Genomic DNA, 57,671 nt, shown 5'->3' with positions numbered 1-57,671 from the left:
CCTGTGCACCGTGGGTCGGTGGCTGGCCCGCCTGGGGATTTCCCGCCTGCGCGACCTCACCCGGCACGGGGACGACCTGCGGCGGCCGCCGCGACGGATCCGTGCAGCATAGCCCGGGCACATGGTCCATCTCGATGTCGTCATGAAATCACCTCTGCCTCCGCGCGGTATCCAGCACATCGGCGTCACCGCGCGCGATCTCGACGCCACCACCCGGTTCATCGTCGACAGACTTGGTGCCGGGGTCGTGTACGACGGCCTGACCGCGGACGACGAACCACGCCGAGGGCGAAGGGTCGGTCCACGTCAAGGCACCGTGGGGAATGCTCGTCGAGCTCCAGAGCATCCCCGCCGGCCACCACTACCTTGAGGGCTGCACGACGCGCGTATCGATGCCGGACCCCCGCCCGTAAGGCTCGGGGCTGATCGCGAACCCTGCCCCGGTTGGGAGATATGACGAGGCCCGCACCATCCCATGATGGTGCGGGCCTCGTGGTATGGTCAGCCGATGCTGATCAGTGGGCGTGCTCCCCGCGGGAGTGCTCGAAGACCAGGCCCAGCAGGCCGAGGGCGGCCACCGGGACCGCCAGGCCGATGATCCACCAGCCGACGGCCAGCGCGGTCACGAACAGCGCCGAGCCGATGCCGAGCAGCAGGGGCCACCAGCTCCACGGGGAGAAGGCCCCGTAGTCGCCGGACATCTCCACGATCTCGCCGTCCTCGCGGTCCTCCGGGAGCGTGCCCCCGGTGGAACGCTGCACGAGCCAGAGGTAGACCACGAGCATGAAGCTCATGGCGGCCACGGCCAGCAACGCGGGGAACCCGGCGAGTTCCTGGAACTCGGTGATGAACCCGTAGACCAGGCCCACCACGGTGCAGAACACACCGAGCAGCAGGAACGTCTTGATAGTTGCGCTCATCGTCCGTTCCTTCCGGTGCCGCCCACCAGGGGGGTGTCGGCCTCATATTGCTGGCTGGAGAACGCCGAGAGCTCCGGGTGGTGGAGATCCAGCGCGGGGCGCTCGGAACGGATCCGAGGCAGCGAGGTGAAATTGTGACGCGGGGGCGGGCAGGAGGTCGCCCACTCGAGGGAGCCACCGAAGCCCCACGGGTCGTCCACTTCCACCTTCTTGGCGTTGCGGTGGGTGGTGTACACGTTCCAGAAGAACGGGATCATGGACACGCCCAGCAGCATGGAGCCGATGGTCGAGAACTGGTTCATCCAGGTGAACCCGTCCTCAGGCAGGTAGTCGGCGTAACGACGCGGCATGCCGTCCACACCCAGCCAGTGCTGGATCAGGAAGGTCATGTGGAAGCCCACGAACAGCAGCCAGAAGTGGATCTTGCCGATCCGCTCGTTGAGCATCTTGCCGGTGAACTTGGGCCACCAGAAGTAGAAGCCCGCGAACATGCCGAACACGATGGTTCCGAAGATCACGTAGTGGAAGTGCGCCACCACGAAGTAGGTGTCGGAGACGTGGAAGTCCAGCGGCGGCGTCGCCAGGATGATGCCCGTGAGACCACCGAACAGGAAGGTGAAGAGGAAGCCGAGCACCCACAGGATGGGCGTCTCGAACGTCAGCGACCCCTGCCACATGGTGCCGATCCAGTTGAAGAACTTCACGCCGGTGGGCACCGCGATCATCATGGTCATGAAGGAGAAGAAGCCCAGGGCCACCGCGCCGGTCACGTACATGTGGTGCGCCCACACGGTCACGGACAGTGCCGCGATCGCGATGGTCGCGAAGACCAGACCCTTGTACCCGAAGATCGGCTTGCGGGAGAACACCGGGATGATCTCCGAGACGATGCCGAAGAACGGCAGGGCCAACACGTAGACCTCGGGGTGACCGAAGAACCAGAACAGGTGCTGCCACAGGATGGCGCCACCGTTCTCGGCGTCGAACACGTGGCCGCCGAGTCGCCGGTCCATACCCAGCGCGAACAGGGCGGAGGCCAGCGGCGGGAAGATCATGATGATCAGCATGGAGGTGATCAGCGTGGTCCAGGTGAAGATGGACATGCGCCACATGGTCATACCCGGCGCACGCATGCACACGATGGTCGTGATGAAGTTCACGCCACCCATGATGGTGCCGAAGCCCTGCAGGACCAGGCCGAAGACCCATAGGTCACCACCAACGCCCGGACTGAATGTCGTGCTGTTCAGTGGCGCGTAGGCGAACCACCCGAAGGAGGCTGCGCCCTGCGGGGAGATGAACCCGGACACCGCGATGAGCGAGCCGAAGAGGAAGAACCAGAACGCGAGGGCGTTCAGACGGGGGAAGGCCACGTCCGGCGCGCCGAGCTGCAGGGGCACGATCACGTTGGCGAAGCCGACGAACAGCGGGGTGCCGAACATCAGCAGCATGATGGTGCCGTGCATGGTGAACAGCTGGTTGTACTGTTCCTTGGTCTCGAGGATCTGCATGCCCGGCTGGAAGAGCTCGGCGCGGATCAGCAGAGCCATCACGCCACCGGCGCAGAAGAAGATGAAGGACGAGATCAGGTACATGTACCCGATGGTCTTGTGGTCGGTCGAGGTGAGCCAGTTGACGATCACCCGGCCCTTGGACCGTGGGACAACGCGGGGTGCGGTCGTGGCCGCGTCGTCCCGCGAATATTCGAGCGTAGACATTGCCTATCCCCTAGTTGTTGGACGTTTCGTTGAGGTTCGGGTTGCGGTTGTACTCGTCCCCGATGATGCCCGTGTTGCCTTCGTCGCGCAGGCGCTGCATCTGGGCGTCGTACTCCTGCTGGTTCACGACGGCCACGTTGAAGAGCATCTCGGAGTGGTACTCACCGCACAGCTCGGCACACTTGCCGGCGAAGGTACCCTCGCGGCCGGTCGTGAAGCTCATGTAGTTGGTGCGATCCGGGATCATGTCGATCTTTTCGAGGAAGGCGGGCACCCAGAACGAGTGGATGACGTCGCGGGACGTGATCTCCAGCTCGACCTTGCTGTCGGCCGGCAGGTACAGGGTGGGCAGGGTTTCCTCGACGCCGGGCTCGCCCGTGAGGTGCGCCTGGATCCCCTGGTAGTGGACGTTGTCGTCCAGGTAGTTGAAATCCCACGCCCACTGCTTGCCGTACACCTGGATCTTGACATCCGGGTTCTCGAAGCGGTCCTTGATGGCCGTTTGCGCGCGGTACGAGAAGAAGAAGAGGGTGACGATCAGGGCGATTGGGACGATCGTGTAGAAGATCTCCAGCGGGGCGTTGTACGCGAGCTGGCGGGGGTAGCCGGTCTCGTTCTTACGACGCCGGTAGGCGACCATGCACCAGAGCATCAGACCCCACACCACGAGACCCACGCCGAGCGCCGCGATCCACGACCCGATCCACAAGTCGATGACCTGATCGGCGTTGTCGGTGGTGCCCCGTTCGGTAGGCAAGAAGCCCAGCTTCGATTGCTCCGAGCAAGCGGTGAGCGAGATCGTCGCCAGGACTGCCACTGCCGAGGCCTTGAGCGCTCGGCCGCGGCGGCTGCCGGTTCGAGTTTGCGAACTCACAGACGGCCCTTCCTCTTTGTGTGTGTGGGTTCCGCATCGGTCCTGCGCGTGGGCACAATGGACGCGTTGCCCGTGAATGGTTCTTCCTAGGAAGCTTACCCCTCCGCCCCCGGATCCGCTGACACTGTGTCAGCACGCCGTGTCGCGAGCGGGGCCGTCCGCAGACCCCGCCGATCCCCTCCCCTGCGTGCACCGATGAGCCCCTCGAGCGGGCACGAAAAAGGGGTGCGCACGGACCCTCTGAGGATCCGAACGCACCCCTGTTCGGTGCGGTCGATCAGTGGAAGGAGTCACCGCACGCGCATGAGCCCTGCGCGTTGGGGTTGTCGATCGAGAAGCCCTGCTTAGAGATGGAGTCCTCGAAGTCCACGGTGGACCCGCTCAGGTACGGGACGCTCATCTTGTCCACGATGACCTCCACGCCGTCGAAGCCGCGGACGTGGTCGCCGTCGAGGACGCGCTCGTCGAAATACAGCTGGTAGATCAGACCGGAGCAGCCGCCCGGCTGCACGGCGACGCGCAGCCGCAGGTCGGTGCGCCCCTCCTGCTCGAGCAGGTCGCGGACCTTCTGGGCCGCGGTGTCCGTGAGCAGGACCTCGTGGGTGGGCATGTCCTGGGTGGTCTCGTTGTCGGTGGTGACGCTCATGGTGCTCACTTTCTGTGCGACGCGGGGTTGCGACCCCGGGTTCGGTGGATCCCTTCTGCCTGGTGGAACGCGCCGGCGCGGGGAATCATTCCGCGCTGCGCTCTCTCTGTTGGGCCAGCGCCGCGAGCACGAGGGCCTCGGCGGTGACGGCGTGCAGGAAGTCCCCGATGTGCAGGGATTCGTTGGCGCTGTGGGCCCGGGTGTCCGGGTCCTCGATACCGGTGATCAGGATCTGTGCCTCAGGGTACGCCCGGATGAGGGTCGCGGTGAAGGGGATGGATCCGCCCATCCCCGCCGTGACGGCCGGACGTCCCCACGCCTGCTCGAAGGCCCACAGCGCGATCTGCGAGCTCACGGCGCCGGTGTCCGCACGGAAGGCGGGGCCCGTCTCCTCGAGCGCGAAGCTCACGTGCGCGCCGAACGGGGCGTTGTCCTCCACGTGCTTGCGCAGCGCCTCCCCCGCTTCGCGCGCGTCCTGGCCCGGTGCGATCCGCAGGCTCAGCTTGGCGCGCGCGGTGGCCACGATGGTGTTGGAGGCGGTCGCGACGTCGGTGACGTCGATCCCCGTGACGGACAGCGCCGGCTTGGTCCACAGCCGCGACGAGATCGAGCCGCGCCCGGCCAGTCGCACACCGTCCAGCACGCCGGCGTCCGCGCGGAAGCGGTCCTCGTCGTAGTCCACGTCCGTGTCGTCCTCGCTCAGCAGCCCGGCGACGGCCACGGCGCCGTCGTCGTCGTGCAGGGTCGCGATCAAGCGCGACAGCAGCGTGGGAGCGTCCAGGACGGGCCCACCGAACATGCCGGAGTGCACCGAGTGGTCCAGTACGCTGACCTCCACGATCCCGCCGACGACGCCGCGCAGGCTCGTCGTGAGCGCCGGGACGCCCACTTCCCAGTTCGCGGAGTCCGCGATCACGATGACGTCCGCGGCGAGCTTGTCCCGGTGCGCGGCCAGGAAGTCCTCGAAGCCGGGCGAACCGGCCTCCTCCTCGCCCTCGATGAACACGGTCACACCCAGGCCCGACTGTTCGCCGACGTGCTCGAAGAACGCACGCAGCGCGCCCACGTGCGCCATGACGCCGGCCTTGTCGTCGGCCGCGCCGCGACCCCAGAGCCGACCGTCCTTCTCGACGGCCTCGAACGGCTCGGTGTTCCACAGTTCGCGCTTGCCCGGGGGCTGGACGTCGTGGTGGGCGTACAGCAGGATCGTGGGGTACCCGGGTGCCGCGGCCTTGCGGGCGACGACGGCGGGGTGCCCCGGCGCGTCCCCGAGGGGCTCGCGCAGGATCTCCACGCTGTCGAAGGGCAGGCCCCGGAGCAGACCGGCGACGGCCTCGGCGCTGCGCTCGAGGTCGGCCGCGTCGAACGAGTCCCACGCGATGCCGGGGATCGCCACGAGGGAGCCGAGTTCTTCCAGCAGGGTGTCCCGGGAGCGGTCCACGCTCGCCCGGAGGGCGTCGACGGTGTCGGAGCTGGGACGTGTGAAGTCAGTAGCCATGGGCCCAGCCTAACGGCGGGAGCTCGGCGCGCACCGTGGCGCGCCCGTTCGGATCCCTCCTGTCGCGCGCGCGATGACGCGGCAGCACTCCGCTAGGCTTGTCGGGTGTTTGGACGCAAGAAGTCAGCTGAATCCTCGGGATCCACCGCCGTGGGCGCGCGCACCACGGCCGATCCCGCCGTCCCCACCGACCGCGGTGGGCAGCCCCGTGACGGGAGGACGCCCGACGGCAAGAAGGGCCGCCCCACCCCCACCCGCAAGGAGCAGGAGGCCGCGCGTCTTCGGCCCCTGATCCCGGAGGACCGCAAGGCCGCCAAGGCCGAGTCCAAGATCGCGGAACGGGAACGGCGCGCCCAGGCACAGGCCGGCATGGCCGCCGGTGACGAGCGCTACCTCGGACCGCGGGACGCCGGGCCCCAGCGCCGCTTCGCCCGGGACTGGGTGGACTCCCGGTTCAACATCGGCGAGTACGTGCTGATCTTCCTGCTGCTGATCCTGGTCCTGATGTTCCTGCCGGTGCAGTCCGTGGCCATCACGCTGATCTGGATCGTGTACGGCTACATCATCCTGTGCGTGATCGACGCGATCATCATGTCCAACCGACTGCACGCGGCACTGCGCCGCAAGTTCGGCACCGTCCAGCGCGGCACCCGCTGGTACGCCGCGATGCGTACCTTCACGATGCGCCGCATGCGCCTGCCCAAGCCGCAGGTGCGCCGGGGCGAGCGTCCCGAGTAACACACCCGCAGAACCCGCGAGGGGCCGGCCCACCATGGTGGGCCGGCCCCTCGTTCCGTCGGTTCCGTTGCCGCTCAGTGCGAGGTGCGCCGCGCGGCCCGGCGCAGGCCGCGGTTGATCCGCGCCGCCCAGAACGGCCCCTCGTAGAGGAACGCGGTGTAGCCCTGCACCAGGGACGCACCGGCGTCCAGTCGCTCGATCACGTCCCGGGCGCTCGTGACGCCTCCCACGGAGATGAGCACGAGGTCCTCCCCCACGTGACCTCGCAGCAGCTTGAGCACCTCGAGGGAACGACGCCGCAGGGGCGCGCCCGAGAGCCCGCCGGCTCCGCACGCGATCACGTCCTGTTCGTCGCTGCGCAGGCCGAGTCCGTCGCGGGCGATCGTGGTGTTCGTGGCGACGATGCCGTCCAGCCCCAGGTCCCGGGCCAGGTCCGCGACCGCGAGGACGTCCTGGTCCGCGAGGTCCGGGGCGATCTTGACGAGCAGCGGCACGTGCCACGACGTGACCCGGTCCGCTTCCTCCCGCACGGCTCGCAACAGCGGTCGCAGCGCGTCGAGCTCCTGGAGTTGGCGCAGCCCGGGGGTGTTCGGGGAGGAGACATTGACCACGAGGTAGTCCGCGTACGGGGCTAGTACGCGGGTGCTGCGCACGTAGTCGTCCGTGGCGTCCTCGAGACCCACGGCCTTGGTCTTGCCGATGTTGACGCCCACCACGGGGCGCGCACGATGCGTCCGGGCGGCGTCCTGGGCGAGGCTCTGGAGTGCCGAGGCCACTCGCGGGGCCACGGCCTCCGCGCCGTCGTTGTTGAAGCCCATGCGATTGATCACGGCGCGATCCTCGACCAGGCGGAACAGCCGCGGACGGGGATTACCCGGCTGACCCTGGCCCGTGACCGTGCCGATCTCCACGTGGCCGAAGCCGAGGTCCGTCAACGCGTGGGTCCCGGTGGCGCCCTTGTCGAAACCCGCGGCCAGCCCGAACGGGGACGGGAAGGTGAGCCCCATGACGTGGACCTCGCTGCCCGGATCCGGGCGGGTGAGGCGGTGCAGCACCCGCCCCAGGCCCACGGGGCGGGCCAGCTTGATCCCCGCGAACCCCACGGTGTGGGCGAGTTCCGGGTCCATCCAGGAGAAGGCGAGTTTGAAGAAAGCGGGGTACACGCGCATGGGGTCAGTTTTTCACACGGGATGCCCGCTCCCGGACCACCTCGGGAGCATCACCGACGGACTCGCCGGATGATCGCTAGCCCGACGAGACGGCGAGCTTTGAAGGCTTTAGGTTTCAACTTCAACTCGTAATAAATAATTCAACAATCAGGTGAAACTCTAGAGAAGGCCGCCCTATTCGGTGGCTACTCCCCCGTGGTCGGGGCCGCCTGATCCACCGCTCCCCCGTATCGTCGGTTGCGGTGGGCGTAGTCCTCCACCGCACGCCACAACACACGGCGGTCCATGTCCGGCCACAGGACGTCCAGGAACATCATTTCGGCGTACGCCGACTGCCACAGCATGAAGTTGGACAGTCGCTGCTCCCCCGAGGACCGCAGGAACAGGTCCACGTCCGGCAATTGGGGCTCATCCAGGTACCGCTGGACCGTGTCCTCGGTGATCGACCCGGGCTTGAGCCGCCCCTCCTGGACGTCCCGCGCCATCGCGGCCGCGGCGTCGGCGATCTCCGCGCGGCCCCCGTAGTTCACGCACATGGTCAGCATGATGACGTCGTTGTCCTGGGTCTCGCGCTCCGCGGTCTCCAGGCGGTTGATCACGGACTTCCACAGGCGGGGACGCCGCCCTGCCCACCGCACCTTGATCCCCCATTCCTTGAACGTGGGCAGCTGGCGGGACATCACGTCCCCCGTGAAGTTCATGAGGAACGCGACCTCGGCCGGGGAGCGCTTCCAGTTCTCCGTGGAGAACGCGTACGCGGACACGTACGGGATCCCCAGGTCGATCGCACCCGCGACGACCTCCATGAGGGCTCGCTCACCCTCCCGGTGTCCCTCGGTGCGCGGCAGCCCGCGGTCGTTGGCCCAGCGGCCGTTGCCGTCCATCACGAGGGCCAGATGTCGGGGAATGGCATCGCGATCCAGGGCGGGCACCGTGGCACCGCTCGGATGGGGCGGGGGCGGGGCGAAGCGGCTCATGCGGGGATCCTCTCGAGAAAAGCGGCGGGGTGGTCCTCCCCCACCCTAGAACTTCCCACCGAGTAGCGGGTGCTCCCCGCCTCAGCCGTCCCCGCGATCCACGAGGGCCAGGGAACGCACCGTGCGCTCCATGTGCCACTGGATGTACGCCGCCACGAACCCGGCCGCGGCGCGCGCGGTCTTGGTGTCGGCGGCGTCGATCGTGGACCACTCCCCGCGCAGCAGCCCGTCCAGCAGGACGAACGTGGTCGCACTGGGCGCCGCGGATCCCGGCGGCCGGCACTGAGGACACACCGCACCGCCGAGGGCCGCGGAGAACGATCGGTGGGGCCCGGGGGCCCCGCACCGTGCGCAGTCCACGAAGCTGGGCGTCCAACCGGCCAGGGCCACGGCGCGCAGCAGATAGGAGTCCAGGATGCGCCCCGGCTCGTGCAGACCGCGCGCGAGGGCGGACAGCGCTCCCACGAGCAACTGGTAGTGCTGAGCTGCGGTGTCGTAGTCGTCCGCGGTGAGTTTCTCCGCGGTCTCGACCATGGCCGCCGCGGCGGTGTACTTCTCGTAGTCGGCCACGATGCTCTGCCCGTAGGCCCGTTTGCCGATGGCCTGGGACACGATGTCCAGGTTCCGTCCGTGCACGAGCTGCACCTGGGCCACGTGGAAGGGTTCCAGGCGCGCACCGAACCGCGACTTGGTGCGCCGCACCCCCTTGGCCACCGCCCGGACCTGGCCGTTCTCGGCCGTCAGCAGGATCACGATCCGGTCCGCTTCACCGAGGTCGTAGGTGCGCAGCACCACGGCGTCGTCGCGATAGCTGCGCGATGCGAAGGTTGAACGGGCCACCGGGTCATTGTGTCACCTACCCCGGACACGACGACGCCGCTGCGGGGCACCCGGGGGCCCCGCAGCGGCGTCGTCGGAGTAGGGAAGGAACGCGCTCAGTCCTGCTGGGCCAACTGCGCGTCACGCACGGCGCGGTTGACCGCGGAGATCACGGCCTTCAGGGACGCGCGCGTGGTGTTGTTGTCCATCCCCGCACCCCACAGTACGCGGTCCCCCACGGCGAGCTCCACGTAGCTCGCGGCCTGCGCGTTCGCGGACGCGGACAGCGTGTGCTCCGTGTAGTCCAGCAGCCGCACGTCCACGCCCTCCGCGTTGAAGAGCTGGATCAACGCGTCGATGGGCCCGGTACCGTGCGCGGTGCGCTCGTGGTGCTCGCCACCCACGTCCAGACCGATCTCCAGGGCCGTGTTGCCCTCGTCCTCCGCGTGGGTGGAGATGGACGTGATGCGGTAGTGACCCCACGGCTCGCCGCCGCCGTCCTTGGCGGGCAGGTACTCGTCGGTGAAGATCTTCCACAATTGCTGCGCGGTGACCTCCGAGCCCGAGGTCTCGGTGTACTTCTGCACGACCCCGGAGAACTCGATCTGGGCCCGGCGGGGCAGGTCGATGCCGTACTCGCTCTTGAGCAGGTAGGCCACGCCCCCCTTGCCGGACTGGGAGTTCACGCGGATCACGGCCTCGTAGCTGCGGCCCACGTCCTTGGGGTCGATCGGCAGGTACGGGACGGCCCATTCCATGTCGTCGATGTCCACGCCCCGCTCCTGCGAGTCACGCTGCATGGCCTCGAAGCCCTTCTTGATCGCGTCCTGGTGGGAACCGGAGAACGCGGTGAAGACCAGGTCGCCGCCGTAAGGGCTGCGCTCGGGCACGGGCAATTGGTTGCAGTACTCCACCGTGCGGCGGATCTCCTCGATGTCCGAGAAGTCGATCTGCGGGTCCACGCCCTGGGTCAACAGGTTCAGCCCCAGGGTCACCAGGTCCACGTTGCCGGTGCGCTCACCGTTGCCGAACAGGCACCCCTCGATCCGGTCCGCCCCGGCCAGGTAGCCCAGCTCGGCGGCGGCCACGCCGGTCCCGCGGTCGTTGTGGGGGTGCAGCGACAGGATGATGTCGTCGCGGTGGTACAGGTGCCGACCCATCCACTCGATCGAGTCCGCGTAGATGTTGGGGGTGGCCATCTCCACGGTCGCGGGCAGGTTGATGATCATCTTGCGCCCGTCACCCACCTCGAAGGTCTCGGCGACCTCGTTGCAGATCCGCGCGGCGAACTCCAGCTCGGTGCCCGTGTAGGACTCCGGGGAGTACTCGTACGTGACGTCGGTGTGCTTGAGCTGTTCCTCGTACTTGCGGCACAACCGGGCACCGGTCAGCGCGATGTCCACGATGCCGTCCATGTCGCGGTCGAAGACCACGCGTCGCTGCAGGGTGGACGTGGAGTTGTACAGGTGCACGATCGCGTGCGGTGCGCCGTCGATCGCCTCGTACGTGCGCTCGATCAGGTGCTCGCGGGACTGCGTGAGCACCTGGATGGAGACGTCCTCGGGGATCAGGTCGTCCTCGACCAGGGTGCGCACGAAGTCGAAATCGGTCTGCGAGGCGGACGGGAAGCCCACCTCGATCTCCTTGTAACCCATCTTCACGAGCAACTGGAACATCTTTAGTTTGCGCTCGGAGTCCATGGGGTCGATCAACGCCTGGTTGCCGTCCCGCAGGTCCACGGCGCACCAGCGCGGGGCCGTGGTGGCCACCTTGTCCGGCCACGTGCGGTCGGACATGTCGAACGGGAAGTTCTGGTGGTACGGGGTGTACTTATGGACGGGCATTCCGGAGGGACGCTGCAAATTCTTCATGGGAAGGGGGCCTTTCGATCAGAAGCTTGTGGGCCGGCACCACGGAACTCCGCAGCGGGTGGTCGGCCGTGAGGATCGGTTCAGGCCCCGCTGCGGCACGTAAGCAGGAGTAGCGTCATCCCTTGCCGCATGTGATCCAACGTACCACTAGGCCGCCGGCACACCGGATCGTTACCCCGCCGCGGTCTCCTGGCACGTGAACTGCTCCGCGGTCTGGCCCTGCAGGTCGTCGGGCAGGGCGGCGTTGCGGTACATCGTGTCGCCGCTGCGGAAGTCCTGGCCCACCGCGACCTCGATCCCGGGCACGTCGTAGCTCGCCACGAGTTGGCTCGGTGAGACGTTCAGGACGGCGGCGACGTCGTCCGCGGCCGGCGCCCAATTGGGGTTGTAGAAGATCTGCGTGGCCGCGAGCTGGGTGCCGGAGGACGCGGTGCGCGCCTGGTCGTAGCCGGCGCGCTCGAGCACGCTCACGAGCTGGTGGTCCCGGCCGCCGGCGTCCGTGCGGTTGCTCACCGTGATCGGTACGAGCGACGGGTCCACGGCGGGTCCGGTCGCGGTGGGCGACGCCGCCGGCTCGGTGGGGTGCGCGGCACTCGGCGCGGGGGTGGTGGTCTCCCCCGTCGCGTGGGAGGGCCCGGGGGACGCCGACGGCGCGTCACGGGCCTCCGTGACGGAGACGTCCCGACGCAGGGTCTCGAAGAGCCGCTCGGCGGGCTTCTCGTTCAGCTGCAACCGGTTGGGGTCCTGCGGGTAGGGCTCGGACGGCGCGGTCACGAACGCGATCCGGCCGGGATCGATGCCGTTGAGCGCACCCGCCATGCCCACGAGGGTGGGGATGGAGGTCAGACCCTGGTCCACGTGCAGGTTCTGGGTCATGACCTCGGCGATGTGGTAGAGCTGCGGGAGGTTGGTGAGCGTCCCGTCCGCCTGGATCTTGCGGGTGAGGGACGCCAGGAACGACTGCTGCGAGCGGATGCGGGCCTCGTCCCCACCGTTTCCGAATGCCGCGCGGGAACGCAGGAACGCGAGCGCCTGTTCGCCCTCCACGGAGGAGATCCCGGCGGGCAGGCGCAGCCCGGACTTGGGGTCGTCCACGGGTTCGTTGACGCACACCTGCACGCCGCCCACGGCGCTGGAGAGTTCCTTGACGGCGTTGAAGTCGGCGAGCATGAAGTGGTCGATGTTCACGCCGGTGAGTTGGTTGATCGCGGCCACGGTGCACCCGGGGCCGCCGTGTTCCACGGCGCTGTTGAGCATCCCGGTCGTGGCCGGGTACACGGTGCCGGTCTTGGGGTCCGTGCACTGCGGGATCCTGACCATGAGGTCCCGGGGGAAGGAGACCACGGTGACGGCGTCGCGGTCCTCGGTCACGTGCACGAGCATCATGACGTCGGTGCGGCCCTCGGCGTCGTCCTCGCTGCCGTATTCACTGTTGCCTTGGCCGTGGCGGGTGTCCGAGCCCATGACGAGGATGTCCAGGGGGCCGTCGTCCACGTTCTCGGCGCCGTCGGAGAGGTTCAGGGGGCTGGAGGTGAGGTTGCCGGTCAGGCGTAGCGAGGCGATCCCGCCGATGCCGAGCACGGCCAGCAGCCCGAACACGGCCAGGATCACGGCGATCCTGCGTACCGATGAGCGGTGGACATGGGCCCGGTGGTGGCGCCCGGTCTGGCGCAGGTCGTACGCCTCGCCGTCGCGATCCGTGCGGCGGGCGGGATGCGTGCTCCACGGCGCGCTCGTGCGCGAACTCCGGCGGCTCCGGCGTGGTGCTGAGCTGGGATCCACCGGTGACGTCTCCTGGGGTCTCGGATCGGGGGGCGTGCGGCCCTGACTGGTGGGTCAAGCTACGGCACCGAGCTTGGCGTGTGGTGTGTGTCCGGTCAGAACCCGAGCTTGGACAGCTGCCTGGGGTCCCGTTGCCATTCCTTGGCGACCTTGACGTGCAGGTCCAGGTAGATCCGGGTACCCAGTAAGGACTCGATCTGGGCTCGCGCGCGCGTGCCGATCTCGCGCAGCCGCGCACCGCGCTTGCCGATCACGATGGCTTTCTGGGAGTCCCGTTCCACGTACACGCTCGCGTGGACGTCCAGCATGGGGTTGTCCGGCGAGCGGCCCTCGCGTTCGGAGACTTCGTCCACGACCACGGCGAGCGAGTGGGGCAGTTCGTCCCGCACGCCCTCGAGGGCGGCCTCGCGGATGAGTTCGCCCATCATGGTGACCTCCGGTTCGTCCGTGAGGTCCCCTTCCGGGTACAGGGGCGGGGAGACGGGCATCAGGGACACGAGCAGCTCGGCGATCTCGTCCATCTGGAAGCCGTCCGCCGCGCTCACGGGGATCACGTGGGCCCATCCGGCGGGCGTGTCCTCGGTGCGCTGCGCGGCCGGGCGACCGCCGGTGCCCTTGGTGGGCGACGCCGCGTCGCGACGTCGTCGTCGTGCCTCACGCTGGGCGCGCTCCTCGGTGACGACCTCGCGCCCGAGCTCACTCACGGCCACGAGCTGTTCGGCGAGGCGCTGTTGGGGGACGAGGTCAGCCTTGGTCACGATCGCGACCACCGGGGTGCGCCCGACGGCGGCGGCGACCTGTTGGGCGATGTACCGGTCCCCCGGGCCCACCTTCTGGTCCGCGGGCACGCAGAACCCGATCACGTCCACCTCGCCCAGGGTCTGGGCCACGACGTCGTTGAGGCGCTGGCCGAGCAGCGTGCGGGGGCGGTGCAGGCCGGGGGTGTCCACGAGGATCAACTGACCGTCGGTGCGGTGGACGATCCCGCGGATGGTGTGCCGCGTGGTCTGCGGACGGTTGGACGTGATCGCGACCTTGCGCCCCACGAGCGCGTTGGTCAGCGTGGACTTGCCCACGTTGGGCCGGCCCACGAACACGGCGAAACCGGCGCGGAAGTCAGCGGGCTGTTCAGTGGGCTGGGTCATCGCGGGTCCTCGGTCGTTCAGTCGGTGCGGGGGTCGGAGGCTGTGCGGCGCCTCACGTCATGGTCTCCACGGGCGCGTCCCGGCCCAGGAACTCCTCGAGCAGCGAGCGCTGGGCGGTGAACATGCGGGCGCGTTCGTCCTCGTGGGCGTGGTCGTGGCCCAGCAGGTGCAGCAGGGAGTGGGTGGTGAGCAGGCACAGTTCGTCCTGGGTGCTGTGGCCGGCGGCCGCGGCCTGGCGTTCGGCCACGGGTGGGCACAGCACGACGTCCCCGAGCACGCCCAGGCTAGGGTCGTCGGTGGTGCCCTCGCGCAGTTCGTCCATGGGGAAGGACATGACGTCGGTGGCACCGGGCAGGTCCAGCCACTGTTCATGCAGTTCGGCCATGCGGGTCTCGTCCACCACGGCGATGCTGACCTCGGTGTCGGGGTGCAGGTGCCAGCGGGTGAAGGCGAGGTCCACGAGGGCCTCGAGCTGGGCGGCGTCCACGGCGCGGTAGGCGGTGGGCAGCGCGGCCTGTTCGGCGGGGGTGTCCCAGGGCAGGTCGAAGGCCACGCTCACGGGGTGTCTCCCCCGGTGCGCTCGGACGACGCCGCTCGGCGTTCGTCCTTGCGACGGGCCCGTTCCACGCGGTGGCGGTTGGTGGTGTCGAACTGGTCGTAGGCGGCCACGATCTCGCCCACGAGTTCGTGGCGCACCACGTCCGCGGAGGTCAGTTCGCAGAACGCGATGTCGTCGATCTTCCCGAGCACGTGCTGGACCTGGCGCAGTCCGGACTTGGTGGTCCCGGGCAGGTCCACCTGGGTCACGTCACCGGTGACCACGATCCGTGAGCCGAAGCCCAGGCGGGTGAGGAACATCTTCATCTGTTCCGGGGTGGTGTTCTGGGCCTCGTCGAGGATCACGAAGGCGTCGTTGAGGGTGCGCCCGCGCATGTAGGCCAGCGGTGCGACCTCGATGGTGCCGGCCTCCATGAGCCGCGGGATGGACTCGGGGTCCATCATGTCGTGCAGGGCGTCGTAGAGGGGGCGCAGGTAGGGGTCGATCTTGTCGTTGAGGGAACCCGGGAGGAAGCCCAGTCGCTCGCCGGCCTCCACCGCGGGGCGGGTGAGGATGATCCGGTTGACCTCCTTGGCCTGCAGTGCGTGCACCGCCTTGGCCATGGCCAGGTACGTCTTGCCGGTACCGGCGGGGCCGATCCCGAAGACCACGGTGTGCTCGTCGATCGCGTCCACGTAGGTCTTCTGGTTCACGGTCTTGGGCCGGATGGTCTTGCCCCGGGTGGAGAGGATGCTCGTGGACAGCGCGCTCGACGGGCGCAGGTCCTGGGCGTCGCGCATCATCCGGGCCACGCGCAGCACCGTGCGTTCGGTGATCTCGGTGCCGCGCAGCGCCATCGCGAGCAGTTCCTCGAGCAGGGAGGCGGCCAGGCGGGTGTCGATCACGGGTCCCTCGAGGGCCACGTCCAGGTCCCGCACGGTCATCCGCACGGCCGGGAACTGCTGCTCGAGCAGACGCAGGGTGGCGTCCCCGTGACCCAGGGTCCGGACGGTGGTGTCCCGATCCGGTACGTGCACGGTGACGCGGGTTCGTTCGGTGGGCGGAGTGCTCAGTGCCTCGGTCCCTTCGGTTGGTTCGCTCATCGGGTCCAGCCTACCGGTGCGCACGGACCCGGACCCGCCGGGACCGACGGGCACGCACCCCGCAGGTTGCAATCCGATAACGGTCCGCCCGGATCCACGTGCGACGTTAGCGCCCGTGGCTTCCGGTGGGTAAGTTGTGTAGCCGTGAAAAATCCCGCAGGAACGACCGAGCCGCAGCGTCGTCGCGCCACCGCGCCCGGCGGACTCCGGCGCGCCGCGACGGGGGCGCTCGCCGTCTCGCTCGCCGCGGTCGTGGCCTCGTGCGGGACCGCCGCCGACCGACCGGACCACAACTCCGAAGCCGCCCCCGGGATCGCCTCCGCGCCCATGAACACGGACACCGCGATGGACGGCGTGGCCACCGAGCAGGCCCCCGTGTACTGGGTGGGCACCGGGGACCAGTCGCGCTACCTGTTCCGCGAGTTCCGCACCCCGACCTCCCAGGACACGACCGACCCCGTGGCCCAAGCGGCACTCATGGTCACCTCGGCCTCCCCCGCGGACCCGGACTACCGGTCCCTGTGGTCCGCCGTGGACACCGTGGGCACCTCCGTGTCCCCGGACGGAACCATCACCGTGGACCTGCCCGCCGCCGCGTTCGCCTCCCAACTCTCCTCGCAGGACGCGCGGGTCGCACTGCAGCAAATGGTGTACACGGTCTCCGCGGCGGCTGTGACCGCCGGGCTGTTGGACTCGTCCACGGCCAAGGAGGTGCGGGTCCTCGTGAACGGGCAGAGCGGGTACAAGGCCTTCGGAGCCGTGGAACTCAATGCCCCGCTCACGCGTGACCCCGCACTGGCCGCGCCCGTGTGGCTCGTCGACCCCCAGACCGGGGCGGAACCCAAGAGCCCCGTGACGGTCTTCGCCCGCGTGCTGCCCTCGGTGCGTGACGCCCTCTGGGAGGTGCTCGAGGACGACCGCGTCGTGCACAGTGGGAACATCGCACCCGCTTCCCCCGGCTCGGATCCGACCACGGGCACGGAACTACGCACGAGTGTCACGCTCGACCCCGGGACGTACACCGTGCGCGTGAGCGGCACGGACGATTCCGGCACCACCGTGTCCGACGATCACACGATCACGGTGCGCGCCGGGGACTGAGCCCTCGATATCGGGGCTGGGACCGATCCCAAAGACTCAGTCCCAAATCCTCGGCCCCGGGTCAGTCCCAGAGCCCGAGCACCGCGTGCAGCGCGGCCAGTGCCGCGGGTCCCGCGGTGGACGATCGCATGACCGTGGTCCCCAGGCACAACGGCTGCGCACCGGCGGCGCACAACGCTTCGAGCTCACCGTCACCGATCCCGCCCTCGGGGCCCACGATCACCGCGATCCGGGACCGATCACCCCACCGGGTCACGTCCGGGGTGGACCAGCGGGTGCTCGCCGATTCATGCAGCACGAGCCACAGCGTCTCGGGTTCCGCGCCGATCAGCCGGGCCAGGCCCGCGGTGTCCACCCAGTCACCGCGTTCGGGCCAGCGGGCGCGCCGCGACTGCTTGGCCGCCGCGGCCAGGGTGGAGTCCCACTTGGCCATGAGTTTGGCCGCGCGATCCGCGTGGACGCGCACGATGCTGCGCTCCGCCTGCCACGGGATCACCCGGGCGACCCCGAGTTCCGTGGCGGCCTCCGCGGCCTGCAGGTCCCGGTCCCCCTTGGCGAGTGCCTGCACCAGCGTGAACTCCGGCTGCGGCGCGGCGTCGTGGTGGATCTCGTGGACGGTCACGCTCATCCGGTCCTTGGCTCCGGAGTCGAACGTGCACACCGCACGGGTGCCGTGCCCGTCCACGAGGTCCAGGGCCTCACCCATACGCAGGCGCCGCACGGTCACCGCGTGCTTGGCCTCGGGACCCGCGACGTCCAGGACCTCCCCCGGGTGCGCCCGGGAGAGGTCCTCGGCGGGGACGTGGAAGACGGGATTGGTCACAGGTCGTTGAACCGGTCCCGCAACCGGGAGAAGAACCCGCCGGAGTGGTTGGTGTTCACGGTGGTCCCGTCCGCTGCTTCCTCACCGCGCAGCTCGGCGAGGCGCTCGAGCAGTTCGCGCTGCTCGGAGGAGAGGTCCTTGGGGGTCTCCACCTCGAAGTGCACCTTGAGGTCCCCGCGGCCCTTGCCCCGCAGGTGGGTGACGCCCAGGTCGTCGAGCGTGACGGTCGCACCGGACTGGGTGCCGGGATCGACGTCCACCGTGCGAGCGCCGTCGAACGTCTCGAGGCTCACGGTGGTGCCGAGCGCGGCGGCGGTCATGGGGATGCGCAGGCGGGCGTGGAGGTCGTCGCCCTCGCGGTGGAAGGTGGGATCGGGGTCCACTTTCAGTTCCACGAAGAGGTCGCCGTTGGGTCCGCCGGCGGTGCCGGCCTCGCCCTGTCCGCCCAGGCGGATGCGGTTGCCGGACTGGATGCCGGCGGGGATCTTCACGGTCAGGGGGCGGCGGTCGCGCACGCGGCCCTCGCCGTAGCACTCGTGGCACGGGCTCTCGATCACGGTGCCGAAGCCGTTGCACTGGGAGCACGGGGCCTGAGTGGTGACCATCCCCAGGATGGACTGGCGCTGGTACTGCATGTGGCCGGAGCCGCGGCACATATTGCATGTCACGGGGCTCGTGCCGGGCTGGCAGCACGTGCCCTGGCACGTGGGGCACACGACGGCGGTGTCCACCGTGATGTCCTTCTCCATGCCGAACACGGCGTCCTTGAGGGAGATCCGCACGTTGATCAGGGCGTCCTGGCCCTGGCGGGTGCGGGACTGGGGGCCGCGCTGGCCGCCGGCTCCCGCGCCCTGGAAGAACGTCTCGAAGATGTCGGAGAAGCCGAAGCCCGTGCCGGGGAAGCCCCCGCCGAAGCCGGTGTCCGTGCCGTTCTCGTTGCCCGTGGCGTCGTACACGCGGCGCTTGTCCGGGTCGGAGAGGACGTCGTTGGCGTGGGAGACGCGCTTGAACTCCTCGGCGGCCTCGGGTGAGGGGTTCACGTCCGGGTGGAGTTTGCGGGCCTTCTTGCGGTAGGCGCGCTTGATCTCTTCGGCGCTGGCGTCCCGGCTCACGCCGAGGGTTTCGTAGTGATCGCTCACGATGTCGTCGTTTCTTCTTTCGTCGGTTCTACGGTCGAGCGGGGCGGGCGGCGCTCACGCGCGCTCAGCCCCCCAGGTTCTTGGACAGGTAGCGGGCCACCGCGCGCACGGAGGCCATGGTCGTGGGGTAATCCATGCGTGTGGGCCCCACGATTCCCACCTTGGACGCGGCGTGCGGGCCGTAACCCGTGGCCACCACGGACGCCTCCGCCAGGGGGTCGTCGCTGTGGTCGGAGCCGATGCGCACCGCGACCCCGCGTTCGTCCTGCTGCATCTCGGACAACAATCGCAGCATGGCCACTTGTTCCTCAAGCGCCTCGAGCACCGGGGAGATGCTCTGCGGGAAGTCCCCGCTGAAGCGCGCGAGGTTCGCGGTCCCGGCCATCACCAGGCGGTGTTCGTCCGACGCCGCTGCGAGCACCGCGAGCGCCCCGGTCACCGCGGTCCCGGCGTCGCGCAGTTCCTCGGGCAGGGCCGGGGGCAGTGTCGCGGCGGCGTCGGGGACGTCCTCCACGGGTGTGCCGAGCAGGCGTGCGAGCACGTGGGCGCGCAGGTCGAGCAGTTGGGCCTCGGTCAGGGTGACGGGCAGTTCCACGGTGCGTTGGGCCACGCGTCCGGTGGTGGGGATGAGGATCACAAGCACGCGGGCGTCCCCCACGTCCACGAGTTCCACGTGGCGCACGGTGATCCCGGTGCGCACGGGGTACTGGATCACGGCCACCTGGTGGGTGAGCTGGGCGAGCAGGCGCACGGTGCGCTCCATGACGTCGTCCAGGTCCTGGGCGCCGTCCATGAACACCTGGATCGCGCGACGTTGCGCGGAGGTGAGGGGTTGCAGGGCGGCGATCTGGTTGACGAACACGCGGTAGCCGCGGTCCGTGGGGATCCGCCCCGAGCTCGTGTGCGGGGCGACGATCAGCCCGTCCTCCTCGAGGGCTGCCATGTCGTTACGCACCGTGGCGGAGGAGACGGGCAGGCGGTGACGTTCCACGAGCGCCTTGGACCCCACGGGTTCCCGCGAATGGACGTAGTCCTCCACGATGGCGCGCAGGATCTGCGCTCGGCGCGGATGCTCCATGTGTCTCACCTCCCGTTGGTGGCAATTCTGGCACTCACGAGTTCACAGTGCTAATCCTGGCAGTCTAGTGCCCGTGGGCCGCGGGCCGATTTTGATACGCTCGCGGCTGATTCGCCCGCCCGGTGCGCTCGCGCCGCGGCACGACGTCGAGGAGTCGCCCGTGAACGCATCCGGCTGGTCCTGGGGTCCCCAGGACCTCGGCAGTCCCGACGTCGCCCGCACCGGTCCCGTCTCCCGGGACGTTCCCGTGGCCCGGGACATGGTGCTCGAGGACGTGGAGACCGGCTGGGTGGGCGCCGTCGTGGGCGTGGAGACCATCGGCGGGATGCGCGTGGTCGGTCTGGAGGACCGGCACGGGCGCGTGAAGTCCTTCCCCCTGGGCCCGGGCTTCCTCCTGGACGGCGAACCCGTGCGGCTGGGCCCGCCCGAGACCCGCAGCGCCCCGGCCAAACCCCGCATCACCCGCTCGGGGTCGGTCGAGGTCGAGAACTTGCGCGCGTCCGTGGCCAAGGAGTCCCGCGTGTGGGTCGAGGGGTACCACGACGCGGAACTCGTGGCCAAGGTGTGGGGCCACGACCTCGCGGTCGAGGGCATCGTGGTGGAACCCGTGCACGGGATCGACGACCTCCCCTCAGCCATCGCCGCGTTCCACCCCGGCCCGCAGCGCCGGCTCGGGATCCTCGTGGACCACCTGGTCGCGGGCTCCAAGGAGTCCCGGATCGCCCAGGAGGCGCTCGCGGTCCCGGGCGCCCGGGACAACGTGCTCATCCTCGGGCACCCCTACGTGGACATCTGGCAGGCCGTGAAGCCCAGCGCCCTGGGGATCCGGGAGTGGCCCGTGATCCCGCGCGGCGTGGACTGGAAGACCGGGATGGCCCGCGCGCTGGGCCTGCCGCACCGCACACCCCAGGACGTGGGGCGGGCGTGGCAGGCGATCCTCGCGCGCGTGAACACCTACGCGGATCTCGAACCCGCCCTGCTGGGCCGCGTGGAGGAGCTCATCGATTTCCTCACCGCCCCGGACGCCGTCGAGTCCTGACCCGGGCGGCTCCTGACCTGCGGTGACCCACGACGGCGACTGCGCTCGCAGCCGGTGGCTTACGGCATCGGTACCCGCGTCAGCGGTAACCCTCACCGTCGATGACGCCCGGCGTCGTCCGGCGCGAGCCGTTCGGCAACGACCGTAGAATGGGAGCACCGGCGTCCTCCGACCCGGATGGCTACCGCCCGTGAAAGGCACACCCGCTCGTGACTGACGTTGCTCCCTCCCCCTCCACTCGCTCCGCCGAGACCCCGTTCGAGTCCGTGGCCCCCGTGGCGCAACCCCTGGACGTGTCCCAGGACCGCCAGTGGGCCACCCTCGCCCACCTGGGTGGCGTGGTGGGCGTCCTGCCCAGCTACATGATCCACCGGGTGTTCAAGGACCGCGGTCCCTTCACCGTTCAGGAATCCCGGGAAGCCGCCAACTACACCATGCTGCCCACCCTGGTGATCCTCGCGGGCATCGTGCTCTCGCTCATCCCGTTCATCGGATGGCTCTTCTCGGTCATCGCCGCCGTGACCTGGCTGTTCCTGGCCATCACCTCCGTGCGCGCGGGCGTGAAGGTCAACCGCGGTGAGCCGCACCAGTACCGGTTCAACACCCACCTCTACGACAAGTTCGCGGCCCGCAACTCCTGACGCCGTCACCAATCGAGCAGGCGGCGCGTCACGGCGTCGGCCATCAGACGCCCCGCGTCCGTGAGGACCGCGGACCCGCCGAGGGCGGCGGCGCCGTCGAGCCAGCCGTCGGCGATCAACCCGGCCACCGCGCGCCGCGCCTCGGGGCGCAACCCGTCCAGCGGGAGACCCTCGCGGATCCTGATCCCGAGCATCACGTGTTCCACGTACTGCGTCTCCGCATCCAGGGTTTCGCGGCCCACGGCCGGTGAATCCCCCCGGCGCACGGCGGCCGTGTACGGCAACGGGTGTTTGAGGTTCCACCAGCGCACGCCATCACTGTGCGAGTGCGCCCCCGGGCCGATCCCCCACCAGTCCTGATTGCGCCAGTACGCGAGGTTGTGCGCGCTGCGGTTCTGCACGGCGCTGCGCCCGTGGGCGGCGCGCGACCAGTTGGAGACCTCGTACCACTCGAACCCGGCCTCTCGCAGCAGCGCGTCCGCCAGGGTGTACTTCTCCGCTTGGTCGTCCGGATCCACCTCGGGCACTTCGCCGCGACGGATCTGGGCGGCCAGCTTGGTGCCGTCCTCGGTGATCAGGGAGTACGCGGAGACGTGATCGGGATCCATGGCCAGGGCGGCTTCCAGGGAGGTACGCCAGTCGGCCACGCTCTCCCCCGGTGTGCCGTAGATCAGGTCCACGCTCGCGCCCAGACCGCGGTCCTTGGCCCAGCCGACGGCGCGCGGGACGTTCGCCGGGGTGTGCGTGCGTTCCAGCACGCGCAGCACGTGGGGCACCGCGGACTGCATGCCGAAGGACACGCGGGTGACTCCGGCGGCGGCGAGCACGTCGAACGTTTCCTCGCTCACCGAATCGGGGTTGGCCTCCACGGTGACCTCGGCGTCCGGGGCCAGCCCGAAGCTCTCCCGGGCCTGTTCGAGCATGTGCGCGAGCTCCCGAGCGGGCAGCAGGGTGGGCGTGCCCCCGCCGAAGAACACGCTGTGCAGCGCGCGCGGCGGTGCCCCGGCGGCGTCGAGCACGGACCGCGCGAAGCGGACCTCCGCGGCGGCGTCGGCGTGGTAATCGCGCTGGGAAACACCGTCTCCGAGCTGGTCCATCGTGTAGGTGTTGAAGTCGCAGTACCCGCAGCGCACCGCGCAGAACGGGACGTGCACGTACAGGCTCAGGGTGCGATCGGCGGCGCGGGCGACCGAGGCCGCGGGGAGCGCGCCGTCCCGGGGTGCGGGATCGCCCTCCGGTTGGGCGGGCATTACTTCTTCTTGTCCTTCCCGTTGTCCTCGTCCGAGGACAACGCGGCCACGAAGGCCTCCTGGGGGACCTCCACGCGGCCCACCATCTTCATGCGCTTCTTGCCCTCCTTCTGCTTCTCGAGCAGCTTGCGCTTACGGGAGATGTCACCGCCGTAGCACTTGGAGAGCACGTCCTTGCGGATCGCGCGGATGTTCTCGCGCGCGATGATCCGGGACCCGATCGCGGCCTGGATGGGGACCTCGTACTGCTGGCGCGGGATGAGCTTCTGCAGCTTGCGCGTCATGAGCACGCCGTACGAGTACGCCTTGTCCTTGTGCGTGATTGCGCTGAACGCATCCACCTGCTCGCCCTGCAGGAGGATGTCCACCTTCACGAGGTCGGCGGCCTGCTCGCCGTCCGCCTTCCAGTCCAGGGACGCGTAACCGCGGGTCTTGGACTTGAGCTGGTCGAAGAAGTCGAAGACGATCTCCGCGAGCGGCAGCCGATAGCGCAGCTCCACGCGGTCCTCGGAGAGGTAGTCCATCCCCTTCATCTCACCGCGCTTGGACTGGCACAGTTCCATGACCGCACCGATGAACTCGGACGGCACCAGGATGGTGGCCGAGACCATGGGTTCGCGGATCTCCAGGATCCGCCCCTCCGGGAACTCGGACGGGTTGGTGACCTCCTCCTCGGAGTTGTCCTCGAGCGTCACGTTGTAGGACACGGACGGGGCGGTGGAGATCAGGTCCAGGTTGAACTCGCGCTCGAGCCGGTCCCGGGTGATCTCCAGGTGCAGCAGCCCCAGGAAACCGCAGCGGAAGCCGAAGCCCAGCGCGGCAGAGGTCTCGGGTTCGTAGACCAGGGCGGCGTCGTTGAGCTGGAGCTTCTCGAGGGCGTCCCGCAGCACGGGGTAGTCCGAACCCTCCACGGGGAACAGCCCCGAGAACACCATGGGCTTGGGGTCCTCGTACCCACCCAGGGACTGCTGCGCGGGCTTGGTCTGGCTCGTGACCGTGTCACCCACGCGGGACTGGCGGACGTCCTTCACGCCCGTGATCAGATAGCCCACCTCCCCCACGCTCAGCCCCTGCGAGGGCACCGGCTCCGGGGAGATCACACCGAGTTCGAGCAACTCGTGGGTGGCCCCGGTGGACATCATCTGGATCCGCTCTCGCGGGGACAGCGTCCCGTCCACCACGCGCACATAGGTCACCACGCCGCGGTAGGTGTCGTACACCGAGTCGAAGATCATGGCACGCGACGGCGCGTCCTTGACCCCCTGAGGCGCCGGGACCTGGCGCACGATCGTGTCCAGCAGCTCCTCCACGCCCTCACCGGTCTTGCCTGAGACCTTGAGCACGTCCTCGGGTTCCACACCGATCAGATTGGCGAGCTCCGCGGCGTACTTCTCCGGCTGCGCGGCCGGCAGGTCGATCTTGTTCAGCACCGGGATGATCGTGAGGTCGTTCTCGATCGCGAGGTACAGGTTGGCCAGCGTCTGCGCCTCGATCCCTTGGGCGGCGTCCACGAGCAGGATCGTGGCCTCGCACGCGGCCAGGGACCGGGAGACCTCGTACGTGAAGTCCACGTGCCCGGGCGTGTCGATCATGTTCAGCGCGTAGTCCGTGCCGTCCACGTTCCACGGCATCCGCACCGCCTGGGACTTGATGGTGATCCCGCGTTCGCGTTCGATGTCCATGCGGTCCAGGTACTGGGCCTTCATCTGCCGGGGTGTCACTACGCCCGTGGCCTGCAGCATCCGGTCCGCGAGGGTGGACTTGCCGTGGTCGATGTGGGCGATGATGCAGAAGTTCCTGATCACCGAGGGGTCGGTCGAGGCGGGAGCCGGTGGATTGACGGCCAACGGTGACACGGGCGGTCCTTTCGATCGGATGACTCCCCAGTTTCCCACGTTCCGCGGCAACGGACGAACCGCTGCCCCTACGATGAGAACATGGCTGACTTCATGCGCCTCGCGCGCCAGGGCCTGCGGGCCTACCGGATGTACCAGCGGGTCTCACGGACCCTGCGCGGACCCGCGGGCCGGGACGCCGGCACCGCGTCGTTGCCCCGGGACGCTTCCGGGCACGCGCGCCGCGATCGGGCCGCCGCGCCCACCGCTCCGGGGACGACGACGTCGCCCGCCGACACCTCCCGGCCCTACCCCGGTGACTGGACGGGGCCGGTGACCCCGCACTACGACCCCCACCCGGATGGTCGCCCCGATCCGGGCGAGGTCGTATGGACCTGGGTCCCCTACGAGGAGGACCACTCACGCGGCAAGGACCGTCCCGTGCTGATCGTGGACCGCGCCGGGGAGTACGTGCTGTGCGTGATGCTCACCTCCAAGGACCACGACACCGCGGCCCACGACGATCCCGACTTCGTGGACGTGGGAGCCGGAGACTGGGACCGTTCGGGCCGCCCGTCCGAGGCCCGGATCGACCGGATCATCCCCGTGCGCCCCGAGGACGTGCGCCGGGAGGGCGCGGTGCTCGCCCGCTCACGCTTCGACGCGGTGGCCGCGGAGCTCGCCGCCCGCGCCCGCCACTGACCGGCGCCGCGGCCGGCGATCTGCTAAAGTGGATCGCTGTGTGTCCGCGCTGGTCGTCGGGCACAGCGGATGGTTGCCACCGAGCATCCCCACTCTCACAACTCAGTCGATGATCATCCGTGAGCCCTCACTGACCTACTTCCGCAAACGTTCTAGGAGTTTTACGTGGCCAACATCAAGTCGCAGAAGAAGCGCATCCTCACCAACGAGAAGGCTCGCCTGCGCAACAACTCTTACAAGTCCGAGCTCAAAACCCTGATCCGCAAGGTGGACGCCGCGGTCGAGTCCGGCAACAAGGAAGCTGCGACCGAGACGCTGCGCAACGCGTCCCGCAAGCTCGACAAGGCCGTGTCCAAGGGTGTGCTGCACAAGAACACCGCGGCCAACAAGAAGTCCGGTCTGGCCAAGAAGGTCGCCAAGATCTGAATCGACTGACCCCGTCCGCACAGGACGCCTGCGGGCCCGGCACCGTTTCTCGGTGCCGGGCCCGCAGTCTTTCCCCGGGTCTTCCGGGCTCGCAATGGTGGCCCTCAGAGATGGCTCCTCAGTGGTGGCCGGACGTCGCGATCACGGTGATCGCCCGCTCCACCGCGAAGTACGGGGACCGGGACGCACCCTTGACCTGGGCGTCGGCCTCGGCCACGGCCTGCAGGGCGGCGGCCACGTCCCCGGCGGTGAACCGGCGGGCCTCGTTCTGCGCGCGCTCCACTTGCCACGGTGCCGCGCCCACGTCCCGCGCAAGTGCTCCCGCTCCCCCGCGGGATCCTGCGGTCAGCGCGATCAACCGCACCTTGGAACCCAGGGCGGCGACCATGGGGACGGGATCCACGCCCACGTCCACGGCCTGCCGCCACAGCTTCAGGGCCTGATCCGCGTTACCGGCCACGGCGGCGTCCGCGACGCGGAACGCGGTGACCTCCACGCGCCCGCCGTAGTACTTCTCCACGAGGTCGTGGTCCACCGTGAGCGGGCCGTCCGCGATCAACTGGGCGCACGCCGCGGCGAGTTCCGCGGTGCTGGTGCCCACGGCCGCGGCGAGGGCACGGGCGGCGTCGGGCTCGATGCGTTTGCCCTGTGCCCGGAACTCGGCGAGGACGAAGGCCGTCTTGTCCCGGTCCGATTTCGGCGGGGTGCAATCCAGGACGAGCGCTGCGTCCTTGAGGGCATCCAGCAGCTTCTTGCCGCGGTTACCGCCGGAGTGCTGCCACAGCACGGTCACGTCCGGGTCCGGATTGGCCACGTAGGACAGGCCGTCCGCGAGGAGGTTCTCGTGCATGCTCGCGAGGTCGTGGACGCACACGAGTTTGGGATCATCGAACAGGGAGGGGCTCGTGACCACGGCCAAGCTCCCGGTCTCGTAGTCACTTGCGGAGACGTCCGTGACCTCGCACGACCCACGCTGTTCACGAATCTGGTCCCGCAGGGAGTCCTTGATGCGCTGCAGGATGTACTCGTCGGAGCCGGAGGCCAGCACGAGCGGCTGCGGGGTGACGTCCCGCCACGAGGTCTGCGGCGGCGCGGCGGCCTTGCGACGGGCTGGGGGCATCGGAACTCCTCGGGTGCGCGCGGCATGGGGCGACGCCGCTGTGGTCCTCATGCTAGCGCCGGGTGGGGACATGCCGTGGCCCGGTGTGGACGGGTGGGGCATTAGAACAAGAAACGTGAGCCACACGCGACGAACCCGGTTCACCCCACCACTTGACGCGCGATCACCGCGTCGACACCACGAGCTGATTCCCTTCCTTGCGGATCCACAGCGAACCGCTGAGGTCCGTGCGCGCCACCGCCGCCCCGGCTTCCTGCAAAGCCGCCACGGTTGCGGGGTGCGGGTGGCCGTAGCTGTTGCCCTCCCCCACCGAGATCACGGCCAGGGCGGGATCTGTATCCCCGATGATGTCGGTTCCCCCGTTGCGAGCGCCGTGGTGGGAGACCTTCAGGACATCCACGTGCGGGGCGGCTCCCGTTGGCAGGAGTCGGGCGGTCGCTCGGTACCCATCGGCCTCGAGATCCCCGGCGGTCAACCACGTGGTGGTGCCCTGGTCAGTGGTGCGGGTGATGAGCAGCACGAGGGACGCGTTGTTCTCGTCCTCCGAGCTCACCCGGCGGTGCACGGGCGCGGACGCAGTTCCACTCGCGGCGGTGGGCGTGACCCGCGGGGCGAGCACCTCCACGGTCAGCGGTCCGGCCTTCAGACGGTCCCCGGGTGCGGGTTGCTCGGCCCTCTCCGCGAGCGGTGCCAGTTCGCGCGGCAGCTCCGTCCCGGCCGTGGAGTACCACGCCCGGTCCACATCCACGACATCGGCGAGCCCTTCCAGGCCGGCCACGTGGTCGTCGTGGTTGTGGGTGGCGATCACCGCATCCAGGTGCGTGATGCTCGCCTGATCGAGACACCGGTGCAAGGCCCGGGGGTCGGGTCCGCCGTCTACGAGCACCGCGCTGTGCTCCCCGGTGCGGTGCAGCACGGCGTCCCCCTGCCCGACGTCGCACACCACGGATTCCCACGCGGGCGCCGGGCGGAACCACCACACCGCGCCCAGCACGAGCATGATGGCCAACGCGAGGGTCGCGATCACCGCCAGCGCACGACGTCGTACCCGCAGCTTGCGTGCGCGAACGCGCCACACGGCGTCGGACTCGGGCGGCGGGGCCGATGCCGCGTCGGCCGTGCCCGCGGTGGGGGCCGGCCGTCGCATGCGGCTGTCCGCCCCGTGGAGGACGCCGAGAACGAGTACGGTGAACACGGTCAGCGCAATAAAGCCCGGGAGACCACCCGGCCAGGGCACCTGTGCACCGGGAAGGCCCGCGAAGCCGTCCGCAAGCCACGCGATGACCCGCGCGGGAAACGACGCCGCCCCCACGGGTAGGGACGCGGCGCGCTCCCAGCCGGCGAGCGCGGCGGCGTCGTGCGTGCCGGGCAGCAGCCAGCTCAGGACGGGTGAGACCACATGGCCGGCGAGCAGGACGCACACGGCGAGCAACCCGGCGATCGTGACCACGGGGACGAGCGGGGCGGCGGCCATGTTGGCGGGCAGGGAGTACAGGGGTAGCGCGGGGTTGAGCAAGAGCAGGGCGGGTCCGCACCACAGTTGGGCGACCAGGGGCACGGCGATGCATGCGGCGAGCGCGGTGGGGATCCGTGAGGCGAGGACGCGGGTCACGGGGCGAGCGCTCACGACGATGCCGGCGGTCGCGAGGACGGAGAGGATGAACCCGAAGTCGATCGCCAGCGGTGGTTGCACGAGCACGAGTCCGGTGACGGCGGCGCACAGCGCGTTGAGGCTGACGCCGGAGCGGCCGCTGAGCATGGCGGCCCCGCCAAGGGCGCCCATGACGCCGGCGCGCAACACGGAGGGGTCGGGACCCACGAGAAGCACGAACCCGGCGAGCGCCGCGAGCCCGATGCCCACGCACAGTCGCCGTCCCGCGCCCAGGGTCAGGGCGGCGTACCCGGTCAGGGTCATCACCACGGCGCAGTTGGATCCGGAGACGGCGGTGAGGTGGGTCAGTCCGGTGTCCTTCATGCTCTGGGCCAGGGCCTCGGGCAGCTGGGAGGTGTCTCCCACTGTCATGCCTGGGACCAGTCCGGCACTCACGGCGTCGAACCGTCCGGACACCCGGGTGAGGTCCGCGCGCACGGTGTCGAGCAGCCCGGGCCGGGCCTCCGGGCAGTCGTGAGCACATCCCGTAGGCGGTGAGGTCGCCCGAGCCGTGAGCCGGGCCGGGGTCGCGGTGCGCGTCACACTCACCACGGCGTTGATGGTGTCCCCATCGCGCAGGCCGTCCCACCCGGGGTGGGCGGCGAACACCGTGAGCTCGGCGCCTGCCGTCTTCCCGTCCGCGGCATGGACGGCCAGGGGTACGACGACGCCGCGCGATGCCTCCTGCTCCCCCGGCGCCGGTGAGCCCGTGTATTCACGGGACGCCCCCGTGACGGTAGCCTCGACGCGGACCACCGCACCGGGTGGGTACTCGGTCAGGAAGTCGCGGGAGGGTGCGGTCGCGGCGAGCGCCGTCGTGATGGAGGCAGCGGCGCTGAGCGCCACGATCCCTGCCAGAACGGCCAGACTAGGCAGGAGGGACCTCATCCGGGCGCGGAACTCGCAGGGCGAGGGCCGCGGGCATCCATGGGAGGGGGAACCCCCGTGCGCGTCCAATGCCTGCGTCCGGGATGGCGTACGGCTCGGATGCCCGGCCGGCGGACGACTGCGTTGTGCCGGCGCGGGCCACGACTTCGCTCGTGGCCCGTGCTTCGCCCGCCGGATGCGAGACCGGTCGAGAAGAGCGAGTGCGCACCACGCGAGGCCGAAGACCAGGACGCAGCCGAGAGCGCCCACGGCGGCGACGGTCCACCCGGTGAGCAGGGTCAGCGCCGCGCACAACCACGCCGTGACGGCGACCGGGACCAGGCGTAAGTCCCACCGAACATTCACACCGTGACCAGAGGAAGCAGCGCCTCCAACATGGCGGGGCCCACTCCGCTGACGTCGTCGAGCTGTTCCGCGGCGGTGAACGGACCGTGTTGGGTGCGGAACTCCACGATCCGCTGCGCGAGTACCGGGCCCACGCGGGGCAGGGTCTCCAGCTCCGCCTGGGAGGCCGTGTTGAGGTTCATCTGGGTGCCACCGGGCACAGCTCCGGCGCCGCCCGCCTTACCCGCAGCGCCCGCTCCGGTGGCCGGTGAACCACCCGCGGCCGCACCGCCCCCGGCAGCAGTAGCGCCGGCTCCGTCCTGAGTGCCTCCGCTGTTCGCTGCTCCCCCGGCCAGCGCAGCGCCCGTGGACCCGTTCCCAGAACCGTCCTGCGCGGCGGCCTCGGCCACCTGATCCGCGTTCTCGGCGTTGGGGATCGTAATCTGGGCGCCGTCGCTCACGGGCTGCGCGAGGTTGATCCTGTCCTTGACCGCTCGCGGCGTGAAGCCACCGGCCGCCGCCACCGCATCCATGACGCGCGCACCCGGGGACAGCGTGACCACGGACGGGTCCTTGACCTCCCCGATCACGTGGACGGTGAGCACCCCGGCCCCATTGGCGGAAGTATTGCCGCCACCCGCCGCACCAGCGCCGGCTCCCCCGGTGTGTCCGGTGGCCGACGCGGCTCCGGATGCCCCCTGAGGCGGCGTGTCGTCTTCATCGGTGGTTCCAGCGCCCCCACCCGTCCGCGTAGCCCCGTCGGAGCCCACTTCTACGCCCGCATCATCCTCACCGCCGACGGCGCCCTCCGATCTCACGGCCGTGGAGGTGACGACATCGTTGCCCTGGCTGTCTGGGAGGAGGTTCCAGCCCCCGACCCCGAGGGCAACCACCAGCACAGCGCTCAGTGCCACGAGCGCGGGACGCGTGATGTGCCGACGAACCACCACGTCTTCGCGATGCCGGGATCGTTCGGAGCCCGGATCCGCGCTGGACGGCGGATACGCGGAATTGCCCGCGGCGGCGTCGTCGTCATCGGGTTCGCCACCGCCGCCCGGATCCCTGTCGACACCCGCATCATCACAGTCAGAAGCGCCGCGGCCCATCGCACGGTGGTCGGCCACAACGCCGTCAACGTCGCGCTCATCGGGCCCCGGCTCCGCCCACGGCTCATCCACGCCCGATTGCCGGTCCTCCCGCAAGAGCGCCGTCAGACGCTCCGTGGCCTCGCTGTCCCGGAACCGGCGCCGTCCCCTGAAATCGATTCCGCTCATGCACCCCACCCCACCGCACCCGCCCCGCCCCACACGGGAGAGACAGAAAGCCAGTGGACTAGAACATCGGAGCAGGCCTCAGGACTGCGGTTGTGCAGCCCGCCCACCGTGCCACACGGGCCGGGACGTGGGGCCCTCGATCACCGCGGCCTTCGTCCCGAGGCCCACGTGCGCGCTGAGCACCGGGGGCAGGTCACTGATCACGAGCTCCGCGTCCGGACGGCAGCGGTCCATGAGCACCTCACCGATCTCCCGAGCCCCGTGCGGATCCGCGACGTGATGGATGCACAGCACCGGCCGATCCGGCTCCGCGTGGGCCAGCGCCTCCCCGGCCAGCACCATGAACCGCGCCTTGGCCCGCGGCAAGGACACCGGACGTTCCACGGTCACGATCTTGCCGTCGGCCATGCTCAGCAGCGGTTTGAGCTGGAACATGGAACCCACCATCGCCGTGGTCGGATTTACCCGCCCACCCCGGCGCAGAGTTTCCAACGAGCGCACCTGGATCAACACCTGCGCCCGGGCCGCGGTTTCGCGGGCGGCCGCCGCGACGCGATCGATCCCCGCCCCCGACGCCGCTGCCCTCAGCGCCGCGCGCACCCCCAGACCCTGCCCCAGGCCGGCGCTCGCGGTGTCCACGATCCGCACGGGGATCCCGATGTCCTGGCGGGCGATCCGGGCCGCCCCCACCGTCCCGGACAACTCCCCCGACAGGTGCACCGAGACAATGGCGTCGTACCCCTCGTCCTCGAACCGGCGGTACGCGGCGCGCAACTGCCCCGGGGCCGGCCGGGACGTGGTCACGGGTTTACCCTCCGCGAGCGCGACCACGAGCGAGGACAGCGTGTCGGATTCGTCGGCGGTGTAGAGCTGACCGGAGATCAGCACGGGCATGTCCACGAGCGCGAAGCCCGGTGCGGCCTCGAACGCGCGCAGCCAGGAGTCCGGGAGGGCCGCGGCGCTGTCGGTGACGACGGCGACGCGGGGCGGCGCGGCGTCGTCGTCCCCCGAGGACGACAACGGAGACGGGGACCCTGAAGGCGTGCCGCCAGGAACAGGAGAAGGGTCCCCGAACGGGCGGAGCCCGCCCTCCCGCTCGGTGGAACGGGGGGACGGGCTCTGGGGATCGCGCGGGAACATCAGACCACGATGTTCACGAGCTTGGGGGCACGCACGATGACCTTGCGCACCGTGGCCTCTGACAGCAGCCGCTGGACGGCCTCCGAGCCCATGGCCGCGGCCTCGAGGTCCTCGTCGGTGATGTCCGCGGGAACCTGCAACCGGTCGCGGACCTTGCCCTTGATCTGCACGATCGCGGTGACGGTGTCCTCCACGAGCAGCGCGGGGTCCACGGTGGGCCACGGGGCGCGCACCACGGAGTCCTCGTGACCGAGCAGGTGCCACATGTCCTCGGAGGTGTACGGCGCCACGAGGCTCAGCAGGATCGCGACGGCCTCGGTGGCCTCGCGCACGGCGGGATCGGCCGCACCGCAGCCCGAGTCGATGGCCTTGCGCACGGTGTTCACGAGCTCCATGGTCCGGGCGATGACCACGTTGAACTTGTGGGAGTCCAGCAGCTGCTCGGCGTCCGCGACCGTCTTGTGGGTTGCACGGCGCAGCGCCTGGTCCCCGGTGGTCACGTCCGCGTCCTGGGCGGCCGTGCAGTCCTTCGCGAGGCGCCACGCGCGGGCCAGGAACTTTTGGGCACCCTGCGGGGACACGTCCGCCCAGTCCACGTCGTCCTCGGGCGGGGACGCGAAGACCATGGTCAGGCGCACGGCGTCCACGCCGAACTCGTCCAGCTGCTCACCCAGGTCCACGCCGTTGCCCAGGGACTTGGACATCGCCTTGCCCCCGTTGAGCACCTGGCCCTGGTTCAGCAGCGCCTTGAACGGCTCCTGGAACCCGATCAGACCGAAGTCGTAGAGCGCCTTGGTGAAGAAGCGCGAGTACAGCAGGTGCAGGATCGCGTGTTCCACACCGCCCACGTACTGGTCCACGGGCAACCACCGGTCCACCTCGGCGCGGTCGAACGGCGCGGCGTCGTCGTGCGGGGACGCGTAGCGCAGGTAGTACCACGAGGAGTCCACGAACGTGTCCATGGTGTCGGTGTCGCGGGTGGCCTGCCCGCCGCACGCGGGGCACGCCACGGTGACCCAGTCCGACGCCGCTGCGAGCGGGCTCTTGCCCTTGGGCGCGAGTTGCTCACCGCGCAGGTCCTCGGGCAGGCGCACGGGCAGCTGGTCCTCGGGCACGGGCACCTCACCGCACGACGGGCAGTGCACGATGGGGATAGGCGCACCCCAGAACCGCTGCCGGGACAGCAACCAGTCCCGCAGCCGGAAGTTCACGTGGTGCTCGCCGGTACCGGCCTCGGTGACGATCTCGATGGCCTTGGCCACCGCCTCCGCCTTGGACAGCCCGTCCAGAGGCCCGGAGTTGATCAGCGTGCCGTCACCGGTGGTGGCCACACCCGTGCTCGCGGGATCCTCCTCGCCGGTGTCCAGGACCGTGCGCACGGGCAGGTCGAAGGCCCGGGCGAAGTCCAGGTCCCGCTGGTCGTGGGCGGGGACCGCCATGATCACCCCGGTGCCGTAGTCGGCCAGGACGTAGTCCGAGGCCCACACCGGCAGCTTCTCGCCCGTGAGGGGGTTGACCGCGTAGCGGCCCAGGAACACACCGGTCTTCTCCCGGTCGGAGGCCTGGCGCTCGATGTCCGACAGGGCCTTGACGTCCTCCCGGTACGCGGCGAGCGCGTCGGCGTGTTCGGGTGCCACGATCTCCTGGGCGATGGCGGCGTCCGCGGCGACCACGCAGAACGTGGCGCCGTAGAGGGTGTCCGGGCGGGTCGTGAAGACCGTGACGGTACGCCCGGAGGTGTCCTCGGGGCCCGCGCCCTCGGCGGGGGCGCCCTCGATCACGAACTTCACGTGCGCGCCCTCGGAGCGTCCGATCCAGTTGCGCTGCATGGCCAGCACGCGCTCGGGCCAGTGGCCCTCCAGCTCGCCCATGTCGTCCAGCAGGCGCTGGGCGTAGTCGGTGATCTTGAAGTACCACTGGTTCAGGGACTTCTTGGTCACGGGGGTGTGGCAGCGTTCGCACGCTCCGTTGACCACTTGCTCGTTGGCGAGCACCGTCTGGTCCTTGGGGCACCAGTTGACCGGGGAGTCCTTCCGGTACGCCAACCCGTGCTTGTAGAACTGCAGGAACAGCCACTGCGTCCAGCGGTAGTACTCGGGGTCGGAGGTGTGGATCTCCCGGTCCCAGTCCACGCTGATCGCGTAGCGCTTGAACGAGGCGCGCTGGGTGTCGATGTTGCGGTAAGTCCACTCGGCGGGGTGGGCGTCACGCTTGATGGCGGCGTTCTCCGCCGGCAGGCCGAAGGAGTCCCAGCCGATCGGGTGCATCACGTCGTAGCCGCGGTGCAGCCAGTAGCGGGAGACGACGTCCCCCATGGCGAAGGCCTCCGCGTGGCCCATGTGCAGGTCCCCCGAGGGGTAGGGGAACATGTCCAGGACATAACGCCGCGGAGCGGAATCGTCGTCCCGGGGCGCGAAGACCCGGTTGTCCTCCCAGTAGCCGGACCAGGTGGCCTCGATGCGCTGGACGTCGTAGTCCGTGCCCGCCTCCGGGGTGCTGTGCTCGCTCACGTGCCTCGCCTTCAAAGTTCACGGGGATGGGCCGGGGATGCTCGCTCGCCCCGGTACCGGCGCGGTGACAGCCTGGTCCCCCGTTCTCGTGTGGGGATTTCTCCCAGTTTAGACCAGCCCGCCACCCCGCCTCTCCCGGCTAGCATGGATGCGCCGACGCCGCACGACTGGAGGACCCGTGGAGAACACCTACGCCGAACGCCGCAGCGTGCAATTGGACGGGTACCGCGTGCGCTACTGGTTCTACGACGCGGACAAGAAACACAAACCGTTGCTCGTGATGCTCCACGGGTTCCGCGGGGACCACCACGGTCTGCAGCTGATCGCGACCGCCCTGCGCGAGAAGTACCACGTAGTGCTACCGGACCTGCCCGGTTTCGGGCGCTCGGAACCGTTCCCGGACCGGGAACACTCGGTGCCCGGCTACGTGGAGTTCGTGCGCGAGTTCCTCGAGGCACTGACCGATAACGCCGTCCATCCGGGGTGCGAGACGGGCATCGTGCTCGCGGGGCACTCCTTCGGGTCGACCCTGGCCGCGCACTTCGCCGTGGAGTACCCCGCCATGGTGGAGCGGTTGATCCTGCTCAACCCCATTTCCGAACCCGCCCTGGCGGGACAGCAGAAGCGGCTGACCAAGCTCACGGAGCTCTACTACTCGGCGGGTGCGTCCCTCCCGCGACGGTTGGGCACCAAACTGCTGGCCTCGAACGCCGTCGTGAAACTCATGACGGACGTGATGGTCAAGTCCGAGGACCCGGAGATCCGCAACTACGCGCTGCGCCAGCACCAGGCCTACTTCAACACCTTCGCCGACCGGGACGTGCTCACCGAGGCGTATCAGGCGTCGATCTCCCACACCGTCGCGGAGGTCGCGATGAACCTGACCATGCCCACCCTGCTCATCGTGGGTGACCAGGACGAGCTGGGCTCCGTGCGCTCGCAGCGCACCATGGCCTCGTGGATCCGCAGCCACAGCCTCAAGATCATCCCCGGGGTGGGTCACCTGATCCACTACGAGACCCCCCAGCTCGCGGCGGACTACATCGAGGACTTCCTGGCCTCCCCCGCGCCGGACCCCCTCGAGGGCTACGACCAGTTGCCCCACGCGGACACGACCGCCTCCACCCCGGACCAACTCACCGGGATGATCCCCGCGGTGGACCCCGGCTCCGGGGAGCATCAGCTCACCAAGGAGGCCACCGCGCGTGGACTCTACGGGACCGACGAGCGGTGAGGCTGCTCTTCGACGCCCGCTACATCCGCACCGATCACCACGACGGGATCAGCCGCTACAGCGCCGAACTGCTCGCCGCCACGGCTCGCGCGGTCGCCTCTGATCCTCGGGTGCGGCTCGCCGCGCTGATCAGCGATCCCGCCCAGGCTGCCCTGATCCCCGACGGTCTACCCACGCTGCTGGGCCCGTCCGTGACGTCCCCGGCCGAGGTGCTCACGGGCGCGCTGCTGAGCCGGTACGCGCCCGACGTCGTGTTCTCCCCCATGCAGACCATGGGCTCGCTCGGGCGCCGCCACCAGCTGATCCTCACGCTGCACGACCTGATCTACTACGAGCACCCGCAGCCCCCGGGCGATCTCCCGCTGCCGGTGCAGTGGGGCTGGCGCGCGTACCACAAGGCCTGGTGGCCCCAGCGGCTCACGCTCAACCGCGCGGACGCCGTCGCCACCGTCTCGCAGACGTCGAAGCGGGAGATCCTCACGCACCGACTCACGAAACGGGACGTGCGTGTAATCGCCAACGCCGCGCCGTCGTCCGGGATCCCCGAGGAGACCGCCGTGCGGCGGCTCGGCGAGCGCGGGCGGGACCTGGTCTACATGGGCTCGTTCCTGCCGTACAAGAACGTGGAGACGCTGTTGCGCGCGATGGCCCACCTGCCCGGGTACACGCTGCACCTGCTGTCCCGGATCTCGCCGGCGCGCGAGGCGCAGCTGCGCGGGCAGATCCCCGAGGGCGCGCGCGTGGTCTTCCACCGCGGGGTCGGCGAGGACGAATACCGCGAGCTCCTGTCGACCTGCGCAGCGCTCGTGACCGCGTCCCGCGCCGAGGGGTACGGCTTGCCACTCGTGGAGGCCTTCGCGCAGGGCGCGCCGGTCGTGTGCTCGGACCTGCCCATCTTCCACGAGGTCGCCGGGGACGCCGCCGGCTACGCCCCCTCCGACGACGACGCCGCGTTCGCCGCCCGCGTGCGCGAGCTCACCGATCCCGTCCTCGCTCGCGAGCGCGTCACCGCGGGACTGCGCCGGATACGCGCGCACACGTGGGACGACTCTGCGCGGGAACTACTCGACCTGGCATGGGATCTGCACCAGCGGGGCTGAGTCGCGCGTCGTCGGGACAGCGACGCGGGGTCGCAGTACGGTGTACCGGGCCGGGTTCCCGGGCCATGGGGAACCGCCTGACACCGGCCTACAGCAGGTCCGCGACGTCGCACCGCACCGCCACGGGGGCGTGCTCCCGCAGTGCCGACGCGCGGGCTTTCTCAGCCCGAAGCGCCAAGGTCACGCGCGGGGCGATGCCGAACCCGAAGAACAGCAACGCCCGGTAGGGACGTTCCGACGCGCGTTCCATCCGAGCACTCGAGGTGCCGGAGGGCACGTCCAGCGTGGCGGGACGGGGCTCGGCGTGCGGGACGTCGGCGCCGTTGCCCACGGCCTGCTCGACCGGTGCCGGTCCCACGACCCGGACCTGTTCCGGTAGACGCAGATCCCGGAGGGTGGCCTCCACTGCGTCGCGCGGACCGGTCAGCGCCGCGGTACGCACCGCCGGCGGCAATCCGAGTTCGTGGCGCTCCCGAAGTTCCCGCTCGGCGTGGCCCGCCGGGTCCCAGCGCACGAGCGCCCCAACCGCGCGGTCCTGATCCGCGGTCACCACCACGGTCCCGCCGTGCCCACCCGCCCGCACGAGTGCTGCGGCATTGAACCACCGCCGCAGTGTCTGCTCCTCCGCGCGCAGCCACGGCCGGGCGAGCATCTGGTTCCCGTCCAGCAACAGGGCCGCGGCGTACCCGCCCGACGCCACGGGCTCGGCCCCCGGGGTCGCCACCACGAGCGCCGGTTCCGCCCCGACCGTGGTGCGCACCGTGCGGTCGCTCGACGAGATCACGGGGACCTGCGGGAACGATCGGCCCAGCTCCTCCACGGTCCGGGACGCCCCCACGGAGCTCAATCGCACCCGGGTGAACCCGCACTCCACGCACCGCCAGTCATGGGCGTGACGCCCGCACCACGTGCACACCGGCACGGCGTGGGCGGAGCTCAGCGCGAGGGGCCCGTCACACGCTTGGCAGCGCGCGGGCGTGCGACACCGCTGGCAGGCGAGCACGGGAGCGTAGCCCTTGCGCGCCACCTGCACGAGCACGGGCCCGGACTTCAGGGCCTCGCGTGCCACCCGGAACGCCTCGTGCGGCAACCGGGCGCGCGCCGCGAGCGGATCGCGCGCGGTGTTGTAGGAATCGGAGGTCGCCTCGATGCGTGGGGAGAACCGGCGCAGGTCCGCGCGATCGGGCGCCACCCGCGCCGCCCATCCCGTGGCCACGAGCCGCAGCGCCTCGGGAGTCACCGCGTACCCCGTGAACAACGCGGCCACACCCTGCAGCTGGGCGCGCAGCAACAGCACGTCCCGGGTGTGCTGGTAGGGGGCGCGCTGCTCCACGAAGTTCACGTCCCCGTCGTCGTGACAGCACACGAGCGCGAGATCCTGCACGGGCGCGTACGCGGTGGAGCGCGTGCCCACGGCCAGGCGCTTCTTCCCGAGCGCGAGTTCGAGGAACCCCCGGTAGCGGGGCGTGGGCCCGTCGTCGGCGTGCAGGCGCACGACGGCATCCTCCCCCACCAGCTCGCACAGCGCCCTTTCGAGCCGCTCGAGTGCCTTGTGATCCGCGACCACGCCCACCGCGCCGCGACCGGCGGCGTACGCGGTGGCCATGGCGCTCGCGGTCAGCACCGCCCAGTCGTGGTCCTCGGCCGAGGGCAGCACTTCCACGACCGCGCGCGCCGGCTCACCGCGCGCCACGGACGCCGCGAACTCCGGGCCGCCCGCGTAGTGCTGCCAGCCGGTCGTCGGGGGTTCCCCGGGGGACGACGACGCGTGTTCGGGTGCGGGCGCGGCGGTCGGGTTCGCTTCCGTGGCGTCGTCGGCGGCCGTGCCGTCGAGCGCGGCCTCGTCCCGGGACGGTTCTTGACCCGGAAGTCCTTCGGTGGTGTTGCCTGTAGCCCGCGCGAGATGACCCGAGACGGCGCCGTCGGGAGCGGAGCCCGCTGATACGCCGGCCGGCGCCGCGGCGTCGACGTCCGGATCCGCGACGTCCGTCTCGGAGGTCCCGGCGGCTTCGGGCGTGCTGAATTCCTTGTCCACCCGCGCGACCCGCGGGGCGATCGCGACCCGCAGGACGTCCGCGACCGTGCCGGCGCAGCGTTCGGCCACGGCCTGCGCGAGCTCGACGATCTCGGGGCGGGCCACCGGCAGCGGCGTGAGCACGCGACGGATGGGCAGCAGACGGTCCTCGGGAACGTCCGTGTGGGCCACGCGGTCCACGACCCACCCGGACATCTTCCGACCCGCGAAGACCACCGAGACCTTGGACCCCACGACCGCTTGCTCGTCGAGGGCAGCGGTCACGCGGTAGTCGAAGACCCGGTCCAGGTGCGGGACGTAGGCCTCGAGCAAGACCTTGGCCACGGGGTCGTGCGCGGCGCGGCCCTCGGAGCCTAGAGGTTTTCGGGGCGAAGAACGTGGCTGGGACGGGGGTGCGGCCTCGGGCAGACCTGCGAGCGCGAGTTGCTCACCGGACGTGTCCCGCTCGGGGGTGTCCCGGCCCGCGGGGATGGAACCCGCAGTCGCGGAGTCCGGGGGTGCGGTGCCCGCCGAGTCCGGCCTGGGGGACTCCGGCGTGGCGGGCTCCCTCCCGGCGGGGCCGGGGCTCACAGCCCCGCGGCGGAACGCAACTCCTGGACCCGGTCCGTGCGCTCCCACGTGAAATCGGGGTCGGTGCGGCCGAAATGACCGTGGGCGGCGGTCTTGGCGTAGATGGGGCGCTTGAGGTCCAGGTCCTCGATGATCGCCAGCGGCCGCAGGTCGAAGACCTCGGAGATCGCCTTCTCGATCCGCGCGGGGTCCACGGTCTCGGTGCCGAAGGTCTCCACGTACAGGCCCACGGGACGGGCCTGGCCGATCGCGTAGGCCACCTGGACCTCCGCCCGGCGGGCCAGTCCGGCGGCCACGACGTTCTTGGCGACCCAGCGCATCGCGTACGCGGCGGAGCGGTCCACCTTGGAGGGGTCCTTGCCGGAGAACGCACCGCCACCGTGGCGGGCCATGCCGCCGTAGGTGTCCACGATGATCTTGCGTCCGGTCAGCCCGGCGTCCCCCACGGGCCCGCCGCGCACGAAGTTGCCCGCGGGGTTGACGATGATCTTTGTTGCGGACAGGTCCAGTCCGGAGTCCTCCAGGACGGGGCTGATCACGCTGGTCGTGAGATCGCGGGTGAGCTGGTCCAGGTCGTAGTTCTCCGCGTGCTGGGAGGAGACGACCACGGTGTCCACGGAGACGGGGGTGTGCCCGTCGTAACCCAGGGTCACCTGGGTCTTGCCGTCCGGACGCAGACCGGGCAGCACCGCGGTCTTACGCACACGGGTGAGCTGCTCGGACAGCCGGTGCGCCAACAGGATGGGGGCGGGCATGAGCGTGTCGGTCTCGTCCGAGGCGTACCCGAACATGATGCCCTGGTCCCCCGCACCCTGGGCGTCCCGGGGGTCACGCGCGGCACCGGTGCGCTCCTCGAGGGAGGTGAACACACCCTCGTAGATCTCGTTGGACTGCTCGCCCACGCTGATGGACACACCGCAGAACTCACCGTCGAAACCGTGCACGGAGGAGTTGTACCCGATGTCCAGCAGGGTCTTACGCACGATGTGGGGGATCTCCACGTACGCGTCCGTCTTGACCTCGCCCGCCACGTGCACGAGGCCCGTGGTGACCATGGTCTCCACGGCCACCGAGGAATTGGGGTCCTCGGTCAGCAGGGCGTCCAGGATCGAGTCGGAGATCTGGTCACAGATCTTGTCCGGGTGCCCCTCGGTCACGGACTCGGACGTGAAGATTCTCAGGTGCTTGCTCGCTTCGCTCACGGGAGACCACATTACCCGTCGGTGCTGACGTCCTCGGCGATGCGCTGCACCACGAACCGCGCGACCTCGTCCTTGGTCCCGCGCGCCCCGCGGTCCTCGCTCGAGCGGGCCGAGAGCACGGTGACCTCGGTGTCGTCGCGACCGAAGACCTTGTCCGTGCCCACCTCGTTGAGCACGAGCAGGTCGCAGCCCTTGCGTTCGAGCTTGGCGCGCGCGAAGTCGAGCACCGAGTGCTCGGCGTCCCCGGTCTCCGCGGCGAAGCCCACGATCAGCTGCTCGAGCGAGCGCTCGGCACGCTGGGCCACGACGGCGCGCAGGATGTCCGGGTTGCGCACCAGCCGGATCACGGGGTCCGCGCCGTCCTCGGACTTCTTCATCTTGTGCTCGCCCACGGTGTCCGGGCGGTAGTCCGCCACGGCGGCGGCCATGATCACGACGTCGGCCTCGCGCGCGGCGGCCAGGGTCGCGTCCTGCAGCTCACGCGCCGAGGACACGCGCGTGATGTCGACGCCGCTCGGCAGCTCGGTCTCCACGTGCGCGGCGATCAGGTGCACGTGTGCGCCCGCGTCGCGCGCGGCACGGGCCAGGGCCACGCCCTGCTTGCCCGAGGACCGGTTGCCCAGGAAGCGCACGGGATCCAGGGCTTCGCGCGTCCCGCCCGCGGTGACCAGGACGCGGCGGCCGCGCAGAGCGTCGTCGCCGTCGGACGATGAGTGGGCGGAGCTGGAGGCGGGGTCCACGAGGGCGAGCGCGGCGTCGAAGATCTCCTGCGGCTCGGGTAACCGGCCCGGGCCGCTGTCCTTGCCCGTGAGCCGACCGCTGGCCGGGTCGAGGACCGTGTGGCCGTGCTGGCGCAACAGGGCGACGTTGCGCTGCGTGGCCGGGTTCTGCCACATCTCGGTGTGCATGGCGGGGGCCAACAGCACGGGCGCGGCGGTCGCGAGCACCGTGGTGGTCAGCAGGTCGTCCGCGTGCCCGTGGGCCACCCGGGCCATGAGGTCCGCCGTGGCCGGGGCGATCACCACGAGGTCCGCTGCCTGGCCCTGGGCCACGTGATTGACCGTGTCGATCCGGTCGAAGACCGACCCCGAGACGTGCTCGCCGGTGAGCGCCTCCCACGTGGGCGCGCCCACGAACTGCAGGGCGGCCTCGGTGGGCATGGGCACCACGTGGTGACCGGCCTCGGAGAACAACCGGGACAGCAGGGCGGCCTTGTATGCGGCGATGCCCCCGCCCACACCCAACACCACGCGCAACGGGGCGCGGGGCGGGGCGGGGACGGGGGCGTCGCGGCCGAGCGGGTCGGTCACTGCTCGGAGGACTCCGCGGAACCCTCGGCGGGGTCCTCGGTGTCCGTGGCCGGGGTCTCCTCGGAGGTCTCCCCCAGCTGGACGCCGTCGGAGAACACCGCGGTGCCGTCCTGCTCACCCTGGGCGAAGAAGTCGCCGGTGAACATGTCCGTGGCGGTGGGTTCGTCGCTGACCATCTGGCCGTTGGGGGTGAACCCGGTGTGGTCCACATGCACGGCCTCGATCAGGCCCTCGTCGATCTCGCGGAACGCGATGGACAGGGGCTTCTCGTTGAGCTGGGTGTCCACGAGCGGACCCACGTACTCGAACAGACCCTCGTGCAACTGCGAGTAGTATGCGTTGATCTGGCGGGCGCGGCGGGCACCGAAGATCACCAGGCCGTACTTGGAATCCGTCTTGTCGAGCAACCGATCGACGGGCGGGTTGACGATGCCTTCGTTGTTCGTGCTCACGTGTTTCATGACTCCTGTGGTGGACGGGAAAGATGGTGCTACTGGCCGTGGGGGCTGCGCGGATCCGGGGCGGCTGACCGCCTCAACGGTGCGATGTGCTCGGCAACCCCATGAGGGCCACGAGTTCGGCGGCGGCGCGTTCCACCGTGTCGTTGACGACGGTGTGATCGAACTCGGGTTGCGCCGCGAGTTCCAGTTTAGCCGTTTCCAGCCGACGCTGCTGTTGCTCGGGGGTCTCGGTGCCCCGGCCCACGAGCCGGTGCACCATTTCCTCCCAACTCGGCGGGGCCAGGAACACGAACTGGGCGTCCGGCATGGTCTGGCGCACGCTGCGCGCTCCCTGCAAGTCGATCTCGAGCAGGACACTGCGCCCCGCCGCGAGCGCCTCCTCGACCTTGTGGCGCGGTGTGCCGTACCGGTTGAGGTTGTGCACGACCGCCCATTCGAGCAGGTCGTGACGCTCGATCATGTCGTCGAACTCGGCGTCGCTGACGAAGAAGTAGTGCACGCCGTCCACCTCGCCGGGCCGCGGCGCACGCGTGGTGGCCGAGACGGACAACCACACCTGCGGGTAGTGGTCCCGGATGTAGGTGGACACCGTTCCTTTGCCCACGGCCGTGGGGCCGGCCAGAACGGTCACGGTGGGTGTGGGACGCACGGGTACCTCCCGAAGATGACGGTGACGGGCGAGCGGTCAGCTCGCCCGTCACTGTATCAACCGTGGGTCCCGGCGGTCGCGCCCGGGGTGGGGCGGATCGGGGACCGGGGTTCAGCGGTCCAGGTAGTCCACGAGCGCCTTGCGCTGGTGCTGACCCAGGCCACGCACCCGACGGGTGGGTGCGATCCCGATCTGCTCCATGATCGCCGCCGAGCGCACCTTCCCGATCCCGGGGGTGGCCTCGAGCAGTTCGGTGACCTTCAGGCGGCTGACGGCTTCGTCCTCCTCGCCCCTGCGCAGCACTTGCGCCACGGTGATCGACCCGTCCCGCAGTCCCTTCTTGATCTCCGCCCGCGCGGTCCGCGCCGCCGTGGCTTTCTCGCGCGCGCGTGCGCGCTCTTCGTCCGTCAGTGGCCGCAATGCCATGCCCAGCTCTCCTCCTCGTGTGACAGCGGCTCGGCCGTGCGCCTGATGGGGGGGGGACGCACGCAAGCCGTCCCCCTGAAAGTACCGGACACGTTTGCCGCCGTACACACAATGAACGCCCCCTGACGTGGCCTTTCGGGCCGCCGCCAGGGGGCGTTCACGGGGGTCTCAGGACAGCTGGAGGTGCGTGCGTAATTCCTCGGTGCTGCGGTCGATGGCGTCCCGCAGCGCGGGGACGTCCGGACCGTGACGCAGTACACCTCGCGAGGAGTTCGCGAGCACTGTGGGCCTGACGTGCTCAAACACCGTGGCCACGGCCGCGGCGTCCGCGCCCTGGGCACCGTAACCGGGGGCCAGGATCGGCCCGTTCAGGGTGCTCAGATCGATGTCCAGGGACGCTAGGGCCTCTCCCACGGTCGCCCCGATCACCGCTCCGCACGAGCCCAGGGTGGCCACCGACGGTGACGTCACGATTTCATTACGATTGTTCCCGGCCCCCGTATTCGCGCCGGTGACACCGCGATCGGCCGCCGCGGCAGCACCGTCCGACGGCGCCGTCGAACCTTCCGGGGACGACGACGCCGTGCCCGGCCGGGGCTGCGCCGTCGCGTTCTCCCGGGCGATCGCGGCCAGGACGGACCCGGCCACGGACCCGGTGCCGCCCACGTGCTGGACGGACGCGCCCTCCGGGTTGGAGGTCAGCGCGAGCACGAACGTCCCGCGCCCGGTCCCACGCGCGAGGTCCAGGGCCGGACGCAGGGACTCGAAGCCGAGGTAGGGACTCAGCGTCACGGCGTCGGCCGCGAGGGGCGAGTCGTCGGAGAGCCACGCGCTCGCGTAGGCAGCCATGGTGGAACCGATGTCCCCGCGCTTGGCGTCCGCGATGCTCAGCAGCCCGGCCTCGCGGGACTCCCGCAGGACGCGCTCGAGCACCGCGAAGCCCGCGGAACCGTACGCCTCGAACAGGGCGACCTGCGGTTTCACGGCCGCGCACCGCTCCGCTGCGGCTTCGAGGACGCGCAGCGCGAAGCGCTCGAGGCCCTGCGCCGTGGCGGGCAGAGCCCACGCGTCCAGCAAGGAGGGGTGGGGGTCGATCCCCACGCACAGCGGACCCGCAACGGTCATCGCCCGTTCGAGGCGGGCCCCGAAGGGAACACGCTCGGACTCAGCCACGGGTGTCCCCCGCGGCGACCTGCTCCCGCAGCTTCTGCTCGTGCTCCTGCAGGGACGTCACGGACCACGAGTACTGCCGCTGCGCGGTGATCGCCTGCAGTGCTGCACCGAGCTCCGAGACCGTGGTCATGGTGGGCACACCCACGGACGTGGCCGCCGCACGGATCTGGTACCCGTCGCCGCGGGCCTGCTGACCGCCGGAGGGCGTGTTGAAGATCAGGTCGATCTTCCCGTCCGTGATCAGGTCCGCGACCGAGGGGGACCCGTCGTCGGCGTCGGCGATCTTGGCCACGACCGTGGACTCGATGCCGTTGCGCCGCAGCACCTGGGCCGTGCCGCCCGTGGAGACGATCTCGAAGCCCAGGTCCGCGAACATCTTCACGGGGATCACCGCGGAGCGCTTGTCCTTGTTGGCGACCGAGACGAACAACCGTCCGGACGTGGGCAGCGGCCCGCCCGCGGCGGCCTGCGCCTTGGCGAACGCGGTGTCGAAGTACCGGTCGATGCCCATGACCTCACCCGTGGAGCGCATCTCGGGACCCAGCAGCGAGTCCACCACGGTGCCCTCCGGGGTACGGAAGCGCGCGAACGGCAGCACGACCTCCTTGACCGCGGTGGGGGTCTGCTCGGGCAGGGTCGTGCCGTCGTAGTCCGCGGGGAGCATCCCCTGCTCGCGCAGCTCGGCCACGGTGCGCCCGGTGCCGATCAGCGCGGCGGCCTTGGCCATCTGCACGCCCGTGGCCTTGGACACGAACGGCACCGTGCGCGAGGCCCGCGGGTTGGCCTCGATCACGTAGAGCACATCCGAGGCGAGAGCGAACTGCAGGTTGATCAGACCCCTCACGCCCACGCCGCGCGCAATGGCTTCGGTGGCCTCGCGCACGCGGGAGATCACGTCCGGGCCCAGGGTGATGGGGGGCAGCACGCACGCGGAGTCACCGGAGTGGATCCCGGCCTCCTCGATGTGCTCCATGATCCCGCCCACGTAGCAGTCCTTGCCGTCGTAGAGCGCGTCCACGTCGATCTCGATCGCGTCCTCGAGGAACTTATCGATCAGGGCCGGGCGGCTCGGGCTGACCTCGGTCGCGTTCTCGAGGTAGGACTTCAGGGACGCCTCGTCGTAGACGATCTCCATCCCGCGCCCACCGAGCACGTAGGACGGGCGCACCAGCACGGGGTAGCCGATCTCGTGGGCGATCCGGCTGGCCTGCTCGAAGGTGTGGGCCGTGCCGTTCTTGGGCTGGCGCAACCCCGCCTCAGTGAGCACGCGCGCGAACTCCCCGCGGTCCTCCGCCAGGTCGATCGCCTCGGGGGTCGTCCCGAGGATCGGCACGCCCGCGGCCTTGAGGTCTGCCGCGAGCTTGAGCGGGGTCTGCCCGCCGAGCTGCACGAAGACACCGAGCAGCCCACCCGAGCGGCGCTCGGCCTCCACGACCTCCATGACGTCCTCGAACGTGAGCGGTTCGAAGTACAGCCTCGTGGAGATGTCGTAGTCGGTCGAAACGGTCTCCGGGTTGCAGTTGAGCATCACGGTCTCGTACCCGGCCTCGCGCAACACCATGGACGCGTGCACGCACGAGTAGTCGAATTCGATCCCCTGCCCGATCCGGTTGGGCCCGGAACCCAGGATCATGACCGAAGGCTTCTCGTGCGGGGCCACCTCCGTTTCGCGGTCGTAGCTCGAGTAGTGGTACGGGGTGAACGCCTCGAACTCGGCGGCGCACGTGTCCACGGTCTTGTAGACGGGGCGGATGTCCAGCGCGTGGCGCACCCCGCGCACCACCGATTCCTCGAGGTGGACCAGCTCACCGATCTGGGCGTCGGAGAAGCCGTGGCGCTTGGCCTCCCGCAGCGTGACCGGGCGCAGGTCCGGGTCCGCGCGCACCAGGTCCGCGGTCTCGTTGAGCAACTGGATCTGGTCGAGGAACCACGGGTCGATCGCCGTGGCCTCGAAGACTTGTTCCACGCTCGCACCCGCGAGAAGGGCCTGCTGCACGTTGCGCAACCGGTGGGTGGTGGTCTCGCGGCACGTCTCCACGAGCCGGGCCACCGTGTTGGGCCCGGGCTCCACGGCCGGGCGGGCGAAGCTGAAGGACGAACCCTTCTGCTCGAGCGAGCGCATGGCCTTCTGCAGCGCCTCGGTGAAGTTGCGCCCGATCGCCATGGCCTCGCCCACCGACTTCATGGTTGTAGTCAGCGTGGGGTCCGCGGCCGGGAACTTCTCGAACGCGAAGCGCGGGACCTTCACGACCACGTAGTCCAGGGTGGGCTCGAAGCTCGCGGGGGTCTTCTGCGTGATGTCATTGGGGATCTCGTCGAGCGTGTACCCCAGGGACAGCTTGGTCGCGATCTTGGCGATCGGGAAGCCCGTGGCCTTGGACGCGAGCGCCGAGGAACGGGAGACGCGCGGGTTCATCTCGATGACCACGATCCGCCCGGTCGCGGGTTCCACCGCGAACTGGATGTTGCACCCGCCTGTGTCCACGCCCACTTCACGGATCACGGCGATCGCGATGTCACGCATGCGCTGGTACTCGCGGTCGGTCAGGGTCAGGGCCGGGGCCACGGTGATCGAATCGCCCGTGTGCACGCCCACCGGGTCCACGTTCTCGATCGAGCACACGACCACCACGTTGTCGTTGGCGTCGCGCATCATCTCGAGCTCGTACTCCTTCCACCCCAGGATGGACTCCTCGAGGAGCACCTCCGAGGTGGGTGAGTACTGGATCCCGGCACCGGCGATGCGGTGCAGATCGGTCTCGTCGTACGCGAGACCCGAGCCCAGTCCGCCCATCGTGAAGGACGGGCGCACGACCATGGGGTAACCGAGCTTCTCGGCGGCGACGAGCGCCTCGTCCATGGAGTGCACGATGATCGAGCGCGCGGATTCCGCGCCGCAGCGTTCGACGACGCCCTTGAAGGCCTCGCGGTCCTCGCCCAGGTTGATCGCGTCCACGTCCGCGCCGATCAGCTCGACGTCGTACTTCTCGAGCACGCCGTTGGCGTCCAGGGCCAGGGCCGTGTTCAGCGCTGTCTGCCCGCCCAGGGTGGGCAGCACGGCGTCGGGACGTTCCTTCGCGATGATCTTCTCGACCGTCTCCGGGGTGATGGGCTCCACGTAGGTGGCGTCCGCGAACTCGGGATCGGTCATGATCGTGGCCGGGTTGGAGTTGACCAGGATCATGCGCAGCCCCTCGTCCTTGAGGACGCGCAGGGCCTGGGTCCCGGAGTAGTCGAACTCCGCGGCCTGCCCGATCACGATGGGACCGGAGCCGATCACCAGGACGCTGTTGAGGTCTTGCCTGCGGGGCATTACTTGTCTCCTGCTTCCGAATCGGGGCTCTGACCGGCCCGGTCCATCATGTCGATAAAGCGGTCGAAGAGGTAGGCGGAGTCGTGCGGACCCGCGGCGGCCTCGGGGTGGTACTGCACCGAGAACGCGGGGATGTCCTCGCAGCGCAGTCCTTCCACGACGTCGTCGTTGAGCCCCACGTGGGACACACTGACCCGCCCGTAGCGGGACTCGGGCGCGGTCACGGGCTCCCCCACGGGCGCGTCCACCGCGAAGCCGTGGTTCTGGGAGGTGATCTCCACCTTGCCCGTGGCGAGGTCCATGACCGGCTGGTTGATCCCGCGGTGACCGAACGTGAGCTTGTACGTGCCGAAGCCCAGCGCGCGGCCCAGCAGCTGGTTCCCGAAGCAGATGCCGAAGAACGGGATGCCCTCGTCCAGCACGCGGCGCAGCAGGGCCACCTGCTCGTCCGCGGTGGCCGGGTCCCCCGGGCCGTTCGAGAAGAACACGCCGTCCGGGTGCAGCGCCTGCACCTGCTCGAAGCTCACGTCCGCGGGCACCACGTGCACACGGACACCGCGTTCGGCCAGGCGCTGCGGGGTCATGGACTTGATCCCCAGGTCCACCGCGACCACTTCATGGCGCACCGGGGCGTCCCAGCCGTGCTCGCGCGGCTCCACCACGTAGGTCTCGTCCGTGCTCACGTGCTCGGCGAGCGCGCGGCCAGCCATCCCCGGCTGTTCGGCGACCCGCTGCACGAGCTGGGCCACGGGCTCACCGGCCTGCTCGCCGGAGAAGATCCCGGCGCGCATCGCGCCCTTGTCGCGCAGGTGGCGGGTCAGCGCGCGGGTGTCCACGCCCTGGATCCCGGTGATGCCCTGCTCGGCCAGCTCGTCGTCCAGGGAGCGTTCACTGCGCCAGTTGGAGGGTCGGCGCGCGGGGTCACGCACCACGAAGCCGTTGACCCAGATCTTGCGGGACTCCATGTCGTCCGGGTTCACGCCCGTGTTGCCGATGTGGGGGGCGGTCTGGATCACGATCTGCCCCGCGTAGGAGGGGTCGGTCAGCGTCTCCTGGTAGCCGGTCATCCCGGTCGCGAAGACCGCTTCGCCGAACGCCGTGCCGGGAGCACCCCAGGCGCGGCCCTCGAACACCGTGCCGTCCTCGAGGACCATGACGGCCGGTTCGATCCGTGGTGAGTTCATGACGAACTCCTTTCGTTGAGCGTTCCGGGAGCATCACGGCTCCCGGGAATTCGGTTCTCAGGCGTCCAGCAGGGCCGACGCCGCGTCCTCCAGTTGTCGTGACCCCTCACCGGTGCGCGCGCGGAAGCCGGTGTCCACGCGGGTGTCCCCGAGGTCCCAGGTCAGCACCACGAGTCCGTCGCGTTCCACGAACTTGCCGACCATCCCGGACGCGGTGGACACCGCGCGCAGGTCCTCCCGGGGGATGAACACGTCCGGGGCGCCCTGGCGGTTGAGGAACACGCCGTCCGGGGCCACGATCGCCTCCGCGTTCGTGCGCACCCCCAGACCGTGCCCGGCGATGCGTTCGAGCGGCTGGGCGGTGTAGGTCGTGACCACGTACATCCCGTCCACGCGTGCGGTGGCCCGTTGCAACAGGTCCCGGGGCGCCTGGGCCGGCGCGGCCAAGCCCGCCTGGCGTCGCACCCGACCCCGCCAACCCCACCGGATCAGGGCGAAGAGCACCACGACGATCAGGATGGTCAACAGGGTGGGTACGAGCTTGTCCGACATGGGCGGCCTTTCGTGGGGGTGGTCAGCGGGTCAGCGGCGTGGCGGGTTCGCCGTCACGCACCACGGGGTGACCGCGGTAGAACGTGGCGCGCACACCGCCGGGCAGGGTCATCCCCCGGTACGGACTATTGCGGCCCTTGGACGCGTGGGTCGTGGGATCCACGGGGGTCTGCCCGCTGGGGTCCCACAGCACGATGTTCGCGGTGGCCCCGGGGGCCAGTTCCTGGCCCTGGTCGGTCAGGCCCAGGATCCGGGCGGGGGTGCGGGACATGATCTGCGCCACGCGCTCCCACCCGATCAGCCCGGTGTCCACGAGGGTCGACTGGACCACCGCGAGGGCGGTCTCCAGACCCGTCATGCCGTGGGCCGCGCAGCTCCACTCGCATTCCTTGTCCTCCGCGGTGTGCGGGGCGTGGTCCGTGCCGATCACGTCGATCGTGCCCTCGGCCACGGCACGGCGCAGGGCCTGGACGTCGTCGTCAGTGCGCAGCGGCGGGTTGACCTTGTAGACGGGGTCGAAGGTGCGCACGAGTTCGTCGGTGAGCAACAGGTGGTGCGGGGTGACCTCCGCGGTCACGGCCACGCCGCGCTCCTTGGCCCAGCGCACGATGTCCACGGACCCCTTGGTGGAGAGGTGGCAGATGTGCAGGCGGGAGTCCACGTGCTGGGTCAGCAGCACGTCCCGGGCGATGATCGCCTCCTCGGCCACCGCGGGCCAGCCCGTGAGACCGAGGTCAGCGGAGACCGCGCCCTCGTTCATCTGGGCGCCCTCGGTCAGGCGCGGTTCCTGGGCGTGCTGGGCGATGATCCCCCCGAAGGACTTGACGTACTCGAGGGCCCGGCGCATCAGCACGGGGTCGTGGACGCACTTGCCGTCGTCGGAGAACATCCGTACACCCGCGCGGGACTCCGCCATCGCGCGGATCTCGGACAGCTGCGTGCCCCCGAGCCCCACCGTGACCGCGCCCACGGGGTGGACGTCGCACCACCCGGCGTCGCGGCCCAGCTGCCACACCTGCTCGACCACGCCGGCGGTGTCCGCCACGGGGTGGGAGTTGGCCATCGCGAACACCGCGGTGAACCCACCCCGGGCCGCCGCGCGCGTTCCGGTCTCCACGGTCTCGGCGTCCTCGTGACCCGGTTCGCGCAGGTGGGTGTGCATGTCCACGAGACCCGGAAGGGCCACGGCGCCGGCGGCGTCGATCACGTCCGTACCCTCGGGCACGTCCAGGGTGCCCACGGGACCCACGGCGCCGATCACCCCGTCCGTGAGCAACAGGTCCGCGGGCTCACCGCCCTCGGGGCGGGCGTTGCTGATCAGGTAGGAGCTCATGCGGGCCACCTCAGTTCTCGCTCGGGTACGGGGAGCTCTCGTCACCGGAGAGCAACAGGAACAACACGGCCATGCGCACGGCCACACCGTTGGCCACCTGCTCCAGCACGGTGGAGCGCGGGGAGTCGGCGGCCTCGGAGGAGATCTCCAGGCCGCGGTTCATGGGTCCGGGGTGCATGAACACTGTGGGCGCACCCATGTCCTCGAGGCGCTGCACGCGTTGGGACGTGAGCCCCCAGCCGCGCGTGTACTCGGCCTCGCTCGGGAAGAACGCGGCGTTCATGCGCTCGCGCTGCAACCGCAGCATCATCACGGCGTCCGGGGCCTCGGCGAGTACGGCGTCCAGGTCGTAGCCGACCTCGCACGGCCAGTCGTCCATGGCCACGGGGACCAGGGTGGGCGGGGCCACGAGGGTCACGCGTGCGCCCAGGGTCGTGAGCAACCACACGTTGGAGCGGGCCACGCGGGAGTGCAGCACGTCCCCCACGATCACCACGTGCATCCCCTCGAGGTCCATCCCGGTGCTCGCGACACCCGTGGCGCCCGAACGCACGCGGCGGAGGGTCATGGCGTCGAGCAGGGCCTGGGTGGGGTGCGCGTGCTTGCCGTCCCCGGCGTTGATCACCGCGGCGTCGATCCACCCGGAGTCCGCGAGCTGTTGCGGCGCGCCGGAGGATGCGTGGCGGATCACCACGGCGTCCGCGCTCATGGCCATGAGCGTCTGCGCGGTGTCCTTGAGCGATTCGCCCTTGGACACCGAGGAGCCCTTGGCGGAGAAGTTGATCACGTCCGCGCTGAGCCGCTTGGCCGCGGTCTCGAACGAGATCCGGGTGCGCGTGGAGTCCTCGAAGAACAGGTTCACCACGGTGCGTCCGCGCAGGGCGGGCAGTTTCTTGACCGAGCGTGAGGACACGGCGGCCATCTGGTCCGCGGTGTCCAGGATGCGTACCGCTTCCCGGTAGCTCAGCTCGTTGGTCGTCAGCAGGTGCTTCATGCGCGCGGCCCCTTCCCGGCGGTACCGGGGGCGCGGGCGACGTCGTCGTCGGAGACCACCGGCGAGTCGATGATCACGCAGTCCTCGTGACCCCTCGCGCGCGGCTGGGGATCGGACTCGCGCAGCAGCACGCGGACCTTCTCGTGGGAGGACGTGGGCAGGTTCTTGCCCACGTGATCCGCGCGGATGGGCAGCTCGCGGTGGCCGCGGTCCACGAGCACGGCCAGGCGCACCGCGTTGGGGCGTCCCACGTCCACGAGGGCGTCCAGGGCTGCGCGGATCGTGCGCCCCGAGAACAGGACGTCGTCCACGAGCACCAGGGTGCGCCCGTCGATCCCGGAGTCCGGGATCACCGTGGGTTGCGGGGTGCGCGCGGGATGACGCCGCAGGTCGTCGCGGTACATCGTGATGTCGAGCTGACCCGTGCTCTGTTGCGCGTGGAAGTCGGGGTCGATCTGCTCGAGCTTGGCGGCCAACCGCTGGGCCAAGGGGTAGCCGCGACGGGCGATCCCCAGCAGCACGAGACCCCGGGAGCCCTTGTTGGACTCGAGGATCTCGTGGGCGATCCGGGACAGGGCCCGGTCGATGTCGGGTGTCGAGAGAATCACGCGGGACGTCATGCTCCGCGGTGACTGCTCGGCGTGTTCGGGCACGCTCACGTGCCGCCTCCTTCCCCGCCTCACCGGACGGACTTAAAGGGTGCGATCCGTAGTCGAAGCTACCACACGACAAAACCCCGGCCCGTGGCGAGCACGGACCGGGGTGGGTTCAGTCGTCGAGCAGGGAGGGCTTGACCTTCTGCAGCCGCCCCAGCAGCCCGTTGACGAAGCGGGGCGAATCATCCGTGGACAGTTGCCGGGCCACGGCCACCGCCTCCGCGACGGCCACGCCGTCCGGGATCTCCGGGTTGTACAGCAGCTCCCACGCCCCCACGCGCAGCACGTTGCGGTCCACCGCCGGCATCCGGTCCAGCTCCCAGCCCTGGGAGTAGGTCTCGAGGAACTCGTCGATGTCCTCGCGCCGGTCGTGGACGCCCTCGAGGATGTCCACCGTGTACGGATTGATGGGTGAGGACGAGTTCTCCCGGCGCCGCACCAGGGCGTCCCGGACGGATTCGTTACGTTGTTCGGCCTCGAACAGGATCTCGACGGCGCGGATCCGGGCCTTGCTCCGGGCGCCGCTCACTCGTTGACGCGTCCCAGGTAGTCACCGGTGCGGGTGTCGACCTTGACCTTGGTGCCCTGTTCGAGGAACAGCGGGACCTGGATCTGATAGCCGGTCTCAACGGTCGCGGGCTTGGTGCCGCCCGTGGAACGGTCACCCTGCAGACCCGGCTCGGTGTAGGTGATCTCCAACACGACCGACGGCGGCATCTCGATGTACAGGGGCGCGCCCTCGTGCATGGCCACGGTCACGTTCTGGTTCTCGAGCATGAAGTTCGCGGCGTCCCCCACGACGGTGGCCGGCACCGTGATCTGGTCGTACGTGGAGTTGTCCATGAAGACGTAGTCCTCGCCGTCCTGGTACAGGTACTGGTACTCGCTGCGATCCACCGTGGCGGTCTCGATCTTGGCACCGGCATTGAACGTCTTGTCCACCACCTTGCCACTGGTCACGTTGCGCAGCTTGGTGCGCACGAACGCGCCACCCTTCCCGGGCTTGACGTGCTGGAACTCGATGGTCTGCCAGAGGTTGCCGTCGAGCTTGAGGATGGTGCCGTTCTTGATGTCGTTGCTGGTTGCCACGGTGTCACTTTCTCGTCGGGAACGTCGCCGCACGGCGGCGGGGCGCGTGGAGCCGGACCAGTCTACCGCGTGCGCCCGCCCGCCGTGCCAGCCGAGCAGTGCTCAGGGGCGCGGACGACGGCGCTCGCCGTGCCGTCCGCGCGGGCTCACTCCGCGATCTCCTGGTAGCACGCGAAGAGGATCGCGGGGTCCGGGACCTCCATGATCCGCGGTGTGGCGATCCGATCCAGGACCACGAAGCGCAACAGGTTGCCGCGGGTCTTCTTGTCCCGCTTCATGACCTCGAGCAACCGGGGCCACTGGTCCGCGCGATACGTCACGGGCAGCCCCAGGGACGTGAGGATCTCGCGGTGCTCGGTCACGACGTCGTCGGACAGCGACCCGGCCGCGCGCCCGAGTTCCGCCGCGAAGACCATGCCCACCGACACCGCCGCGCCGTGGCGCCATTGGTAGCGCTCGTTGTGCTCGATCGCGTGCCCCAGCGTGTGGCCATAGTTGAGGTACTCGCGCCGGCCGGATTCCTTCAGGTCCGAGGAGACGACCTCGGCCTTGACCCGGATCCCGCGCTCGATCAGCTCGCGTACCACGGGCGACGCCGCGTCCCGCACCTCCTGCGGGTTCTCCCGGATCAACTCGAGGATGCGTGGGTCCGCGATGAACCCGCACTTGACCACCTCGGCCATGCCCGTGAGCAGCTCGTTCTGCGGCAGGGTCTGCAGCGAGTCCAGATCGCACACGACCGCGGCCGGCGGGTGGAACGCCCCCACGAGGTTCTTGCCCTCCGCGGTGTTGATCCCGGTCTTCCCGCCCACGGCGGCGTCCACCATGCCCAGCAGCGTGGTGGGCAGGTGGATCACGCGCACCCCGCGCAACCACGTGGCGGCCACGAAACCGGCGAGGTCCGTCACGGCGCCGCCACCCACGGAGACCACGGCGTCCGTGCGCGTGAAGTCGGACTGGCCCATGATCTGCCAGCAGAACGCCGCGACCTCCACGCGCTTGCCCTCCTCGGCGTCCGGGATCTCGGCCACGAAGCTCTGGATCCCTGCGGCGGAGAGGTTCTGCTGCACCACGTCACCCGTGGCGCGCAGCGCGCGGGGGTGGATGATGAGCACCTTCTTGACGCGCTCGCCCAGCAGTTCGGGCACGCGGTCCAGCAGGCCGTTGCCCACGAGGACGTCGTAGCGGTTGTCGGGGCCGCCGTGGACGGGGATGCTGACGGGATCGGTCATGCGGTGTGTTCCTTTCCGCGCGGCTGCGCGATCGGTTCGCCCAGCGCGAGGTAGAGCTCACGGGCGATCTGCGCCACGGTGCGCGGCGCGGCGCCGTCGAGCCGGATGGTCGCGAGGCGTTCGAAGGTCTCGCGGCGCTCGGCCATGATCTGGCTCCAGCGGGCCTCGGGGTCCGGCTGGAGCATGGGGCGGGTCGTGTTGCCCTTGATCCGGGGGCGGACCGTGTCCAGGTCCACCTCCAGGTAGGCGACCGTGCGCCCGGCGAGCAGGGGTTGCACGAGCGGTGACATGGGTGCGCCCCCGCCCAGGGAGATCACGCACCCGGCGGTGTCCGGGTCGTCGAGCAGTTCGGCGACGATCTCCGCTTCGATCCGGCGGAACTCGGCCTCACCGCGGGCGCGGAACAGCCGCGGGATGGGCCCGTAGCGGGACTCGATCACGCGGTCGGTGTCCACGTGGGGCAGCCCGTAGTGCTGCGCGAGGTGGTGCGCCACGTGGGACTTGCCCGCGGCCATGGGCCCGATCAGCACCACGGGCAGGGCCGGGCCCGTCACGCGAGGTCCCCGCGCACCTCGTCCAGGGCGGCCAGCGCGGCGGGGTCCGCGAGCTCGGGGGAGGTGCGCAGGTTGGCGGGGATCGCCGCGAGGTAGGCGTCCTTGTTACGCACCGTCTCGCTGATCGAGTCACCACCGAACTTCTCGAGCGCGGCCTGGGCCAGCACGAGCGCGACCATGGCCTCGGCCACCACGCCCGCCGCGGGCACGGCGCACACGTCCGAGCGCTGGTGGTGGGCGCGGGCCGGCTCGCCCGTGGCCACGTCCACGGTGTGCAGCGAGCGCGGGACGGTGGCAATGGGCTTCATCGCCGCGCGCACGCGCAACAGGTCACCGATGGACATACCGCCCTCGATGCCGCCGGCGCGGTTGGAGACCCGGTGCACGGCGCCGTCGCCGGCCAGGGTCTCGTCGTGGGCCGCGGAGCCCGGGCGCGCGGCGGTGCTGAACCCGTCACCGACCTCGACGCCCTTGATCGCCTGGATGCCCATCAGCGCCGCGGCGAGGCGCGCGTCGAGGCGTCGGTCCCAGTGCACGTACGAGCCGAGTCCCGGGGGCAGACCCTCGGCGAGCACCTCCACGACGCCGCCCAGGGTCTCCCCCGCCTTGTGGGCCTCGTCCACCACGGCGACCATGGCCTCGGAGGTCGCGGCGTCGAAACAGCGCAGCGGATCGGCGTCCAGCGCAGCGACGTCGTCCGGGCCGGGCAGCGCGGCGCCCTCGGGCACGGAGACCTCGGCGATCGCGGTCGTGTGGGACACCAGGCGCACACCGAGTGCGGCGAGGACCTGGGCGGCCACGACACCGAGCGCCACACGGGTGGCCGTCTCCCGGGCCGACGCCCGTTCGAGCACGGGGCGGGCCTCGGCGAAGTCGTACTTCTGCATGCCCGTGAGGTCCGCGTGCCCGGGGCGCGGGCGGGTCAGGGGCGCGTTACGGGCCCGGCCCTCGAGCACCGCGGGATCCACCGGGTCGGAACTCATGACGTCCTGCCACTTGGGCCACTCGGTGTTGGCGATCTCGATCGCGACCGGCCCGCCCTGTGTGAGACCGTGGCGCACGCCTCCCAGGATGCGCACGCGGTCCTGTTCGAACTTCATGCGGGCGCCGCGGCCGTACCCGAGCCGGCGCCGGGCCAGTGCGTCCTGGATCATCCCGGTGGTCAGTTCCACACCGGCGGGGACACCCTCGATGATCCCCACGAGCGCCTCACCGTGTGATTCCCCGGCCGTGAGCCAACGCAACATCAAAACACTCCAGTTCTCGCCCGGGGTCCACGCCCCGCGGTCAATTCGTCTCGCTCGGTCGTGCGCCCCAGCCCGGGCGGCACGCGCGCCGGGTCACGGCGCGAGTCGTGTGGCCTGCGCGGTGCGCACGCGCTGCGGGATGCCACGTTCGGGCCGTCCCACCGCGCGGCACATGGCCGCGGTCACCCGGTCCTCGTGCGGTACCGCCGCGCGGGGATCGCCCTGCGTGAACCAGCGGACCTGATCCACGGCCTGGAAGATCAGCATATCGACACCGGGAGCGATCGCGCCCCCCGCGTCCTGCCATGCGGACGCCAGGCGTGAGGGCCACGGGTCGTACGCGGCGTCGAGCAGCACGCCGGACACCGACGGCGCCTGGGCGCGCCACTGCAACGCGAGCTCGTCTGCACCGCGCGGGGGCAGGGTCGCCACGACCACGTCCGCGGTGTGCAGTGCCTCGGCGGCGTGCTCCCACGCCACGGTGCGCACCTCGGTGCCCACCGCCCGCGCCACGGCCTCGAGGGTCCGAGCGCGCGAGGGTGTCCGCACGACGACGTCCACCGTCTCGGCCCCGAGCCCGTGCAGGGCCGCGACGGCCGCGCTGGCGGTGGCCCCTCC

At 70.1% G+C, this 57,671-nt stretch carries 52 protein-coding genes (2 of these 52 running past the window's edge); 9 read left to right on the top strand and 43 right to left on the bottom strand.

Going from position 1 to position 57,671, the window contains the following annotated elements:
- Positions 1–112 carry the final stretch of a hypothetical protein gene (locus AS25_RS03975; protein WP_437123704.1) on the top strand. Its footprint begins 539 nt before the window's first position, so 112 of the gene's 651 nt are visible here — the last part of the coding sequence; the start codon falls outside the window, past its left edge; the stop codon is at positions 110–112.
- 403 nt (positions 113–515) lie between these two features.
- Here the strand turns inward: AS25_RS03975 and AS25_RS03965 are convergent, their stop codons facing one another.
- The 5 genes from AS25_RS03965 to AS25_RS03945 form a co-directional block, all read right to left on the bottom strand.
- A complete protein-coding gene (locus AS25_RS03965; RefSeq protein WP_035961964.1) occupies positions 516–920 on the bottom strand; it encodes a cytochrome c oxidase subunit 4 in 405 nt (134 codons plus the stop codon).
- Positions 917–2,638, bottom strand: coding sequence for an aa3-type cytochrome oxidase subunit I (ctaD, locus tag AS25_RS03960; protein ID WP_035961963.1), 1,722 nt, complete (start codon positions 2,636–2,638; stop codon positions 917–919). Before ctaD ends, AS25_RS03965 begins: the two co-directional genes overlap by 4 nt.
- A 10-nt stretch (positions 2,639–2,648) precedes the next feature.
- Complete coding sequence (gene ctaC, locus AS25_RS03955; RefSeq protein ID WP_035961961.1) at positions 2,649–3,512, bottom strand: aa3-type cytochrome oxidase subunit II; 864 nt, start codon at positions 3,510–3,512, stop codon at positions 2,649–2,651.
- A gap of 277 nt (positions 3,513–3,789) precedes the next feature.
- Entirely contained in the window at positions 3,790–4,158 is a 369-nt protein-coding gene (locus AS25_RS03950) for a HesB/IscA family protein (protein WP_035961960.1), read from the bottom strand.
- Between the two features lie 85 nt (positions 4,159–4,243).
- Positions 4,244–5,656: a dipeptidase gene (locus tag AS25_RS03945; RefSeq protein ID WP_035961959.1), complete on the bottom strand. Its 1,413-nt coding sequence runs from the start codon at positions 5,654–5,656 to the stop codon at positions 4,244–4,246.
- A gap of 105 nt (positions 5,657–5,761) precedes the next feature.
- Between AS25_RS03945 and AS25_RS03940 the strand changes: the two genes are divergently transcribed.
- A complete protein-coding gene (locus tag AS25_RS03940; RefSeq protein WP_035961958.1) occupies positions 5,762–6,394 on the top strand; it encodes a DUF3043 domain-containing protein in 633 nt (210 codons plus the stop codon).
- A 74-nt stretch (positions 6,395–6,468) separates the two neighbouring features.
- On the opposite strand, the gene AS25_RS03935 is transcribed toward AS25_RS03940, so the two are convergent.
- The 8 genes from AS25_RS03935 to AS25_RS03900 form a co-directional block, all read right to left on the bottom strand.
- On the bottom strand, positions 6,469–7,563 hold the full coding sequence (locus AS25_RS03935; RefSeq protein ID WP_035961957.1) for a quinone-dependent dihydroorotate dehydrogenase: 1,095 nt from the start codon (positions 7,561–7,563) through the stop codon (positions 6,469–6,471).
- 185 nt (positions 7,564–7,748) lie between these two features.
- Positions 7,749–8,540, bottom strand: coding sequence for an isoprenyl transferase (locus tag AS25_RS03930; RefSeq protein ID WP_035961955.1), 792 nt, complete (start codon positions 8,538–8,540; stop codon positions 7,749–7,751).
- A gap of 81 nt (positions 8,541–8,621) precedes the next feature.
- Positions 8,622–9,380: a DNA repair protein RecO gene (gene recO, locus AS25_RS03925; RefSeq protein ID WP_035961954.1), complete on the bottom strand. Its 759-nt coding sequence runs from the start codon at positions 9,378–9,380 to the stop codon at positions 8,622–8,624.
- Between the two features lie 95 nt (positions 9,381–9,475).
- Positions 9,476–11,230, bottom strand: a complete 1,755-nt coding sequence (gene leuA, locus AS25_RS03920; protein ID WP_035961952.1) for a 2-isopropylmalate synthase — start codon at positions 11,228–11,230, stop codon at positions 9,476–9,478.
- A 171-nt stretch (positions 11,231–11,401) separates the two neighbouring features.
- Positions 11,402–13,012: an LCP family protein gene (locus tag AS25_RS03915; protein ID WP_035961949.1), complete on the bottom strand. Its 1,611-nt coding sequence runs from the start codon at positions 13,010–13,012 to the stop codon at positions 11,402–11,404.
- Positions 13,013–13,107: 95 nt separating this feature from the next.
- Positions 13,108–14,157 carry a GTPase Era gene (locus AS25_RS03910; RefSeq protein ID WP_035961947.1) on the bottom strand — a complete coding sequence of 350 codons (1,050 nt, stop codon included), beginning with the start codon at positions 14,155–14,157 and terminating at the stop codon, positions 13,108–13,110.
- A 52-nt stretch (positions 14,158–14,209) separates the two neighbouring features.
- Positions 14,210–14,665: an rRNA maturation RNase YbeY gene (gene ybeY, locus AS25_RS03905; protein WP_253270479.1), complete on the bottom strand. Its 456-nt coding sequence runs from the start codon at positions 14,663–14,665 to the stop codon at positions 14,210–14,212.
- Between the two features lie 47 nt (positions 14,666–14,712).
- A complete protein-coding gene (locus AS25_RS03900) occupies positions 14,713–15,798 on the bottom strand; it encodes a PhoH family protein (RefSeq protein ID WP_052160676.1) in 1,086 nt (361 codons plus the stop codon).
- A 144-nt stretch (positions 15,799–15,942) separates the two neighbouring features.
- Here AS25_RS03900 and AS25_RS03895 point away from each other — a divergent pair, with 144 nt between their 5' ends.
- Positions 15,943–16,899, top strand: a complete 957-nt coding sequence (locus AS25_RS03895; protein ID WP_084117983.1) for a GerMN domain-containing protein — start codon at positions 15,943–15,945, stop codon at positions 16,897–16,899.
- Positions 16,900–16,960: 61 nt separating this feature from the next.
- Here AS25_RS03895 and AS25_RS03890 read toward each other — a convergent pair whose 3' ends face one another.
- From AS25_RS03890 to hrcA, 3 genes are all read right to left on the bottom strand, one after another.
- Entirely contained in the window at positions 16,961–17,722 is a 762-nt protein-coding gene (locus AS25_RS03890) for a 16S rRNA (uracil(1498)-N(3))-methyltransferase (protein WP_035961943.1), read from the bottom strand.
- Positions 17,719–18,861 carry a molecular chaperone DnaJ gene (gene dnaJ / locus AS25_RS03885; protein WP_035961939.1) on the bottom strand — a complete coding sequence of 381 codons (1,143 nt, stop codon included), beginning with the start codon at positions 18,859–18,861 and terminating at the stop codon, positions 17,719–17,721. The genes AS25_RS03890 and dnaJ overlap by 4 nt, the downstream gene beginning before the upstream one ends.
- 64 nt (positions 18,862–18,925) lie before the next feature.
- On the bottom strand, positions 18,926–19,939 hold the full coding sequence (hrcA, locus tag AS25_RS03880; RefSeq protein WP_035961932.1) for a heat-inducible transcriptional repressor HrcA: 1,014 nt from the start codon (positions 19,937–19,939) through the stop codon (positions 18,926–18,928).
- 160 nt (positions 19,940–20,099) lie between these two features.
- On the opposite strand from hrcA, the gene AS25_RS03875 reads away from it, so the two are divergent.
- Complete coding sequence (locus AS25_RS03875; protein ID WP_035961926.1) at positions 20,100–20,978, top strand: DUF3097 family protein; 879 nt, start codon at positions 20,100–20,102, stop codon at positions 20,976–20,978.
- Between the two features lie 209 nt (positions 20,979–21,187).
- Positions 21,188–21,619 carry a DUF4870 domain-containing protein gene (locus AS25_RS03870; RefSeq protein ID WP_035961920.1) on the top strand — a complete coding sequence of 144 codons (432 nt, stop codon included), beginning with the start codon at positions 21,188–21,190 and terminating at the stop codon, positions 21,617–21,619.
- A gap of 5 nt (positions 21,620–21,624) precedes the next feature.
- On the opposite strand, the gene hemW is transcribed toward AS25_RS03870, so the two are convergent.
- Entirely contained in the window at positions 21,625–22,869 is a 1,245-nt protein-coding gene (hemW, locus tag AS25_RS03865) for a radical SAM family heme chaperone HemW (protein ID WP_035961914.1), read from the bottom strand.
- Positions 22,869–24,725 carry a translation elongation factor 4 gene (gene lepA / locus AS25_RS03860; protein ID WP_035961908.1) on the bottom strand — a complete coding sequence of 619 codons (1,857 nt, stop codon included), beginning with the start codon at positions 24,723–24,725 and terminating at the stop codon, positions 22,869–22,871. Before lepA ends, hemW begins: the two co-directional genes overlap by 1 nt.
- 81 nt (positions 24,726–24,806) lie before the next feature.
- Between lepA and AS25_RS03855 the strand changes: the two genes are divergently transcribed.
- Entirely contained in the window at positions 24,807–25,406 is a 600-nt protein-coding gene (locus AS25_RS03855; RefSeq protein ID WP_035961899.1) for a type II toxin-antitoxin system PemK/MazF family toxin, read from the top strand.
- Between the two features lie 165 nt (positions 25,407–25,571).
- Entirely contained in the window at positions 25,572–25,832 is a 261-nt protein-coding gene (rpsT, locus tag AS25_RS03850) for a 30S ribosomal protein S20 (protein WP_035961892.1), read from the top strand.
- Positions 25,833–25,950: 118 nt separating this feature from the next.
- Here the strand turns inward: rpsT and holA are convergent, their stop codons facing one another.
- The 6 genes from holA to leuS form a co-directional block, all read right to left on the bottom strand.
- Positions 25,951–26,952: a DNA polymerase III subunit delta gene (gene holA / locus AS25_RS03845; RefSeq protein ID WP_035961884.1), complete on the bottom strand. Its 1,002-nt coding sequence runs from the start codon at positions 26,950–26,952 to the stop codon at positions 25,951–25,953.
- A 163-nt stretch (positions 26,953–27,115) separates the two neighbouring features.
- On the bottom strand, positions 27,116–29,491 hold the full coding sequence (locus AS25_RS03840; RefSeq protein ID WP_084117981.1) for a ComEC/Rec2 family competence protein: 2,376 nt from the start codon (positions 29,489–29,491) through the stop codon (positions 27,116–27,118).
- 341 nt (positions 29,492–29,832) lie between these two features.
- A complete protein-coding gene (locus AS25_RS14545; protein WP_156960887.1) occupies positions 29,833–30,420 on the bottom strand; it encodes a ComEA family DNA-binding protein in 588 nt (195 codons plus the stop codon).
- A 299-nt stretch (positions 30,421–30,719) separates the two neighbouring features.
- Positions 30,720–30,962: a hypothetical protein gene (locus AS25_RS14540; protein ID WP_156960886.1), complete on the bottom strand. Its 243-nt coding sequence runs from the start codon at positions 30,960–30,962 to the stop codon at positions 30,720–30,722.
- A gap of 205 nt (positions 30,963–31,167) precedes the next feature.
- Positions 31,168–32,109 (bottom strand): DegV family protein, encoded by a 942-nt coding sequence (locus AS25_RS03830; protein ID WP_052160674.1) that lies wholly within the window; start codon positions 32,107–32,109, stop codon positions 31,168–31,170.
- 119 nt (positions 32,110–32,228) lie between these two features.
- On the bottom strand, positions 32,229–34,739 hold the full coding sequence (gene leuS / locus AS25_RS03825; protein ID WP_156960885.1) for a leucine--tRNA ligase: 2,511 nt from the start codon (positions 34,737–34,739) through the stop codon (positions 32,229–32,231).
- A gap of 178 nt (positions 34,740–34,917) precedes the next feature.
- Between leuS and AS25_RS03820 the strand changes: the two genes are divergently transcribed.
- Together AS25_RS03820 and AS25_RS03815 are read left to right on the top strand one after the other, a co-directional pair.
- Positions 34,918–35,973: an alpha/beta fold hydrolase gene (locus tag AS25_RS03820; protein WP_035961862.1), complete on the top strand. Its 1,056-nt coding sequence runs from the start codon at positions 34,918–34,920 to the stop codon at positions 35,971–35,973.
- The gene (locus AS25_RS03815) at positions 35,970–37,073 is read left to right on the top strand and encodes a glycosyltransferase family 4 protein (RefSeq protein ID WP_035961855.1); all 1,104 of its coding nucleotides are present in this window, start codon (positions 35,970–35,972) and stop codon (positions 37,071–37,073) included. The genes AS25_RS03820 and AS25_RS03815 overlap by 4 nt, the downstream gene beginning before the upstream one ends.
- Positions 37,074–37,161: 88 nt before the next feature.
- Here the strand turns inward: AS25_RS03815 and AS25_RS03810 are convergent, their stop codons facing one another.
- The 19 genes from AS25_RS03810 to AS25_RS03720 all read right to left on the bottom strand — a co-directional run.
- Positions 37,162–39,678 (bottom strand): primosomal protein N' family DNA-binding protein, encoded by a 2,517-nt coding sequence (locus tag AS25_RS03810; RefSeq protein ID WP_035961849.1) that lies wholly within the window; start codon positions 39,676–39,678, stop codon positions 37,162–37,164.
- Positions 39,675–40,880, bottom strand: coding sequence for a methionine adenosyltransferase (gene metK / locus AS25_RS03805; RefSeq protein ID WP_143467385.1), 1,206 nt, complete (start codon positions 40,878–40,880; stop codon positions 39,675–39,677). The genes AS25_RS03810 and metK overlap by 4 nt, the downstream gene beginning before the upstream one ends.
- An 11-nt stretch (positions 40,881–40,891) precedes the next feature.
- Positions 40,892–42,190 carry a bifunctional phosphopantothenoylcysteine decarboxylase/phosphopantothenate--cysteine ligase CoaBC gene (coaBC, locus tag AS25_RS03800; RefSeq protein ID WP_084117979.1) on the bottom strand — a complete coding sequence of 433 codons (1,299 nt, stop codon included), beginning with the start codon at positions 42,188–42,190 and terminating at the stop codon, positions 40,892–40,894.
- A complete protein-coding gene (gene rpoZ / locus AS25_RS03795; RefSeq protein WP_156960884.1) occupies positions 42,187–42,651 on the bottom strand; it encodes a DNA-directed RNA polymerase subunit omega in 465 nt (154 codons plus the stop codon). Before rpoZ ends, coaBC begins: the two co-directional genes overlap by 4 nt.
- Positions 42,652–42,724: 73 nt before the next feature.
- Positions 42,725–43,300, bottom strand: a complete 576-nt coding sequence (gene gmk, locus AS25_RS03790) for a guanylate kinase (protein ID WP_035961839.1) — start codon at positions 43,298–43,300, stop codon at positions 42,725–42,727.
- Positions 43,301–43,411: 111 nt separating this feature from the next.
- Complete coding sequence (mihF, locus tag AS25_RS03785; protein ID WP_035961833.1) at positions 43,412–43,726, bottom strand: integration host factor, actinobacterial type; 315 nt, start codon at positions 43,724–43,726, stop codon at positions 43,412–43,414.
- A gap of 168 nt (positions 43,727–43,894) precedes the next feature.
- The gene (gene pyrF, locus AS25_RS03780; protein ID WP_035961828.1) at positions 43,895–44,899 is read right to left on the bottom strand and encodes an orotidine-5'-phosphate decarboxylase; all 1,005 of its coding nucleotides are present in this window, start codon (positions 44,897–44,899) and stop codon (positions 43,895–43,897) included.
- Positions 44,892–48,212, bottom strand: a complete 3,321-nt coding sequence (carB, locus tag AS25_RS03775; RefSeq protein ID WP_035961823.1) for a carbamoyl-phosphate synthase large subunit — start codon at positions 48,210–48,212, stop codon at positions 44,892–44,894. The genes pyrF and carB overlap by 8 nt, the downstream gene beginning before the upstream one ends.
- The gene (gene carA, locus AS25_RS03770; protein WP_035961815.1) at positions 48,212–49,396 is read right to left on the bottom strand and encodes a glutamine-hydrolyzing carbamoyl-phosphate synthase small subunit; all 1,185 of its coding nucleotides are present in this window, start codon (positions 49,394–49,396) and stop codon (positions 48,212–48,214) included. Before carA ends, carB begins: the two co-directional genes overlap by 1 nt.
- Before the next feature lie 57 nt (positions 49,397–49,453).
- Complete coding sequence (locus AS25_RS03765) at positions 49,454–49,948, bottom strand: PH-like domain-containing protein (RefSeq protein WP_035961812.1); 495 nt, start codon at positions 49,946–49,948, stop codon at positions 49,454–49,456.
- 22 nt (positions 49,949–49,970) lie between these two features.
- Complete coding sequence (locus AS25_RS03760; RefSeq protein WP_035962351.1) at positions 49,971–51,281, bottom strand: dihydroorotase; 1,311 nt, start codon at positions 51,279–51,281, stop codon at positions 49,971–49,973.
- 10 nt (positions 51,282–51,291) lie between these two features.
- Positions 51,292–52,275, bottom strand: a complete 984-nt coding sequence (locus AS25_RS03755) for an aspartate carbamoyltransferase catalytic subunit (RefSeq protein ID WP_035961805.1) — start codon at positions 52,273–52,275, stop codon at positions 51,292–51,294.
- Positions 52,272–52,934: a bifunctional pyr operon transcriptional regulator/uracil phosphoribosyltransferase PyrR gene (gene pyrR / locus AS25_RS03750; RefSeq protein ID WP_035961799.1), complete on the bottom strand. Its 663-nt coding sequence runs from the start codon at positions 52,932–52,934 to the stop codon at positions 52,272–52,274. Before pyrR ends, AS25_RS03755 begins: the two co-directional genes overlap by 4 nt.
- Positions 52,935–53,043: 109 nt before the next feature.
- Positions 53,044–53,460 carry a transcription antitermination factor NusB gene (nusB, locus tag AS25_RS03745; RefSeq protein WP_035961791.1) on the bottom strand — a complete coding sequence of 139 codons (417 nt, stop codon included), beginning with the start codon at positions 53,458–53,460 and terminating at the stop codon, positions 53,044–53,046.
- Entirely contained in the window at positions 53,457–54,020 is a 564-nt protein-coding gene (efp, locus tag AS25_RS03740) for an elongation factor P (protein WP_035961782.1), read from the bottom strand. The genes nusB and efp overlap by 4 nt, the downstream gene beginning before the upstream one ends.
- Before the next feature lie 146 nt (positions 54,021–54,166).
- Positions 54,167–55,252 (bottom strand): 3-dehydroquinate synthase, encoded by a 1,086-nt coding sequence (gene aroB / locus AS25_RS03735; protein WP_035961772.1) that lies wholly within the window; start codon positions 55,250–55,252, stop codon positions 54,167–54,169.
- Entirely contained in the window at positions 55,249–55,806 is a 558-nt protein-coding gene (locus tag AS25_RS03730) for a shikimate kinase (RefSeq protein ID WP_035961763.1), read from the bottom strand. Before AS25_RS03730 ends, aroB begins: the two co-directional genes overlap by 4 nt.
- Complete coding sequence (gene aroC / locus AS25_RS03725; protein ID WP_035961754.1) at positions 55,803–57,053, bottom strand: chorismate synthase; 1,251 nt, start codon at positions 57,051–57,053, stop codon at positions 55,803–55,805. Before aroC ends, AS25_RS03730 begins: the two co-directional genes overlap by 4 nt.
- A 93-nt stretch (positions 57,054–57,146) precedes the next feature.
- Positions 57,147–57,671, bottom strand: the 3' portion of a protein-coding gene (locus AS25_RS03720; protein WP_035961747.1) for a shikimate dehydrogenase family protein. 393 nt of this gene lie beyond the right edge of the window; 525 of the gene's 918 nt are visible here — the last part of the coding sequence; its start codon lies beyond the right edge, outside the window; the stop codon is at positions 57,147–57,149.

Origin of the sequence: Kocuria marina (genome assembly GCF_000786655.1) — a bacterium.
Lineage (GTDB): Bacteria > Actinomycetota > Actinomycetes > Actinomycetales > Micrococcaceae > Kocuria > Kocuria marina_A.
Note: the sequence above shows the minus strand (reverse complement) of the source record. Positions and strands in the feature narration are given on the sequence as shown.

Bases quoted from the DNA above. Each gene is read 5' to 3' on its own strand.
- AS25_RS03965 (WP_035961964.1), bottom strand. From the start codon at position 920: ATGAGCGCAACTATCAAGACGTTCCTGCTGCTCGGTGTGTTCTGCACC.
- ctaD (WP_035961963.1), bottom strand. From the start codon at position 2,638: ATGTCTACGCTCGAATATTCGCGGGACGACGCGGCCACGACCGCACCC.
- AS25_RS03950 (WP_035961960.1), bottom strand. From the start codon at position 4,158: ATGAGCGTCACCACCGACAACGAGACCACCCAGGACATGCCCACCCAC.
- AS25_RS03945 (WP_035961959.1), bottom strand. From the start codon at position 5,656: ATGGCTACTGACTTCACACGTCCCAGCTCCGACACCGTCGACGCCCTC.
- AS25_RS03935 (WP_035961957.1), bottom strand. From the start codon at position 7,563: ATGCGCGTGTACCCCGCTTTCTTCAAACTCGCCTTCTCCTGGATGGAC.
- AS25_RS03930 (WP_035961955.1), bottom strand. From the start codon at position 8,540: ATGAGCCGCTTCGCCCCGCCCCCGCCCCATCCGAGCGGTGCCACGGTG.
- leuA (WP_035961952.1), bottom strand. From the start codon at position 11,230: ATGAAGAATTTGCAGCGTCCCTCCGGAATGCCCGTCCATAAGTACACC.
- AS25_RS03910 (WP_035961947.1), bottom strand. From the start codon at position 14,157: ATGACCCAGCCCACTGAACAGCCCGCTGACTTCCGCGCCGGTTTCGCC.
- AS25_RS03900 (WP_052160676.1), bottom strand. From the start codon at position 15,798: ATGAGCGAACCAACCGAAGGGACCGAGGCACTGAGCACTCCGCCCACC.
- hrcA (WP_035961932.1), bottom strand. From the start codon at position 19,939: ATGGAGCATCCGCGCCGAGCGCAGATCCTGCGCGCCATCGTGGAGGAC.
- hemW (WP_035961914.1), bottom strand. From the start codon at position 22,869: ATGCCCGCCCAACCGGAGGGCGATCCCGCACCCCGGGACGGCGCGCTC.
- AS25_RS03855 (WP_035961899.1), top strand. From the start codon at position 24,807: ATGGCTGACTTCATGCGCCTCGCGCGCCAGGGCCTGCGGGCCTACCGG.
- holA (WP_035961884.1), bottom strand. From the start codon at position 26,952: ATGCCCCCAGCCCGTCGCAAGGCCGCCGCGCCGCCGCAGACCTCGTGG.
- AS25_RS03840 (WP_084117981.1), bottom strand. From the start codon at position 29,491: ATGAGGTCCCTCCTGCCTAGTCTGGCCGTTCTGGCAGGGATCGTGGCG.
- AS25_RS14540 (WP_156960886.1), bottom strand. From the start codon at position 30,962: ATGAGCGCGACGTTGACGGCGTTGTGGCCGACCACCGTGCGATGGGCC.
- rpoZ (WP_156960884.1), bottom strand. From the start codon at position 42,651: ATGAAACACGTGAGCACGAACAACGAAGGCATCGTCAACCCGCCCGTC.
- mihF (WP_035961833.1), bottom strand. From the start codon at position 43,726: ATGGCATTGCGGCCACTGACGGACGAAGAGCGCGCACGCGCGCGCGAG.
- carB (WP_035961823.1), bottom strand. From the start codon at position 48,212: ATGCCCCGCAGGCAAGACCTCAACAGCGTCCTGGTGATCGGCTCCGGT.
- carA (WP_035961815.1), bottom strand. From the start codon at position 49,396: ATGAACTCACCACGGATCGAACCGGCCGTCATGGTCCTCGAGGACGGC.
- AS25_RS03765 (WP_035961812.1), bottom strand. From the start codon at position 49,948: ATGTCGGACAAGCTCGTACCCACCCTGTTGACCATCCTGATCGTCGTG.
- AS25_RS03760 (WP_035962351.1), bottom strand. From the start codon at position 51,281: ATGAGCTCCTACCTGATCAGCAACGCCCGCCCCGAGGGCGGTGAGCCC.
- AS25_RS03755 (WP_035961805.1), bottom strand. From the start codon at position 52,275: ATGAAGCACCTGCTGACGACCAACGAGCTGAGCTACCGGGAAGCGGTA.
- aroB (WP_035961772.1), bottom strand. From the start codon at position 55,252: ATGACCGATCCCGTCAGCATCCCCGTCCACGGCGGCCCCGACAACCGC.
- aroC (WP_035961754.1), bottom strand. From the start codon at position 57,053: ATGTTGCGTTGGCTCACGGCCGGGGAATCACACGGTGAGGCGCTCGTG.